Annotated in this window: 53 protein-coding genes and 1 other RNA gene (2 of these 54 running past the window's edge); 45 read left to right on the plus strand and 9 right to left on the minus strand. The window is 71.2% G+C overall.

Annotated features, from left to right (window positions below):
* The 4 genes from ACZ6IM_RS00210 to ACZ6IM_RS00225 all read left to right on the plus strand — a co-directional run.
* Window positions 1-1456: the 3' portion of a serine/threonine-protein kinase gene (locus ACZ6IM_RS00210; protein ID WP_052841741.1), read on the plus strand. The gene continues 185 nt to the left of window position 1, outside the view; only the last 1456 of its 1641 coding nucleotides appear in the window; its start codon lies beyond the left edge, outside the window; its stop codon occupies window positions 1454-1456.
* 125 nt (window positions 1457-1581) lie between these two features.
* Window positions 1582-2844, plus strand: a complete 1263-nt coding sequence (locus tag ACZ6IM_RS00215) for a serine/threonine-protein kinase (RefSeq protein ID WP_052841740.1) — start codon at window positions 1582-1584, stop codon at window positions 2842-2844.
* 76 nt (window positions 2845-2920) lie between these two features.
* The gene (gene prfB, locus ACZ6IM_RS00220; protein ID WP_052841739.1) at window positions 2921-4027 is read left to right on the plus strand and encodes a peptide chain release factor 2; all 1107 of its coding nucleotides are present in this window, start codon (window positions 2921-2923) and stop codon (window positions 4025-4027) included.
* Window positions 4028-4353: 326 nt separating this feature from the next.
* Window positions 4354-5241, plus strand: a complete 888-nt coding sequence (locus tag ACZ6IM_RS00225) for a hypothetical protein (RefSeq protein WP_469553430.1) — start codon at window positions 4354-4356, stop codon at window positions 5239-5241.
* Window positions 5242-5380: 139 nt separating this feature from the next.
* Here ACZ6IM_RS00225 and ACZ6IM_RS00230 read toward each other — a convergent pair whose 3' ends face one another.
* On the minus strand, window positions 5381-5575 hold the full coding sequence (locus tag ACZ6IM_RS00230) for a hypothetical protein (protein ID WP_052841737.1): 195 nt from the start codon (window positions 5573-5575) through the stop codon (window positions 5381-5383).
* A 214-nt stretch (window positions 5576-5789) separates the two neighbouring features.
* On the opposite strand from ACZ6IM_RS00230, the gene ftsE reads away from it, so the two are divergent.
* The 5 genes from ftsE (at window position 5790) to ssrA (ending at window position 9715) form a co-directional block, all read left to right on the plus strand.
* A complete protein-coding gene (gene ftsE, locus ACZ6IM_RS00235) occupies window positions 5790-6479 on the plus strand; it encodes a cell division ATP-binding protein FtsE (RefSeq protein WP_003975843.1) in 690 nt (229 codons plus the stop codon).
* 31 nt (window positions 6480-6510) lie between these two features.
* Window positions 6511-7428 (plus strand): permease-like cell division protein FtsX, encoded by a 918-nt coding sequence (gene ftsX, locus ACZ6IM_RS00240; RefSeq protein ID WP_052841736.1) that lies wholly within the window; start codon window positions 6511-6513, stop codon window positions 7426-7428.
* A 68-nt stretch (window positions 7429-7496) separates the two neighbouring features.
* Window positions 7497-8684, plus strand: a complete 1188-nt coding sequence (locus ACZ6IM_RS00245) for a S41 family peptidase (protein WP_469553432.1) — start codon at window positions 7497-7499, stop codon at window positions 8682-8684.
* A 46-nt stretch (window positions 8685-8730) separates the two neighbouring features.
* A complete protein-coding gene (smpB, locus tag ACZ6IM_RS00250) occupies window positions 8731-9210 on the plus strand; it encodes an SsrA-binding protein SmpB (RefSeq protein WP_052841735.1) in 480 nt (159 codons plus the stop codon).
* Window positions 9211-9316: 106 nt separating this feature from the next.
* Window positions 9317-9715, plus strand: a transfer-messenger RNA (tmRNA) gene (gene ssrA / locus ACZ6IM_RS00255).
* 104 nt (window positions 9716-9819) lie between these two features.
* Here the strand turns inward: ssrA and ACZ6IM_RS00260 are convergent.
* Window positions 9820-11118 (minus strand): MFS transporter, encoded by a 1299-nt coding sequence (locus ACZ6IM_RS00260; protein ID WP_052841734.1) that lies wholly within the window; start codon window positions 11116-11118, stop codon window positions 9820-9822.
* An 83-nt stretch (window positions 11119-11201) separates the two neighbouring features.
* Here ACZ6IM_RS00260 and ACZ6IM_RS00265 point away from each other — a divergent pair, with 83 nt between their 5' ends.
* The 7 genes from ACZ6IM_RS00265 (at window position 11202) to ACZ6IM_RS00295 (ending at window position 21404) form a co-directional block, all read left to right on the plus strand.
* The gene (locus ACZ6IM_RS00265) at window positions 11202-12173 is read left to right on the plus strand and encodes a LysR family transcriptional regulator (protein WP_052841733.1); all 972 of its coding nucleotides are present in this window, start codon (window positions 11202-11204) and stop codon (window positions 12171-12173) included.
* 982 nt (window positions 12174-13155) lie between these two features.
* Window positions 13156-14043 (plus strand): hypothetical protein, encoded by an 888-nt coding sequence (locus ACZ6IM_RS00270; protein ID WP_469553435.1) that lies wholly within the window; start codon window positions 13156-13158, stop codon window positions 14041-14043.
* Window positions 14043-16247: a bifunctional polysaccharide deacetylase/glycosyltransferase family 2 protein gene (locus ACZ6IM_RS00275; RefSeq protein ID WP_052841731.1), complete on the plus strand. Its 2205-nt coding sequence runs from the start codon at window positions 14043-14045 to the stop codon at window positions 16245-16247. Before ACZ6IM_RS00270 ends, ACZ6IM_RS00275 begins: the two co-directional genes overlap by 1 nt.
* Window positions 16248-16327: 80 nt before the next feature.
* Window positions 16328-17560, plus strand: coding sequence for an acyltransferase family protein (locus ACZ6IM_RS00280; RefSeq protein ID WP_469553436.1), 1233 nt, complete (start codon window positions 16328-16330; stop codon window positions 17558-17560).
* A gap of 81 nt (window positions 17561-17641) precedes the next feature.
* Entirely contained in the window at window positions 17642-18601 is a 960-nt protein-coding gene (locus ACZ6IM_RS00285; RefSeq protein ID WP_469553439.1) for a hypothetical protein, read from the plus strand.
* Between the two features lie 132 nt (window positions 18602-18733).
* Window positions 18734-20122 (plus strand): nitrate/nitrite transporter, encoded by a 1389-nt coding sequence (locus ACZ6IM_RS00290; RefSeq protein WP_052841729.1) that lies wholly within the window; start codon window positions 18734-18736, stop codon window positions 20120-20122.
* 103 nt (window positions 20123-20225) lie between these two features.
* Window positions 20226-21404 (plus strand): uroporphyrinogen-III synthase, encoded by a 1179-nt coding sequence (locus ACZ6IM_RS00295; protein WP_052841728.1) that lies wholly within the window; start codon window positions 20226-20228, stop codon window positions 21402-21404.
* A gap of 323 nt (window positions 21405-21727) precedes the next feature.
* Here the strand turns inward: ACZ6IM_RS00295 and ACZ6IM_RS00300 are convergent, their stop codons facing one another.
* A complete protein-coding gene (locus ACZ6IM_RS00300; protein ID WP_469553442.1) occupies window positions 21728-22291 on the minus strand; it encodes an anthrone oxygenase family protein in 564 nt (187 codons plus the stop codon).
* Window positions 22292-22507: 216 nt separating this feature from the next.
* On the opposite strand from ACZ6IM_RS00300, the gene ACZ6IM_RS00305 reads away from it, so the two are divergent.
* The 6 genes from ACZ6IM_RS00305 (at window position 22508) to ACZ6IM_RS00330 (ending at window position 29565) form a co-directional block, all read left to right on the plus strand.
* Entirely contained in the window at window positions 22508-23098 is a 591-nt protein-coding gene (locus ACZ6IM_RS00305) for a CGNR zinc finger domain-containing protein (protein ID WP_052841727.1), read from the plus strand.
* Between the two features lie 195 nt (window positions 23099-23293).
* Window positions 23294-23818 carry a sigma-70 family RNA polymerase sigma factor gene (locus tag ACZ6IM_RS00310; RefSeq protein ID WP_007450155.1) on the plus strand — a complete coding sequence of 175 codons (525 nt, stop codon included), beginning with the start codon at window positions 23294-23296 and terminating at the stop codon, window positions 23816-23818.
* A 59-nt stretch (window positions 23819-23877) separates the two neighbouring features.
* Window positions 23878-24663, plus strand: a complete 786-nt coding sequence (locus ACZ6IM_RS00315; RefSeq protein ID WP_052841726.1) for a zf-HC2 domain-containing protein — start codon at window positions 23878-23880, stop codon at window positions 24661-24663.
* Between the two features lie 82 nt (window positions 24664-24745).
* The gene (locus tag ACZ6IM_RS00320) at window positions 24746-27073 is read left to right on the plus strand and encodes a HelD family protein (protein WP_052841725.1); all 2328 of its coding nucleotides are present in this window, start codon (window positions 24746-24748) and stop codon (window positions 27071-27073) included.
* Window positions 27074-27515: 442 nt separating this feature from the next.
* A complete protein-coding gene (locus ACZ6IM_RS00325; protein WP_052841724.1) occupies window positions 27516-28931 on the plus strand; it encodes an NAD-dependent malic enzyme in 1416 nt (471 codons plus the stop codon).
* Between the two features lie 352 nt (window positions 28932-29283).
* Entirely contained in the window at window positions 29284-29565 is a 282-nt protein-coding gene (locus ACZ6IM_RS00330; RefSeq protein WP_004987462.1) for an HU family DNA-binding protein, read from the plus strand.
* 187 nt (window positions 29566-29752) lie between these two features.
* Here ACZ6IM_RS00330 and murA read toward each other — a convergent pair whose 3' ends face one another.
* Window positions 29753-31099, minus strand: coding sequence for a UDP-N-acetylglucosamine 1-carboxyvinyltransferase (murA, locus tag ACZ6IM_RS00335; protein ID WP_052841723.1), 1347 nt, complete (start codon window positions 31097-31099; stop codon window positions 29753-29755).
* A 233-nt stretch (window positions 31100-31332) separates the two neighbouring features.
* Here murA and ACZ6IM_RS00340 point away from each other — a divergent pair, with 233 nt between their 5' ends.
* From ACZ6IM_RS00340 to ACZ6IM_RS00385, 10 genes are all read left to right on the plus strand, one after another.
* On the plus strand, window positions 31333-31905 hold the full coding sequence (locus ACZ6IM_RS00340) for a YqgE/AlgH family protein (protein WP_042826249.1): 573 nt from the start codon (window positions 31333-31335) through the stop codon (window positions 31903-31905).
* A gap of 30 nt (window positions 31906-31935) precedes the next feature.
* Entirely contained in the window at window positions 31936-32220 is a 285-nt protein-coding gene (locus ACZ6IM_RS00345; protein ID WP_030402030.1) for a DUF3039 domain-containing protein, read from the plus strand.
* Window positions 32221-32455: 235 nt separating this feature from the next.
* The gene (locus ACZ6IM_RS00350) at window positions 32456-33754 is read left to right on the plus strand and encodes an extracellular solute-binding protein (protein WP_469553448.1); all 1299 of its coding nucleotides are present in this window, start codon (window positions 32456-32458) and stop codon (window positions 33752-33754) included.
* The gene (locus ACZ6IM_RS00355; protein WP_469553451.1) at window positions 33751-34716 is read left to right on the plus strand and encodes a carbohydrate ABC transporter permease; all 966 of its coding nucleotides are present in this window, start codon (window positions 33751-33753) and stop codon (window positions 34714-34716) included. The genes ACZ6IM_RS00350 and ACZ6IM_RS00355 overlap by 4 nt, the downstream gene beginning before the upstream one ends.
* A complete protein-coding gene (locus ACZ6IM_RS00360) occupies window positions 34713-35558 on the plus strand; it encodes a carbohydrate ABC transporter permease (RefSeq protein WP_052841721.1) in 846 nt (281 codons plus the stop codon). Before ACZ6IM_RS00355 ends, ACZ6IM_RS00360 begins: the two co-directional genes overlap by 4 nt.
* Before the next feature lie 4 nt (window positions 35559-35562).
* The gene (locus ACZ6IM_RS00365) at window positions 35563-37191 is read left to right on the plus strand and encodes a beta-N-acetylhexosaminidase (protein ID WP_469553455.1); all 1629 of its coding nucleotides are present in this window, start codon (window positions 35563-35565) and stop codon (window positions 37189-37191) included.
* Window positions 37192-37489: 298 nt separating this feature from the next.
* The gene (locus ACZ6IM_RS00370) at window positions 37490-38383 is read left to right on the plus strand and encodes an FAD binding domain-containing protein (protein ID WP_052841719.1); all 894 of its coding nucleotides are present in this window, start codon (window positions 37490-37492) and stop codon (window positions 38381-38383) included.
* Window positions 38380-40788, plus strand: a complete 2409-nt coding sequence (locus tag ACZ6IM_RS00375; RefSeq protein ID WP_469553456.1) for a 2Fe-2S iron-sulfur cluster-binding protein — start codon at window positions 38380-38382, stop codon at window positions 40786-40788. Before ACZ6IM_RS00370 ends, ACZ6IM_RS00375 begins: the two co-directional genes overlap by 4 nt.
* Window positions 40785-43106 (plus strand): xanthine dehydrogenase family protein molybdopterin-binding subunit, encoded by a 2322-nt coding sequence (locus tag ACZ6IM_RS00380; RefSeq protein ID WP_052841717.1) that lies wholly within the window; start codon window positions 40785-40787, stop codon window positions 43104-43106. Before ACZ6IM_RS00375 ends, ACZ6IM_RS00380 begins: the two co-directional genes overlap by 4 nt.
* Before the next feature lie 170 nt (window positions 43107-43276).
* Entirely contained in the window at window positions 43277-43969 is a 693-nt protein-coding gene (locus ACZ6IM_RS00385) for an SUKH-4 family immunity protein (protein ID WP_469553458.1), read from the plus strand.
* A gap of 538 nt (window positions 43970-44507) precedes the next feature.
* Here the strand turns inward: ACZ6IM_RS00385 and ACZ6IM_RS00390 are convergent.
* Window positions 44508-45371: an HIT family protein gene (locus ACZ6IM_RS00390; RefSeq protein ID WP_469553461.1), complete on the minus strand. Its 864-nt coding sequence runs from the start codon at window positions 45369-45371 to the stop codon at window positions 44508-44510.
* The gene (locus tag ACZ6IM_RS00395) at window positions 45365-45853 is read right to left on the minus strand and encodes a TIR domain-containing protein (RefSeq protein WP_469553463.1); all 489 of its coding nucleotides are present in this window, start codon (window positions 45851-45853) and stop codon (window positions 45365-45367) included. The genes ACZ6IM_RS00390 and ACZ6IM_RS00395 overlap by 7 nt, the downstream gene beginning before the upstream one ends.
* Before the next feature lie 304 nt (window positions 45854-46157).
* On the opposite strand from ACZ6IM_RS00395, the gene ACZ6IM_RS00400 reads away from it, so the two are divergent.
* The 3 genes from ACZ6IM_RS00400 to ACZ6IM_RS00410 all read left to right on the plus strand — a co-directional run bounded on the left by ACZ6IM_RS00400 (window position 46158) and on the right by ACZ6IM_RS00410 (window position 47864).
* A complete protein-coding gene (locus ACZ6IM_RS00400) occupies window positions 46158-46646 on the plus strand; it encodes a toll/interleukin-1 receptor domain-containing protein (RefSeq protein ID WP_469553466.1) in 489 nt (162 codons plus the stop codon).
* A 190-nt stretch (window positions 46647-46836) separates the two neighbouring features.
* Window positions 46837-47283: a winged helix-turn-helix domain-containing protein gene (locus ACZ6IM_RS00405; RefSeq protein ID WP_469553469.1), complete on the plus strand. Its 447-nt coding sequence runs from the start codon at window positions 46837-46839 to the stop codon at window positions 47281-47283.
* An 11-nt stretch (window positions 47284-47294) separates the two neighbouring features.
* Window positions 47295-47864 (plus strand): HD domain-containing protein, encoded by a 570-nt coding sequence (locus ACZ6IM_RS00410; protein ID WP_469553472.1) that lies wholly within the window; start codon window positions 47295-47297, stop codon window positions 47862-47864.
* Here ACZ6IM_RS00410 and ACZ6IM_RS00415 read toward each other — a convergent pair.
* Both ACZ6IM_RS00415 and ACZ6IM_RS00420 read right to left on the minus strand, forming a co-directional pair.
* Entirely contained in the window at window positions 47852-48325 is a 474-nt protein-coding gene (locus ACZ6IM_RS00415) for an NUDIX domain-containing protein (RefSeq protein WP_469553475.1), read from the minus strand. The two genes, ACZ6IM_RS00410 and ACZ6IM_RS00415, sit on opposite strands and share 13 nt — an antisense overlap.
* Window positions 48325-49092 (minus strand): helix-turn-helix domain-containing protein, encoded by a 768-nt coding sequence (locus tag ACZ6IM_RS00420; RefSeq protein ID WP_469553477.1) that lies wholly within the window; start codon window positions 49090-49092, stop codon window positions 48325-48327. The genes ACZ6IM_RS00415 and ACZ6IM_RS00420 overlap by 1 nt, the downstream gene beginning before the upstream one ends.
* Before the next feature lie 597 nt (window positions 49093-49689).
* Here ACZ6IM_RS00420 and ACZ6IM_RS00425 point away from each other — a divergent pair.
* The 10 genes from ACZ6IM_RS00425 to ACZ6IM_RS00470 all read left to right on the plus strand — a co-directional run bounded on the left by ACZ6IM_RS00425 (window position 49690) and on the right by ACZ6IM_RS00470 (window position 56116).
* A complete protein-coding gene (locus ACZ6IM_RS00425; RefSeq protein ID WP_469553479.1) occupies window positions 49690-49959 on the plus strand; it encodes a DUF6284 family protein in 270 nt (89 codons plus the stop codon).
* A complete protein-coding gene (locus tag ACZ6IM_RS00430) occupies window positions 49956-50402 on the plus strand; it encodes a Pycsar system effector family protein (RefSeq protein WP_469553481.1) in 447 nt (148 codons plus the stop codon). Before ACZ6IM_RS00425 ends, ACZ6IM_RS00430 begins: the two co-directional genes overlap by 4 nt.
* Window positions 50399-51505, plus strand: coding sequence for a conjugal transfer protein (locus ACZ6IM_RS00435; protein WP_469553482.1), 1107 nt, complete (start codon window positions 50399-50401; stop codon window positions 51503-51505). Before ACZ6IM_RS00430 ends, ACZ6IM_RS00435 begins: the two co-directional genes overlap by 4 nt.
* Window positions 51505-51852 carry an RRQRL motif-containing zinc-binding protein gene (locus tag ACZ6IM_RS00440; protein WP_469553483.1) on the plus strand — a complete coding sequence of 116 codons (348 nt, stop codon included), beginning with the start codon at window positions 51505-51507 and terminating at the stop codon, window positions 51850-51852. The genes ACZ6IM_RS00435 and ACZ6IM_RS00440 overlap by 1 nt, the downstream gene beginning before the upstream one ends.
* 2 nt (window positions 51853-51854) lie before the next feature.
* Window positions 51855-52172: a hypothetical protein gene (locus tag ACZ6IM_RS00445; protein ID WP_469553484.1), complete on the plus strand. Its 318-nt coding sequence runs from the start codon at window positions 51855-51857 to the stop codon at window positions 52170-52172.
* 2 nt (window positions 52173-52174) lie between these two features.
* The gene (locus ACZ6IM_RS00450; protein WP_469553486.1) at window positions 52175-52348 is read left to right on the plus strand and encodes a pRL2-8; all 174 of its coding nucleotides are present in this window, start codon (window positions 52175-52177) and stop codon (window positions 52346-52348) included.
* Window positions 52339-52545: a hypothetical protein gene (locus ACZ6IM_RS00455; RefSeq protein WP_469553488.1), complete on the plus strand. Its 207-nt coding sequence runs from the start codon at window positions 52339-52341 to the stop codon at window positions 52543-52545. Before ACZ6IM_RS00450 ends, ACZ6IM_RS00455 begins: the two co-directional genes overlap by 10 nt.
* A gap of 106 nt (window positions 52546-52651) precedes the next feature.
* Window positions 52652-54781 carry an FtsK/SpoIIIE domain-containing protein gene (locus ACZ6IM_RS00460; RefSeq protein ID WP_469553490.1) on the plus strand — a complete coding sequence of 710 codons (2130 nt, stop codon included), beginning with the start codon at window positions 52652-52654 and terminating at the stop codon, window positions 54779-54781.
* A gap of 203 nt (window positions 54782-54984) precedes the next feature.
* Complete coding sequence (locus tag ACZ6IM_RS00465; RefSeq protein WP_469553493.1) at window positions 54985-55452, plus strand: hypothetical protein; 468 nt, start codon at window positions 54985-54987, stop codon at window positions 55450-55452.
* A 46-nt stretch (window positions 55453-55498) separates the two neighbouring features.
* Window positions 55499-56116 carry an XF1762 family protein gene (locus ACZ6IM_RS00470; RefSeq protein WP_469553495.1) on the plus strand — a complete coding sequence of 206 codons (618 nt, stop codon included), beginning with the start codon at window positions 55499-55501 and terminating at the stop codon, window positions 56114-56116.
* 6 nt (window positions 56117-56122) lie between these two features.
* Here the strand turns inward: ACZ6IM_RS00470 and ACZ6IM_RS00475 are convergent, their stop codons facing one another.
* A protein-coding gene (locus ACZ6IM_RS00475; protein ID WP_469553498.1) for an SRA domain-containing endonuclease crosses the window boundary here: on the minus strand, window positions 56123-56301 show its final stretch. 838 nt of this gene lie beyond the right edge of the window; 179 of the gene's 1017 nt are visible here — the last part of the coding sequence; its start codon lies beyond the right edge, outside the window; it ends in the stop codon at window positions 56123-56125.

Below are 56301 nucleotides of genomic sequence, written 5' to 3' on the forward strand. Positions count from 1 at the left end.
GCGCTTCCTGCGCGAGCGCTCCGTCCTGCTCCGGCTCACCCACCCCAACATCGTCCGGGTCCGCGACCTGGTCGTCGAGGGCGAGCTGCTGGCCCTCGTCATGGACCTCATCGACGGTCCGGACCTGCACCGCTACCTGCGCGAAAACGGGCCGCTCACCCCGGTCGCCGCGGCCCTGCTCACCGCGCAGATCGCCGACGCCCTCGCCGCCAGCCACGCCGACGGCGTCGTCCACCGCGACCTGAAGCCGGCCAACGTCCTGCTGAAGCAGACCGGCGGCGAGATGCACCCGATGCTCACCGACTTCGGCATCGCCCGCCTCGCCGACTCGCCCGGCCTCACCCGCACCCACGAGTTCGTCGGCACGCCCGCCTACGTGGCGCCGGAGTCCGCCGAGGGCCGCCCGCAGACCTCCGCCGTCGACGTCTACGGCGCCGGCATCCTGCTCTACGAGCTGGTCACCGGCCGTCCCCCGTTCGGCGGTGGCTCCGCCCTGGAGGTGCTGCACCAGCACCTGAGCGCCGAACCGCGCCGCCCCTCCACCGTCCCCGACCCGCTGTGGACGGTCATCGAGCGCTGCCTGCGCAAGAACCCCGACGAACGGCCCAGCGCCGAGAACCTCGCCCGCGGCCTGCGCGTCGTCGCCGAGGGCATCGGCGTGCACGCGAACAGCGCCCAGATCGGCGCCGCCGAGAACGTGGGCGCGCTCCTGGCCCCCGACCCGGCGCCCGCGCAGGTCCCGGACGCCCCCGGTGCCGCCGACCCGACGCAGGTGCTGCCGCACAACGCGCAGAGCCCGAGCGGCGCCTACGACCCCAACGGCGCGACCAGCGTCCTGCCGCAGACCGGCAACGCCGCGGGCGCCCCCGACCCCACCGCCGTCATGCCGCCGGTGCCGCCGGGCGCCCCGGGACAGGGCGGCCCCGAGGACCCGCACCCCTGGCAGAACCAGCTGCGCGCCGCCCGCGACCGCAACGAGCAGACGCAGGTCCAGTACCTCGACCCGAACCAGGACCCGCTGCGCCGCCGCCCCCAGCGGCAGGTCTCCCGCCCGCCGCAGCAGCCGCGCCAGGCCCCGCCGCCCCAGCAGCCCGGCTACGGCTACCCGCAGCAGCAACAGCCGCAGCGCTACGCCACCCCGCAGCCCCAGCCCCAGCAGCGCCCCCAGCCGCAGCGGTACGCCCCGCCGCCCACGCCCGAGCCGCAGCCGCCCCGGCGCGAGCCCAGGCCGCCCCGGCAGCGCGGCGCCAACCCGATGCGCATCCCGGGCCTCGGCTGCCTCAAGGGATGCCTGTTCACGCTCGTCATCCTGTTCGTGGCCAGCTGGCTGATCTGGGAACTGAGCCCGTTGCAGGACTGGATCGGCACCGGCAAGGGTTACTGGGACCAGCTCACCGACTGGTTCACCACCGTGACCGACTGGATCGGGGACCTGGGCGGCTCCGGCGGAGGCTGAGTCTCTCCGGCGCGGGCCGAGTCTGGAGACTTGTCGACATCCGGAGGGTGATTTCCGCCTCCGCCGTGAAGGTCGGCTCCTGGGACGCGTACTTTTAGGCGCAACACGCGTCGGTAGGAGCAGTCTTGGCACGGAAGATCGGCAGCCGGTACACCGCCCACCAGATCCTCGGACGGGGCAGCGCCGGCACGGTGTGGCTGGGCGAGGGTCCCGACGGACCCGTCGCGATCAAGCTGCTGCGCGAGGACCTGGCGTCCGACCAGGAACTCGTCTCCCGCTTCGTGCAGGAGCGCACCGCCCTGCTCGGACTGGAGCACCCGCACGTCGTCTCCGTGCGCGACCTGGTGGTCGACGGCAACGACCTCGCGCTGGTCATGGACCTGGTCCGGGGCACCGACCTGCGCACCCGCCTCGACCGGGAGCGCCGCCTGGCGCCCGAGGCCGCGGTCGCCGTCGTCGCCGACGTCGCCGACGGACTGGCCGCCGCGCACGCCGCGGGGGTCGTGCACCGCGACGTCAAGCCCGAGAACGTGCTGCTCGACATGCAGGGCCCGCTCGGCCCCGGCGGCTCGCACCCGGCGCTGCTGACGGACTTCGGGGTGGCCAAGCTCATCGACACCCCGCGCCGCACCCGCGCCACGAAGATCATCGGCACCCCCGACTACCTCGCCCCGGAGATCGTCGAGGGCCTGCCCCCGCGCGCGGCGGTCGACATCTACGCGCTGGCCACGGTGCTCTACGAGCTGCTCGCCGGCTTCACGCCGTTCGGCGGCGGCCACCCCGGCGCGGTGCTGCGCCGCCACGTGACCGAGACCGTGGTCCCGCTCCCCGGCATCCCCGACGAGCTGTGGCAGCTCCTGGTCCAGTGCCTCGCCAAGGCTCCCGCCTCCCGGCTGCGCGCCTCCGAGCTGAGCGCCCGGCTGCGCGAGCTGCTGCCGATGCTCGCCGGGATGGCCCCGCTGGACGTGGACGAGCCCGACGCCGAGCAGCAGGAGGACACGCCCGACGAGTCGGCGGCGTCCGCGGCGTCCCCGGCCGCCCCCGCGTCCGCGGCGCAGCCCGTGCGGCGCCGGGGAGCGGTGCCCCTGGTGCCGGGGGCCAAGCCGGCCGACTCCAACCGCGACACCCACACGTCGATGCGCGTTCCCGCCCCGGACGAGCTGGCCGGCGGCGCCCGCGGCACCGCCCGCGCCCCGCGCGCCGCGGGCGCCCCGCGCCCCGGCTCGGCCCGCAACCGCGCCACCGCGCGGCGGCGCCGGATCGCGGTGGGCGCCGGCGCGGTCGCCCTGGTGGCGGCGATCGGCGTCGGTACGTGGCTGGCCACGGGCGGTGACGAGGACGGCACCGGACCCCAGGACACGCGGAACTCGGCACCGGCCACTCCGTGAGGCCCGGCCCGCCGCCGCAGCCCGCGCCCGCACCCGTCGGGCGTGGACCGCTGGACGGAGCCGTTACGCTGGATGCGTGGCAGTCGTCGATGTATCCGAAGAGCTGAAGTCCCTCTCCTCGACCATGGAGTCGATCGAGGCCGTCCTGGACCTCGACAGGCTGAGGGCAGACATCGCCGTGCTCGAGGAGCAGGCGGCCGCGCCCTCCCTGTGGGACGACCCGGAGGCGGCGCAGAAGATCACCAGCAAGCTCTCGCACCTCCAGGCCGAGGTGCGGAAGGCCGAGACCCTGCGCGGCCGGATCGACGATCTCGGCGTGCTCTTCGAGATGGCCGAGGAGGAGGACGACCCGGACACCCGTGCCGAGGCCGAGTCCGAGCTCACGGCCGTCCGCAAGGCGCTGGACGAGATGGAGGTCCGCACCCTGCTCTCCGGCGAGTACGACGCGCGCGAGGCGCTCGTCAACATCCGCGCCGAGGCGGGTGGCGTGGACGCCGCCGACTTCGCCGAGAAGCTCCAGCGCATGTACCTGCGCTGGGCCGAGCAGCACGGCTACAAGACCGAGGTCTACGAGACGTCGTACGCGGAGGAGGCCGGCATCAAGTCGACCACCTTCGCCGTGCAGTCGCCGTACGCCTACGGCACCCTGTCCGTCGAGCAGGGCACGCACCGGCTGGTGCGCATCTCGCCCTTCGACAACCAGGGGCGCCGCCAGACCTCCTTCGCGGGCGTCGAGATCCTCCCCGTGGTCGAGCAGACCGACCACATCGAGATCGACGAGTCCGAGCTGCGGGTGGACGTGTACCGGTCCTCCGGCCCCGGCGGCCAGGGTGTGAACACCACCGACTCGGCGGTGCGCCTCACCCACATCCCCACCGGCATCGTCGTCTCCTGCCAGAACGAGCGCTCCCAGATCCAGAACAAGGCCACCGCCATGAACGTCCTCCAGGCCAAGCTCCTGGAGCGGCGCCGCCAGGAGGAGCAGGCCAAGATGGACGCCCTCAAGGGCGACGGGGGCAACTCCTGGGGCAACCAGATGCGTTCGTACGTGCTGCACCCGTACCAGATGGTCAAGGACCTGCGTACGGAGCACGAAGTGGGCAACCCCGAGGCCGTGTTCAACGGCGAGATCGACGGTTTCCTGGAGGCCGGTATTCGCTGGCGCAAGCAGCGGGAGAAGTAGCACGAACCTCAGTCGCCGCTTTGTCGACAAGGCAACTGCCGCCGTTCTGGCGGCGGTTGCCTTTTGTCTGCCGCCTGTTCGCCGGTGATGTCTGGGTTTTGCATCACACTCACACCCTTTGTGTCCGGCATACGTCTCGTACCTGGACATCGCGTACGCAATGGCCTTGACGTTGCTTTGAACATTCGGAATGGTGAGGCTCGGCATGCGTATTTCTGGGGCGCATGTGAACCGGGGGACTTGAGCACACACACAGCCACCCCCGTCGATCACGGCCCCCGAGTGCGGCCTCACCGACTGAATCGGCTACTGGGGGTAGCAACTACATGACGAAGAAGACGCGCATCCGTGTCGCGCGCATAGCGGCCGGCGCCGTGATCGCGGCCGGTGCCTCCCTGACCGCGGCGGGTGCCGCTTCGGCGCTCGACATCGGCGTGAACGCCGGCGCGGGCAACGACGGTGTCAACCTCGGTATCAGCGTCCAGGGTGGCGAGGGGGACACCGAAGGCACGACCGAGGGGACCACCGAGGGCACCATCGAAGGTACGACCGAGGGCTCCATCGCCGGTGTGATCGAGGGCACCACCGAGGGCTCCATCGCCGGTGTGGTCGAGGGCACCACCGAGGGGACCACGGAAGGCACCACCGAGGGCGCCGTGGAAGGCACCACCGAGGGTGGCAACAACGGCGGCGCCGGTAACAACGGCGGCAACGGCAACAACGGCGGTAACGGCAACAACGGTGGCGCCGGTAACAACGGCGGCAACGGCAACAACGGTGGCAACGGCAACGACGGCGGTGCCGGTAACAACGGCGGCAACGGCAACAACGGTGGCGCCGGTAACAACGGCGGCAACGGCGACAACGGCGGTTCCGGCAACGGCGGCGGAAGCGGCGACAACGGCGGTGGCAACGGCGGCAACGGTGGCGGTGGCAACTCCGGCGGCACCGGTGGCGGCGACAACACCACCCCCGACGGCGGCGGCAACGACAACGTCGCTCAGGAGGAGGGTTCCTCCGCGCTGACCGACACCGGCGAGGAGGCCCCGGCCTCCTCCGACGCCGCGGCCCAGGGCAGCGGTGAGGAGCTCGCCGAGACGGGAGCGGCCGAGACCACGTTCCTGCTGGTCGGCGCCGCGACGATGATCGCCGGAGGCATCGGCTTCCGCTTCCTGCCGCGCCTGATGAACGGCCGCGGCGGGGCTGCTGCCTGAAGGTAGCCGTCCGCGTACGCACCGCGCACGCAGACGGAAGGGGCCCGGAGCGTCATCGCTCCGGGCCCCTTCCACGTCTTCCGCGCTTCCCGGCCCGCCTGTCTGCCCCCTGGCGGGCCCGAGAGCCGCTCCCGGCCTCTCAGACGCCCTGGTGGGCCAGCAGGGCCACCGCCGCGATCAGCACCGCCAGCAGCGCGATCAGCGTCGTCGGATTCAGTCCCGCGAGGAAATTGCTCTCCTGCTGCAGCCGCTCGCGGTTGGCCCGGCACACCGGGCACCTGCCCTCACTCACGGGCGCCGCGCAGTTCGCGCACACCAACCGGTCGTACGTCATGCGCTCGCCCTCCTTGCCACCGGCTCTGTTCGGAAGAACGCGCGCGACGACACGAACGTTCCCCTTCCACTGTGCCAGGTTCCGTGGGACCCCGCGCGCCCTCCCGCGGGGACAAAACACGCAACTGATGCGCAACCCAGACCGGTGACTGCGGTCCGCTCCCCGGTTCGCGTAAGGTCACGCACATCTACCCCCGGCGACCCGTGGTGCATCCGTGATCCGATTCGACAACGTCTCCAAGGTCTACCCCAAACAGAGCCACCCAGCCCTCAGGGACGTCTCCCTGGAGGTCGAGAAGGGCGAGTTCGTCTTCCTCGTGGGGTCCTCCGGCTCCGGAAAGTCCACCTTCCTGCGGCTGATCCTCCGCGAGGAGCGGTGCAGCCACGGACAGGTGCACGTTCTGGGGAAGGACCTCGCCCGCCTGTCCAACTGGAAGGTGCCGCAGATGCGGCGCCAGCTGGGGACGGTGTTCCAGGACTTCCGTCTGCTGCCGAACAAGACGGTCGGCGAGAACGTCGCCTTCGCCCAGGAGGTCATCGGCAAGTCCCGCGGCGAGATCCGCAAGTCCGTGCCGCAGGTCCTCGACCTCGTCGGACTCGGCGGCAAGGAGGACCGCAGGCCCGGCGAGCTGTCCGGCGGTGAGCAGCAGCGCGTCGCCATCGCGCGCGCCTTCGTCAACCGGCCCAAGCTGCTGATCGCCGACGAGCCCACGGGCAACCTCGACCCGCAGACCTCGGTCGGCATCATGAAGCTGCTCGACCGGATCAACCGGACGGGCACCACCGTGGTGATGGCCACGCACGACCAGAACATCGTGGACCAGATGCGCAAGCGCGTCATCGAGCTGGAGAAGGGCCGCCTCGTCCGGGACCAGGCACGCGGTGTCTACGGCTACCAGCACTGACGACGAGGAACGAAAGGCTTAACGAGACGCCATGCGCGCCCAGTTCGTAGTCTCGGAGATCGGAGTCGGTCTTCGCCGCAATCTGACGATGACCTTCGCGGTCATCGTCTCGGTCGCCCTGTCCCTGGCCCTGTTCGGCGGTTCGCTGCTGATGAGCGACCAGGTCAACAACATGAAGGGCTACTGGTACGACAAGGTCAACGTCTCGGTCTTCCTCTGCAACAAGAGCGACGCCGAGTCCGATCCCAACTGCGCCAAGGGCGCGGTGACCGAGGACCAGAAGAAGCAGATCATGTCCGACCTCGACGAGATGGCCGTCGTCGAGAAGGTGACCTACGAGTCGCAGGACGAGGCGTACAAGCACTACAAGGAGCAGTTCGGCGACTCGCCGCTGGCCAGCTCCCTCACTCCCGACCAGATGCAGGAGTCGTACCGGATCAAGCTGAAGGACCCGGAGAAGTACCAGGTCATCGCGACCGCCTTCGACGGCCGGGACGGCGTGCAGTCCGTGCAGGACCAGAAGGGCATCCTGGACAACCTCTTCGGCCTTCTCAACGGCATGAACTGGGCCGCCCGCGCGGTGATGGCCCTCATGCTCGTGGTCGCCCTGATGCTGATCGTCAACACCGTGCGCGTCTCGGCGTTCAGCCGGCGCCGCGAGACCGGCATCATGCGCCTCGTGGGCGCGTCCGGCTTCTACATCCAGGCGCCGTTCATTATGGAGGCGGCGGTCGCCGGTCTGATCGGCGGTGGTGTCGCCTGCGGCTTCCTCGTGATCGCCAGGTACTTCATCATCGATCACGGACTCGCCCTGTCCGAGAAGCTGAACCTGATCAACTTCATCGGCTGGGACGCCGTCCTGACGAAGCTGCCGCTCATCCTGGCCACGAGTCTGCTGATGCCCGCGTTGGCGGCGTTCTTCGCGTTGCGCAAGTACCTGAAGGTGTGACACATACCAAGGGGGCCGCGTGGTCAAGGGACCGTGCGGCCCTTACGCGTTGTCCTAGACTCACCGGCATGTCAGGTCGTGACCCGTTCTGTCAGCCCCGTCGCGTGCGCCACGGGGCCGCCCTGACCTTGGTGTTCGCCAGCGTGCTCGTCGCGGGCGCGGCCACCGGATCGCTCCCCGGGCCGGAGCGGAAGTCCGAGCCCGGCACGGCCCGTTCGGCCGCCCCGGCCGGTCAGCAGGCCCGCCACGACGACGTCGCCCGCGCGGCGGCCGAGGCCATGGCCGACGGCAAGTCCCCCGTGGAGGCCGCCGAACGCGCGGTCAGCCGCAGCGGGGACCGCTGGGGCGCCGTCTACTCCGAGGGCGAGTACGAGGAGTTGGAGGACGCCCTCGACGGCCGGTACACCGGCGTCGGACTCTCCGCGCGCCGCGAGCGCGACGGCCGCATCCAGGTGACCAGGGTGCGCTCAGGCTCACCCGCCGCGGACGCCGGGATCCGCGAGGGCGACCGGCTGCGCAGCGTCGACGGCGAGCGGGTCGACGGGCGGCCCGTCACCGAGGTCGTCTCCATACTGCGCGGCGACACCGAGCCGGAGCCCGCCGGCACCGCCGTCCGGCTGGGCCTGGAGCGCGGCACGCGCGCGTGGACCGAGACCGTGCGCCGCGCCCGGCTGTCCACGGACCCCGTGACCGTCCGCACGCTCGCCGAGGGCCCCACCGTCGTCAAGGTCGCCTCCTTCACCAAGGGCGTCGGCGAGCAGGTGCGCGAGGCCGTGGCCCGGGTGCCGTCCGACGCCGGGGTCGTCCTCGACCTGCGCGGCAACTCCGGCGGCCTGGTCACCGAGGCCGTCACCGCCGCCTCCGCCTTCCTCGACGGCGGCCTGGTCGCCACGTACGACGTCGACGGCGACCAGCGGGCCCTGCACGCCGAGGCCGGCGGCGACACCACCAGGCCCCTGGTCGCGCTCGTCGACGGCGGCACGATGAGCGCGGCCGAGCTGCTCACCGGGGCCCTCCAGGACCGCGGCCGTGCGGTCGTCCTGGGCTCCCGCACCTTCGGCAAGGGCTCGGTGCAGATGCCGAGCCGGCTGCCCGACGGCTCGGTGGCCGAGCTGACCGTCGGGCACTACCGCACCCCCTCCGGGCGCGGGGTCGACGGCACGGGCATCACGCCCGACCTGGAGGTCGACCCGAGCGACCCGGCCGCGCTCGGACGGGCCCGGACGGTGCTGAGCGGGCTCGGGCCGACCGCGTAATCCGCTTTCCGCCAGGCCCCTCCGTAGTGCCAAAATGGACCGCACTATGGCTAAGGAAAAAGGGCGCAAGCTGATCGCGCAGAACAAGAAGGCGCGGCACGACTACCAGATCCTCGACACCTACGAGGCCGGCCTCGTGCTGTCCGGCACCGAGGTGAAGTCGCTGCGCCAGGGCCGGGCCTCGCTGGCCGACGGCTTCGTGCAGCTGGACGGTCACGAAGCGTGGCTGCACAACGTGCACGTGCCGGAGTACAGCCAGGGCACCTGGACCAACCACAGTGCCCGCCGCAAGCGGAAGCTGCTGCTGCACCGCGTGGAGATCGACAAGCTGGAGTCGAAGTCCCAGGAGACCGGTCACACGATCGTGCCCCTGGCGCTCTACTTCAAGGACGGGCGCGCCAAGGTCGAGATCGCGCTGGCACGGGGCAAGAAGGAGTACGACAAGCGGCAGACCCTCCGGGAGAAGCAGGACCGTCGCGAGGCGGAGCGGACGATCTCGGCGATCCGGCGCAAGCAGCGGGCCTGAGGCCCGCCGGAATAGGCTGGCACGCGTGCGTGTTGTTCACGTACGATGGCACCTGCACCCCACAGAGGGTGCGCACCCCTCTTCGGAGGACTTGAAAAATCAACATGGGGATGATCGGTTTCGACAGCGGCTGTCGAAGCAGGGGAAGCGTGTCGAGGAAGCGGCCATGATCTCGTAAACCACAGGCCGAAAAAATAATCGCCAACACCAAGCGCGATTCCTCCCAGCAGGCCTTCGCCCTCGCTGCCTGATCTCAGGTAGCGAAGCGAGCCTCCTACTAAGGGAGTGTCAGCCCGGGGCTGTTCCCGACCCGGATCCTGGCATCAGCTAGGGGACTAAACCTTGATCCCGGTCACGGGGTGAAGAGGGAAACCAAACAGTGACTGAGCCCGTCGGAGACTTGTCCGCGTGATCTCCGGGGCTGAGAAAATCGAAGCGGACTGCACACGGAGAAGCCCTGATTCCGCACCGTTGGACGCGGGTTCGATTCCCGCCATCTCCACGAGGACGAGGGCGACGTGGCTCGCGCGGTAAGCGCGAGCCACGTCGCCCTCGTCGTTTTCGTGCGGCTGTGCCGCGCGACGCGGGGGCTCCGCCACCCGCACCCCCTCACGGAAGAACCCGCCGCGGCGGCAGCAGGGTCAGGAGCAGGGCCGCCGCGGCCGCCGTGACCGGTACGCCGTAGGCCGCGGTGGGAGAGAGGTGCTCCACCGTCCAGCCGCCCGCCGCGCTGCCGCAGGCGATGCCGCCGAGCAGACCGGTCACCGCCAGGGTCATGCCCTCGTTCAGGCGGCCCTCCGGGGTGCGGTGCTGGACCAGCGTCATCGTGGTCACCATCGTCGGGGCCGTCGCCATCCCGCCGACCAGCAGCGTGAGCGCCAGCAGCGGCAGTGAGCCGCTGAGGGAGGCCGCGAGGAGCGGCAGCGTCAGTAGGGCGGCCATCGCGGCCACGCACCACGGCAGCCGGTGCTCGGCCGGTCCGGCGGGCTTGACCGCGCCGTAGACCAGGCCCGCCGCGCAGGAACCGGCCGCCTGCAGGGCGAGGACCACACCGGCGGCCGCGCGGTGACCCTGTGCGTCCGCGAACGCGATGGTGACGACCTCCATGGCGCCGAAGATCCCGCCCATCGCCAGGCACACCACCAGCAGCGACGGGATGCCCGGGGCCCGGAAGGGCGCCTTCGCCGTCGGGCGCGGGCGGGCCGGCGGCTCGGTCGAACGCCGGGCGGTGAACAGCAGCATGCCGGTCACCAGCAGCACCACGCCCACCAGCGTGCCCGCCTCCGGGAACACGGTGGTGCACAGGAACGCCGCGAGGACCGGCCCGAGCATGAAGCACAGCTCGTCCGTGGCCTGTTCGAAGGAGTTCGCGGTGTGCAGCGCGTCGGCGTCGCCCTTCAGCAGGTGGGCCCAGCGGGCACGGGCCATGCCGCCGGTGTTGGGCGTCGTCGCGGTCGCGGCGTACGCGGCGAACAGGGTCCAGGCGGGTGCCCCGTACCGCACGCACAGCAGCAGCGCGAGGGAGCCCAGCGCGGCGATCAGGGTGGCGGGCAGGGCCACCCTGGCCTGGCCGTACCGGTCCACGAGGCGCGCGGTCCACGGGGCGACCAGTGCCGTCGCCGCCAGCCCGGTCGCGGTGACGGCGCCGGCGAGGGCGTACGAACCACGGGTGCCGGCGATCATCACGACGGCGCTGACGCTGAACATGCCCATGGGCAGCCGGGCGATGAGATTCCCGGTCGTGAACGCCCGTGCGCCGGGCATGGAGAGGAGGCGCCGGTACGGGCCGGGCGGCCGGTGCCCGGTGCGGGGGCGGAAGTCGGCCGCGACCAGGGTGTCGGCGGTGACGGCCAGGAACGGGGCGGGATGAGTGGGACGGGACGGGTGCGCTCGGGTCGGTTGCGGCATGCGTCCACCGTCGCCCGGGGGTGATCGGGAGGTCCAACACCTTCTCCGTGGCCATTCACGCACCGGCGTTGTAAATTCTCCGGATGCCCGCACCCGGCCACCTCGATCCCCGCCTCCTGCGCGCCTTCGTCACCGTCGCCGAGGAGCTGCACTTCACCCGCGCCGCCGCCCGCCTCTACGTCGCCCAGCAGGCGCTCAGCAGGGATGTGCGGCGCCTGGAGCGGGAGTTGGGCGCCGAGCTGTTCGTCCGGACCACCCGGCAGGTGACGCCGACGGCCGACGGCGAGCGGCTGCTGCCGTACGCCCGCCGGGTCCTCCAGGCGCAGGACGACCTGCTGGCCGCCTTCGGGCAGGCCCGGCCGCTGCTGGTCGACCTCAACTCCCCGGGCCTGGTCACCGGCCGGCTGGTCCTGGAACGGGCCCGTGCGCTCGCGCCCGAGCAGGAGCTGATGGCGCGTTACGAGAGCGGACTGACGCACGCCGCCGGTGAACTGCTCGCGGGCCGTCTCGACGCCTCCTTCGGCCGGTTCGCGGGGCTGCCCGTGGCGTTGCGGGCGGGGCTCGACCACCAGCCGGTGCGCTACGAGCCCATGGCGGTCGTCCTGCCCGAGGACCATCCGCTGGCCCGGCTGGCCCGGGTGCCGCTCTCCGCGCTCGCCGGGGAGAGCGTGTACGCCGGGGCCGGCAACCCGCGCACGCCGGAGTGGACCGACCTCGCGCACCGCCTGTTCGAGGGCCGCGGCATCCATGTGGCGTCCCCCGCGCCGCTGGCGGTCGGCGAGGAGGAGTTCCAGCGCATCATGGACAAGACGCGCAATCCGATCCTGGCCGTGCAGAGCTTTCCGGCCATGCATTCGACCGTGGTTCGCCCGCTCGTCGACCCCGTGCCGCTGTCGCCGGTCTCGCTCGTGTGGCGAAAGGGACTGGCCCATCCCGCGCTCGACGCGCTGCGCCGGGCGGCGTCGCAGGTCGCGACCGAAAAGGGTTGGCTCGAGTCTCCCGACGACGGGTGGATTCCGGCCGTCGACGCCGCTGTGATGTCCGCCCACAAGTGACACTCGGCCACCACACATCCTCCGCGTGCGCTACATTCTTTGCCTGAGCACGGTGTGATACAGGGGGCGCTCGAACCTGGTGGGGGCCGGTTCGGCCGACGAGTGCTCGGAGTCGTATGCGCACCCGGAAGTGTCCCGTGGGGGGAAGTGCGCACGCGTGAAGAATTGGCAAAAAGACGCCCAACCGGAGTGGCCAGAGGCCGAGTCCGGGGCTCGTGAACTCTCGGAGGCAGGACGACATGCTGATGCCACCGAGGTGCTGCCGCCGATCCGCTCCTTCCCCCCGGCCGGGGAACCTCCTGTGACCGCGTCGGGCTCGGGGTGGTTCGGCGAATCCGGTGAGAGCCCGCGTGGCCGAGGGAGTTCCGACGCCGACCGGACCGAGGTCCTGGGCTCCCGAATAGGCGGCCGTGCTCCCCGCGAGCAGGGCCCGGACCCGTTGGTCCGGAGGCGGATAACCTGGGGCACGACCGACCCGCCCGGGGCGAACCCCGGCAACCCGGCCCCGAACCAGGGCAACGCCATCCCGAGGGCCCACTCCTCCGGCACGGCTCCCCAGCCCCTCCGAGAGCCCGGTAACGGCCATGCCCCCGGCTTCGGCCCCGACTTCGACCGTACGGCTGTCCTGCCGCCGGCCGGTGCCGGTGCCCCGGGACCCGCAACGCGTGACGCCCGCGACTCCGGTCCCGACTTCGACCGTACGGCTGTCCTGCCGCCAACCGGTGCCGGTGCCCCGGGACCCGCAACGCGTGACGCCCGCGACTCCGGTCCCGACTTCGACCGTACGGCTGTCCTGCCGCCAACCGGTGCCGGTGCCCCGGGACCCGCAACGCGTGACGCCCGCGACTCGGGTCCCCGAAGCGGCCACGCCCCCGGCCCCGGCGCCGGCTTCGACCGCACGGCCGTTCTCCCGCCGACCGGTGCCGGCGCTTTTGGGGAGCCCACCCGGGCGTTCCCCGCGCCCGCTTCCGGCTCCGTACCCGTGCCGCCGGCCGCCCCCGCCACCGCCGCGCTCCGCGACCCCTGGCAGGAGTCGCCGGACACGGACGGCGACGCGGGCACCGCCGCCGGGCACACCCACGACCCGCACGAGGTCACCGTCCAGCTCGACGCCGTCCACCTCGGCGACGGCGTGCTGCTGCGGGCCGACGGCGGACACCGCAAGACTCGCCCGGAGGCCTCCGACGGGCCCGTCTTCGTCGACGCGTCCGGCCGCCGCAGCCGCCTCTACCGCCGCCTCGGCATCCTGGTCGGCGTCGCCTGCGCGGTCTACGCCGTCGTCATCGTCTCCACGCTGCTCTCCGGCAACTCCGACGCGCCGTGGATGCCCGTACCGGGGCAGGAGAAGGGCGCACCGGCCGGCCAGGTCGACACCACCCCGCTGCCCTCGCAGTCGGCGCAGCCCTCCGGCACCGGCACCGCCGCCCCGCAGGCCACGCCCTCGGGCGACGCCGGTGCGACGGCCGACCCGGGCGTCGAGGCACCCGCGTCCGGTACCTCCGGCACGACGGGCGGCGGCACGGGGCGGCCCGGTACGAGCACCGGCCCCCGGTCCTCGGCGCCCGGTACCGACCAGAACCCGGGCGGCGGCGGCGCGACCGGCCCGGACCCGACGCAGTCGACCCAGGTTCCGCCCCCCGACACCACGGGCCCGTCGGTCCCGGCCGGCAGCGGTGGCACCTCCGCCGACCCGACCACCCCCACCGGCGGCTCCACCACCGGCACCGATCCGGGCGCGGGCGGCTCCAACGCCGACGGCGCGGCCGCCCCGGACCCCGTCGCGGGCCAGGGCGGCGCACCCGTCGTGGCCGCCGGCCTCGCCGACACCTCCTCGTCTTCCACATCCCTGTCCCCGGAGAACACCCTCTGATGGCATCCCGCACCCGCCGTCACGGGGCCGCGCGCGGCGCCCGTGAGGGCTCCCGCCGTCGGCTGCCCTTGCGCCTGCTGCTCCCGCTGCTCCTCCTGGTCGCCCTGGCGGCGATGCTCATGCTGCGCGGATACGTGCACAGCGAGATCCTCGCCGACCACCGCGTCCAGCCGCCCGCCGCCACCGACCGGGTCCCGCACCGCGTCCTCGACGGCGGGCCGGTGATCGACGCCCGCAACAACCACATCAACACCGTGCGCATCCCGCACCAGAAGCTCGTCCTCACCTTCGACGACGGTCCGGACCCGACCTGGACGCCGCGGGTGCTGGACGTCCTGAAGAAGCACGACGCCCACGCCGTCTTCTTCGTCACCGGCACCATGGCCTCGCGCTACCCGGACCTGGTCAAGCGCATGGTCGACGAGGGGCACGAGGTCGGCCTGCACACCTTCAACCACCCCGACCTCTCCTACCAGTCCAAGAGCCGCATCGACTGGGAGCTGTCCCAGAACCAGCTGGCCCTGCAGGGCGCCGCCGGAGTCCGGACCTCGCTCTTCCGGCCGCCCTACTCGTCGTTCTCGGACGCCTTCGACAACAAGTCCTGGCCCGTCACCGAGTACATCGCCAGCCGCGGCTACATCACCGTCGTCAACAACACCGACAGCGAGGACTGGAAGAAGCCCGGCGTCGACGAGATCATCCGCCGCGCCACGCCGCAGGGCGGCAAGGGCGCCATCGTCCTGATGCACGACTCCGGCGGTGACCGCCACCAGACCGTGCAGGCGCTGGACCGGTTCCTGCCCGACCTGAAGAAGAAGGGCTACGAGTTCGACAACCTCACCGAGGCCCTGGACGCGCCCAGCGCCATGACCCCGGTGACCGGCGCCGAACTCTGGAAGGGCAAGGCATGGGTCTTCCTGGTCCAGGCCTCCGAGAGGATCACCGACGTCCTGGTGGTGGGCCTGGCGATCATCGGCACGCTGGTCATCGGACGCTTCGCCCTGATGCTGCTGCTGTCCGGTGTCCACGCCCGCCGGGTCCGCCGCCGGCGCTTCCGCTGGGGACCGGCGGTCACCGAACCGGTCACGGTGCTGGTCCCGGCGTACAACGAGGCCAAGTGCATCGAGAACACGGTGCGTTCCCTGGTGGCGAGCGACCACCCGATCGAGGTCGTCGTCATCGACGACGGCTCCAGCGACGGCACCGCGCGGATCGTGGAGGGGCTCGGCCTGCCGGGCGTCCGGGTGATCCGCCAGCTCAACGCGGGCAAGCCCGCCGCGCTCAACCGGGGCCTCGCCAACGCCCGTTACGACATCGTCGTGATGATGGACGGCGACACCGTCTTCGAGCCCTCCACCGTCCGCGAACTCGTCCAGCCCTTCGGCGACCCCAAGGTGGGCGCCGTGGCGGGCAACGCGAAGGTCGGCAACAAGGACAGCCTCATCGGCGCCTGGCAGCACATCGAGTACGTGATGGGATTCAACCTGGACCGCCGGATGTACGACGTCCTCGGCTGCATGCCCACCATTCCCGGCGCGGTCGGCGCCTTCCGCCGCTCCGCCCTGGAGCCCATCGGCGGCATGAGCGACGACACGCTCGCCGAGGACACCGACGTCACCATGGCGCTGCACCGCGCCGGCTGGCGGGTCGTCTACGCCGAGAACGCCCGCGCCTGGACCGAGGCCCCGGAGTCCGTCAGCCAGCTGTGGTCCCAGCGCTACCGCTGGTCGTACGGCACTATGCAGGCGATCTGGAAGCACCGCCGCGCGGTGATCGAGAAGGGCCCCTCGGGCCGCTTCGGCCGGGTGGGGCTGCCCTTCGTCTCCCTGTTCATGGTCGTGGCCCCGCTGCTGGCCCCGCTGATCGACGTCTTCCTGCTCTACGGCCTCGTCTTCGGCCCGACCGACAAGACGATCGTGGCGTGGCTCGGCGTCCTCGCCATCCAGGCGGTGTGCGCGGCGTACGCCTTCCGGCTCGACCGGGAGAAGCTGACCCCGCTCATCTCGCTGCCCCTCCAGCAGATCCTGTACCGCCAGATCATGTACGTGGTGCTGCTCCAGTCCTGGATCACGGCGCTCACCGGCGGCCGGCTGCGCTGGCAGAAGCTGCGGCGCAGCGGCGGGGTGTCCGCGCCGCCGCCCGGCAGCGACGGCGTGCCGGCCCAGCGGCGGTCCGGCGCCATGGACGGGAGGCCGGTCGGATGACCACCCCGCCGTACGACCCGACGCGGCCGGCCCCCGTACCCGCCCCGCCCCTGCCTGGTCCGACCCGGAGCGACCCGCACATGACCGCACCGCCCCTCCACCCGCCCGTGGGCACGGACGCCGCCGTACCGGTGGTGCCCCAGCAGAAGCAGGCCCGGCGCGCTCCCGTGCGCGACCGGTACTTCGACCTGCTGCGGGCGGTGGCCCTCTTCCGCGTGGTCCTGTACCACCTGATGGGCTGGGCCTGGCTGCCGGTGGTGTTCCCGTCCATGGGCGTGATGTTCGCCCTCGCGGGCAACCTGATGGCCCGTTCCCTCAAGCGGCCGGCCGTCCAGGTCGTCCGCAGCCGCATGCGCCGCCTGCTGCCTCCGCTGTGGCTGCTGGGCGCCGTGGGCGTGACCGGCATGGTGCTGCAGGGCTGGGGACCGGGCGACGACGGGCATCCGGGCTGGTGGTGGTTCCACCTCCTCTACTGGGTGCTGCCGCTGAGCGACCCGCCGTTCGCCGAGGGGCTGCCGGGTGTCCACGGCATCCTGGGCGAGGACTGGGCCGCGGAACTCGCCGGGCCCCTGTGGTACATCCGCGCCTACCTCTGGTACGTCCTGCTCTCCCCGGTCCTGCTGCGTGCCCTGCGGGCCCTGCCGTGGCTGACGATCCTCGCGCCGCTCGCGCTGTCGGCCGCCTTCCAGTTCGGCTACCTCAACCTGCCGGGCGAGCGCTTCCCGTCGGCGCTCACCGACTTCAGCACGTTCGGGGCCTGCTGGGTCCTCGGCATGGCCCACCAGGAAGGCGTCCTGAAACGGCTGCCGCGCTACGTCGTGCCCTCGGTGGCCCCGGTGATCGCCGCACTGGGCCTGTGGTACGCCTTCCGGGAGGGCTTCAAGACCGGGTACGACCTGGACTCCATCCCGTTCGCACAGGCCGTCTGGTCCTTCGCCACGGTGCTGCTGCTCCTGCACGTGAGCCCGTCGTGGACGCAGTGGCCGCGCCGACTGCGCCGCTGGGACCGGCTGATCACCCTGCTCAACTCCCGCGCGGTGACGATCTACCTGTGGCACAACGTCTGCATCCTCGTCGCGGCGACGCTGTGGGACCGGCTGTGGGGCTTCGACGTCCTGGGGGAGCAGGTCCCGTGGCTGCTGGAGAGCCCCTGGCCGGTCCTGGTCATCGCCTGGCTGCTGATCGGGAGCTGCGTCGTCTGGTTCGGCTGGATGGAGGACGTGGCCGCCAAACGCAGGCCCCAGCTGTGGCCGGACGGCGGCAAGCGCCCGGCACCGAAGCGGCCCGGGGCCCGTGCCGCGCACCGGGGCTGACGGCTGTCGGCCCTCCGTGCGAGACTGCCTCGGTTGCGGGAGTGAACAGGGTGGCGTGAGCCGGTCAGGGGGAGCAGCGGGATGAGCAAGCGGCAGACGCAGAAGATGCTGCAGTTGATGGCGAGCGGGGAGGCGGTCCAGCTCACCAGCCGGATGTCGTCCGTGAAGAAGCTCGCCAAGCTCGCCTTCGTCGCCCAGCAGTTCGGGTACGAGTACGCCGACGTGCGCCAGAGCGGCGGGAACAACGCCGCGCTCACCATGCTGCTGGTCCCCGACCCCAGCCCGCAGGCCCGCACCCGGGCCGCGCAGAACTGGGCGCAGTACCCGAACGCCGGTGACGGGGTCTCGCTGCCGCCGCTCGTGCCGGACGCCTTCGAACTCCTCAAGGCCCGGATCAACTTCGACCTCACCGGCAAGAACGCCCAGAAGGGGATGGGCTACGGCGCGCTCGGCGGCACCGTCGCGTGTGTCGTCCTCGCCTACCGCGAGGGCGGTTCCTCCGACGACTTCGTCCTGTCCGGGATCATCTGGCTGTTCCTCATGGCGGTCCTGGGCATCGGCTTCCTCGTCACCCGCAAGCGCAACGCCAAGTTCGCGGCCCGGCTCCAGGCCGCCGGGTTCGTGCCGATGGCCGACGAGGCGGGACGGGTGCGGTACCTGCCGCCCGGCGGGCAGCTGCCGGGGCACGGGAACCCGTTCGGCGCCGCGCCCGGCGGCTACGGGCAGCCGGCCCCCGGCCAGTACGCTCCCCAGCCGCCGCAGCAGCAGCCGTACGGCGGACCGCCGCAGGCCCAGCAGCCGTACGCGCCCCCGCAGCCGTACGCACCGCAGCAGGCTCAGCAGCCCTACCCGCCGCAGCAGCCCCCGCAGCCGTACGGCCGGCCGCAGCAGCAGCCGTACGGCCAGCAGCCACCGCAGCAGCCGTACGGCCAGCAGCCACCGCAGCAGCCGTACGCGCCGCAGCAGGCTCAGCAGCCCTACCCGCCGCAGGCGTACCCGCAGCAGAACCCGCACTGGCAGCCCCGGCCCCCGCAGGGCTGACCGCGACCTCTCACCGCGCACCCGCGCCGGGTGAGAGCAACGTTCCCTTCCGGTCATCCACAGCCCCACCGGCCCGAAACGCGTCCTGCCTAGCGTCGGTGCAACCGAGCTGTGGAGCACCGTGGAGGCGTGATGACAGTCCCTGGCGGACGCTGGATCGAGTACTGGGATCCCGAGGACGAGACCTTTTGGAAGGAGACGGGGGAGCGGACCGCCCGGCGGAACCTGTTCTTCTCCGTCCTGTCCGAGCACATCGGGTTCTCCGTCTGGACGATGTGGTCCGTGCTGGTGCTCTTCATGGGCCCGGAGTACGGGCTGACACCGGCCGACAAGTTCCTGCTGACGTCCGTGGTGACGCTCGTCGGGGCCGTCGTGCGGGTGCCGTACACCTTCGCCGTCGCCGTCTTCGGCGGACGGAACTGGACGATCGTCTCCGCCGGGCTGCTGCTCGTGCCGACCGTCGCGGCCTTCGCCGTCATGGAGCCGGGGACGTCCTTCTCGACCTTCCTCCTGGTCGGGATGCTGGCCGGCATCGGCGGCGGCAACTTCGCCTCCTCCATGACCAACATCAACGCCTTCTTCCCGCTGCGGCAGAAGGGCTGGGCGCTCGGTCTCAACGCCGGGGGCGGCAACATCGGCGTGCCCGTCATCCAGCTGGCCGCGCTCGCGGTCATCGGTGCGAGCGGCGGGCCGCGGGTGCTGCTCGGCATCTACATCCCGCTGATCCTGGTGGCCGCCGTCCTCGCCGCGTGCTTCATGGACAACCTCGCCTCCGTGAAGAACGACACCGGGGCCGCCAAGGACGCGGCACGGGACGCCCACACCTGGATCATGTCCGTGCTGTACGTCGGCACGTTCGGCTCGTTCATCGGCTACAGCTTCGCCTTCGGGCAGGTGCTCCAGAGCCAGTTCGGGCGGACCCCGCTCCAGGCGGCGTACCTGACCTTCATCGGTCCGCTGCTCGGCTCCCTGATCCGCCCGCTGGGCGGCAGGCTCGCCGACCGGTACGGCGGCGCGCGGATCACCCTGTGGAACTTCGTCGCCATGGCCGTCGCCACCGCCGGGCTCGTCGCGGCCGGCATGGCGGAGTCCCTCGGGCTGTTCGTGGCGGTGTTCGTGGTGCTGTTCGTGCTCAGCGGGCTGGGCAACGGCTCGACGTTCAAGATGATCCCCGGGATCTTCCAGAACAAGGCGCTGGGCAAGGGACTGCGGGGGGAGGCCGCGGTGGCGTACGGGCGGCGGCTCTCCGGAGCCTCCATGGGGCTGATCGGCGCGGTGGGCGCGCTCGGCGGCGTCGCCATCAACCTCGCCTTCCGGCAGTCCTTCCTCTCCTTCGGCACGGGCACCGGCGCCTTCCTCGCCTTCCTCGCCTTCTACGCCGTGTGTCTCGTCCTCACCTGGGCGGTATACCTTCGCCGGCCGGCCGTGCGGACGCCGGACGCCCCGGCCGGCCCGGTGGACGTGGCCGACACGGCCGGCAGGGAGCGGGCGGAGGCCGGGCTCAGCCGCGCCGAGGTGTGACGTAACACTGGTGACATGAGGCGGAACCGAGCCTGTCACGCACGGTTGACAGGCTCGGTCGCCACGTGACTGTGGACGTGAACGGATCGGAGCGCGGCGAGCGATGGACGACGTAAGCGAGGTGGGCGGCGTGGGCGACGCACCGCAGCGAACCGGCCACGGTCCGCTGGCCGGTTTCACCGTGGGCGTGACCGCCGCCCGCCGGGCCGACGAACTGGGCGCGCTGCTGCAGCGGCGCGGCGCCACCGTCCTGCACGCACCGGCGCTGCGGATCGTGCCGCTGGCCGACGACGGCGAGCTGATGGCCGCGACCAAGCGCATCGTCGACCAGGCGCCGGACGTCGTCGTCGCCACCACCGCCATCGGGTTCCGGGGCTGGGTCGAGGCCGCCGACGGCTGGGGGCTCGGCGAGACCCTGCTGGAACGGCTGCGCACGGTGGAGCTGCTGGCGCGCGGGCCCAAGGTCAAGGGGGCGGTACGGGCCGCGGGGCTGACGGAGCGGTGGTCGCCCGCCTCGGAGTCCATGGCCGAGGTCCTGGACCGGCTCCTGGAAGAGGGCGTCGAGGGCCGCCGGATCGCCGTGCAACTGCACGGGGAACCGCTGCCGGGGTTCGTGGAGGCACTGCGGGAGGGCGGCGCCGAGGTGGTGGGCGTGCCCGTGTACCGGTGGCTGCCGCCGGAGGACCTCGGCCCCGTGGACCGGCTGCTGGACGCCGCCGTGTCGCGGGGCGTGGACGCCGTGACCTTCACCAGCGCGCCCGCCGCGGCCTCCCTGCTGGGCCGGGCCGAGGAGCGGGGCCTGCTGCCGGAGCTGCTCACCGCGTTCGGCCACGACGTGCTGCCCGCCTGCGTCGGCCCGGTCACCGCGGTGCCGCTCCAGACGCACGGCGTCGACACGGTCCAGCCCGAGCGCTTCCGGCTCGGGCCCCTCGTCCAGCTGCTGTGCCAGGAACTGCCGGCCCGGGCCCGTGCCCTGCCGGTCGCCGGGCACCGGCTGGAGATCCGCGGACACGCGGTGCTCGTCGACGGGGAGCTGCGTGCCGTACCGCCGGCCGGCATGTCCCTGCTGCGCACGCTCGCCCGGCGGCCCGGCTGGGTCGTGCCCCGCGCGGAGCTGTTGCGTGCCCTGCCGGGCACCGGCCGCGACGAACACGCCGTCGAGACGGCCATGGCCCGCCTGCGGACGTCCGTCGGCACCCCGAAGCTGATCCAGACGGTGGTGAAACGCGGCTACCGCCTCGCCCTGGACCCGGCCACGGACGCCAAGTACACGACCGACTGACCCCGGCCCCCCGGCCGCCACCACTCACCGCCCGCCCCGGGTGGTCCCGGCGTTGTGTGTCTCGATGCTCCGTGTCGGGTCGCAGGGGCCCCGGCTTTGTGTGCCGCGGGGGCCCTGTCGGGTCGTGGGGCGCGTCGGTCGGCCGTGGGCGGCCCGGGTGCCGTGGTGTTCGTCGGGGTCGCCGGGTGGTCCCCGGCCGCCGCTGTCGGTGGCCGTGCTGTGGGGACCCCGGGGCGGCCCGTCCCGCTTGCCGTGTGCCGGGGCGCGGGTGGCGGACGTCCATGGGCCGGGGGCGTGCGGGTGGGATTCCCGGCGTCGGACGGTCAGTGCCGCGTCTGGTGCGGCGTCCCGTACGACGCCGTGGGCCGCACCGGCGTGCGGGGCGCCGACCGCGTCCGCCGCCGTCCCCGGGTCGTCAGGCCCGCGGCGAGGCAGGCCGTCGCCAGCGTCGACAGCACGGCACGTACGACGTTCCAGGCCACCCACGGGTCCTCGAACCGCTCACGCAGCGCCGCCGGGTCGCCGGAGCGGGCCAGGGCGTCGTTGAGGGGGACGTTGGCGCCCACGGTGACCAGGAAGGCGAGCGTGTACGCCGCCGCGCCCGCCCAGACCCACCAGCGGCCCGGAGTCCGGCGCGACTGCCACCCCGCCAGGCCCGCGAGGGCGAGCGCGCCCATGAAGACCAGCAGGAACACCGGGTTCTGGATCACGTCGTTGATGTCGCGCATCACGTCGACGTAGACCCTGTCCTCGCTGCGCGCCAGCGCCGGCATCACGGCGCAGGCGAACACGTAGAAGGTCCCGGCCAGCAGGCCCGCGGCGACCGTGGCCGCGACCAGTACTCCACCGGCGGTGCGGGACCGCCGTTCCCCGTTGATGTCTGTCATGCGTCCAGTCAACGGGCCCCACGGCACGCCGCACATGGCCCGGGCGCGCGGGCGCATGCGCAAGCGTCCACGCGGGAGCGGTGCGAGGGGTTCCGGGCGCGGGAGCGGGCAGGCACTGTAGAGGGGAGCGGTCCGCAGACGGTCCGCCCCGCGGTCTCCCTGCTCCCCTTTCCGGGCCCGTGCCTCCGCGGGCAAGCCCTAGGCGGTGACAGGAACATGGCACTGGGTACGGCCACCGACCCGTACGAGATGCGCTTCGACACCGGGCGAATCTGTCTGGACCTCATCGCCACCACCCACCCCGCGGAACGCCTCGACTCCCTGGACGCGCTGCGCGCCTGGATCACCGGTTCCGGACTCGTCCCGCCCGGCACCCCGCTGACCCACGCCGACCCCTCCTGGCTGACCGGCTTCCGCGAACTGCGCTGCGAGACCGCGCGGTTGGTGCGCGGCCGGCCGGCACCCCGCACCCGCCCCTACGAACTCGCCCTCGCCCGCGTCAACGAACTCGCCCTCGCCGCACCGCCCGCACCCCGCGCCGTGCCCGGCGAGGACGGCGCACTGGTGCGGGAGCTGACCGGGCCGCCGGGCCGCGCCGCGCTGCTGGGCGCCCTCGCCCGGGACACCGTGGAACTGCTCACCGACCCCGTCGCGCGGGCGAGCCTCAGACAGTGCGCGGGCGACAACTGCCCCATCGTGTACGTGGACACCTCCCGAGGCCGCCGCCGGCGCTGGTGCTCCAGCGAGATCTGCGGCAACCGCGAACGCGTGGCCCGGCACCGCCGCCGCGCCGCCCTCGCCCGGTAAGTGCCCGTAGATTCCCTCGCGCCCCCTTCGTCACGCCGCCTCCGGGAAATCTTTCATCTCGTTTTGAACACGCGGCACTTCGCGCCCGTACCGGATGGGCGAGCGACCGACTGGGGGATCCCCCGGACACCGGAGGTGGGCGTGCGCAAGGATTCCGTCGTGGCCAATGAACGTGGTGCGAGGGCCCGACATCGCATGTCACAGTCGTCCTCGGAACCCGACGAGGAGCTGATGCGCGCGCTGTACCGCGAGCACGCCGGCCCCTTGCTGGCCTACGTGCTGCGGCTGGTCGCGGGGGACCGCCAGCGCGCCGAGGACGTCGTCCAGGAGACGCTCATCCGTGCCTGGAAGAACGCCGGTCAGCTCAACCGTGCGACCGGATCGGTACGCCCCTGGCTGGTGACGGTCGCGCGTCGCATCGTCATCGACGGCCACCGCAGCCGGCAGGCCCGGCCGCAGGAGGTCGATCCGTCGCCGCTGGAGGTCATCCCCGCGGAGGACGAGATCGACAAGGCGCTGTGGCTGATGACGCTGTCGGACGCGCTCGACGACCTGACCCCGGCCCACCGGGAGGTCCTCGTCGAGACGTACTTCAAGGGGCGTACCGTCAATGAGGCGGCGCAGACACTGGGCATACCCAGCGGCACCGTTCGCTCCCGGGTGTTCTACGCCCTGCGTTCGATGAAGCTGGCACTGGAGGAGCGGGGGGTGACGGCGTGATGAGCGGGTACGGGGGAGTTCAGGGATTCGGCGCGGGGGATACGGGTAATTCTGTCCCCATGCAGGGATCACCGGCGCCGAACGAGCACGAGACCGTCGGCGCCTACGCCCTCGGGATCCTCGACGACGCCGAGGCGACGGCCTTCGAGGCCCACCTCGCCACCTGCGAGTGGTGCGCCCAGCAGCTCGACGAGCTGGCGGGCATGGAGCCGATGATGGCGGCGCTCGCCGACCTGCCGGGCACCGGTACGCCCGCGATCGCCGAGTCGCTCACCGCCAAGCCCGGCCCACGGCTCTCGGAGAAGCTCGTCGACGAGGTCGCCGAGCGCCGCGCGCGCAAGCGCCGCCGCAACTTCTACCTGGTGGGCACCGCGGCCGCGCTGATCATCGGCGGCCCGTTCGCCGCCGTGGCGACCACGGGCGGCGGTGGCGACGACGACGGAGGGGGCGGCCGCAAGACCGAGGCGTCGCAGCAGGCCGCGAGCCCGGCCGAGTCCGCCTTCGCCGCCATGCCGGACCGGGTCACCGCCACCGACCCGGCCACGCAGGTCAGCGCGACCGTGGCGCTGGAGAAGAAGGCCTGGGGCACCGAGACGGTCCTGGAACTGAAGAACCTCAAGGGCCCCCAGAAGTGCTCCCTGGTCGCCGTCGGCAAGAACGGCGAGCGGGAGACGCTCAGCTCCTGGACGGTCCCCGACTGGGGCTACGGCATACCCGGCGCGACGACCGAGAAGGCAAAGAAGCCGCTCTACGTGCACGGCGGCGCCGCCTTCGAACCCAATCAGATCTCCCACTTCGAGGTCATGACCTTCGACGGGAAGCGGCTGGTGGAGGTCGACGCGTAACCCGTGCTCCAGGCGCGGCGTAGCTTCCGTGGCCCCCTTCGCGTATTTTTGACGGCTGCCCAGCACGTCAGAAGGGGGCCCGGTGGCCGCACAGGCTCAACAGGATTCGGCGGTCGACTCGGAGCACGACTCCGTACCGAAGGACCCCGCGCGGGAGGACTCCGTACGGGACCGAGAGATCGACGTGGAACAGGCGCACCTCGACCGGGTGTACCGACGACTCGAGGAGAAGATCCACGAGGCGGAGTTCCTCATGCACGACGCCGCCCAGCGCGGCCACGTCGGCACACCCGGCGCCCTGGCCGAGCGCGACGCGCAGGTCTTCCGGGCCGGTATCCACCTCAACCGCCTGAACAACGAGTTCGAGGACTTCCTGTTCGGCCGGATCGACCTGCTCCTCGGCAAGGACGGCAAGAAGGGCCCGGACGGCGCGTACACGGCCGTGGAGCCCGCCGAGGGCGCCCTCCGGCCCGACGGCACCGCCGACATCGCCGAGACCCTGCACATCGGCCGCATCGGCGTCCTGGACGAGGACTACGCCCCGCTGGTCATCGACTGGCGGGCGCCCGCGGCCGCCCCCTTCTACCGGTCCACGCCGGTCGACCCGGGCCGGGTGGTGCGCCGCCGGGTGATCCGTTCCAAGGGGCGGCGCGTCCTCGGCGTCGAGGACGACCTGATGCGGCCCGAGATCACCGCCCGGCTGGACGGCGAGGAGTTGGCCGTCGTCGGCGACGGCGCCCTGATGGCCGCCCTCGGACAGGCCCGCACCCACTCCATGCGGGACATCGTGGCCTCCATCCAGGCCGAGCAGGACCAGGTGATCCGCGCCCCCGCCGCCTCCGTGACCTACGTCGAGGGCGGTCCCGGCACCGGCAAGACCGCGGTCGCCCTGCACCGGGCGGCGTACCTGCTCTACCAGGACCGGCGCCGGTACGCGGGCGGCATCCTGATCGTCTCGCCGACGCCGCTGCTCGTGGCGTACACGGAGGGCGTGCTGCCCTCCCTCGGCGAGGAGGGGCAGGTCGCCATCCGCGCGATCGGATCCCTGGTCGAGGGTGCGCAGGCCACGCTGTACGACTCCCCGGCCACCGCCCGCGCCAAGGGCTCCTCCCGCATGCTCCGGGTGCTGCGCAAGGCCGCACGCGGGGCGTTGGAACCGGCCGACTCGCCGACCTTGCTCAGGGTCGTCGCCTTCGGCCGCCGCCTCGAACTGGAGGCCGGGGAACTGGCCGGCATCCGCCGCACGGTCCTCGGCGGCACCGCCCCCGTCAACCTGCTGCGTCCCCGTGCTCGCAGGCTGCTCCTGGACGCCCTGTGGGAGAAGTCGGGCGCCGGTGCCCGGCACACCGACCCCGAGCTGGCCGCCGAGCTGCGCTCCTCCTTCGACGAGGACGTCAGCTCAGAGGACTCCTTCATCGCCTTCCTCGACGCCTGGTGGCCCGAGCTGACCCCGGGCGCCGTGCTGGCGGCCATGGCGGACGAGCGCCGCCTCGGCCGCTGGGCGCGGCGGGTGCTGAACCCGGGGGAGGTGCGCAAGGTCGCCCGTTCGCTGCGGCGCGAGGGCCGCTCCGTGCACGACATCGCCCTGCTCGACGAGCTCCAGGCGATCGTCGGCACCCCGGCCCGCCCCCGCAAGCGGCGCGAGGCGGACCCGCTGGACCAGCTCACCGGCCTGGAGGAGCTGATGCCGCAGCGCGAGGAGACCCAGTGGGAGCGCGCCGAGCGCCTCGCGCAGGAGCGCACCGAGTACGCGCACGTCATCGTCGACGAGGCGCAGGACCTCACCCCGATGCAGTGGCGGATGGTCGGCCGCCGCGGCCGGCACGCCACCTGGACGGTCGTCGGCGACCCGGCCCAGTCGTCCTGGTCCGACCCCGACGAGGCGGCCGCCGCCCGTGACGAGGCCCTGGGCACTCGCCCGCGCCGCCGTTTCGAGCTGACCGTGAACTACCGCAACCCGGCCGAGATCGCCGAGCTGGCGTCGAGGGTCCTCGCCCTCGCCATGCCCGGCTCGCCGTCCCCGTCGGCCGTGCGTTCGACCGGCGTGCAGCCGCGTTTCGCGGTGGTGCGGGACTCCCTCGCCAGGACGGTCCGCGCGGAGGCGGCCCGGCTGCTCGACCTCGTCGACGGCACCGTCGGCGTCGTGGTCGCCATGAACCGGCGCGAGGAGGCCCGGCGCTGGCTGGCCGGGCTCGGGGACCGCGTGGTGGCGCTGGGCAGCCTGGAGGCCAAGGGCCTGGAGTACGACGCCACGGTCGTCGTCTCCCCGGCCGAGATCGCCGACGAGTCGCCCGCCGGGCTGCGGGTGCTGTACGTCGCCCTGACCCGGGCCACGCAGCAGCTGACGGTCGTCTCGGGCGAGCGCGACGAGCCGGACGCCGCGGGGGTGCCGGACCTGCTGCGCGACTGAGCGCCGGGCCGGGGGACCGGCCCGCAGACGTGCGAAGGGCCCGCGCCGTCCGGCGGCGCGGGCCCTTCGTCTCGTCTCGCTGTCCCGTTCTGGTCTGAGTGGCACCGACCCGCCATGCTCGCCTCGCGGCAAGTGGTCGCTCGTAGCGACGAAGGTTGGGCCCGGGGGCTTGGATCGAGCCGGTGCCACGTCCAAGGTAACAAACGATCCCCGCAAGACAATTCCCGTCCCGCAGGTTCCTTCCGCGGCCCGGGCGTGTTCCGCCCGCCGCTTCCGGTGACCCCTTCCCCCGACGGGCTACTTCTCGTATGGTGGAAGTCGTTTTCCGAAATCGGTGCGAACAAAAAGTTCGCAATCCGGGGCGGCTACCGCGTACCCAGTGGTAGGTGCGACGATCGGACGGCACAACCCAGTTACACGGTGAAAGCAGAGGAAGTCGGCCATGGCAACGGCGCCCAGCGTCTCCTACTCGATGACGGTCCGACTGGAGGTGCCCGCGGGCGGAACCGCAGTCTCGCAGCTCACCACAGCGGTGGAGTCCGCCGGCGGCTCGGTCACCGGCCTCGACGTCACGGCCTCCGGCCACGACAAGCTCCGTATCGACGTCACCATCGCGGCCGGCTCCACCGCCCACGCCGACGAGATCGTGGAGCAGCTGCGGGGCATCGAGGGCGTCAGCCTGGGCAAGGTCTCCGACCGTACCTTCCTCATGCACCTCGGCGGCAAGATCGAGATGCAGTCCAAGCACCCCATCCGCAACCGCGACGACCTGTCCATGGTCTACACGCCCGGCGTGGCGCGCGTCTGCATGGCGATCGCAGAGAACCCCGAGGACGCCCGCCGCCTGACCATCAAGCGCAACTCCGTTGCGGTCGTGACGGACGGTTCCGCCGTGCTGGGCCTGGGCAACATCGGCCCGAAGGCCGCGCTGCCGGTGATGGAGGGCAAGGCGGCCCTGTTCAAGCGGTTCGCCGGCATCGACGCCTGGCCGATCTGCCTGGACACCCAGGACACCGACGCGATCGTCGAGATCGTCAAGGCCATCGCCCCGGGCTTCGCCGGCATCAACCTCGAGGACATCTCCGCGCCCCGCTGCTTCGAGATCGAGGCCCGGCTGCGCGAGGCCCTCGACATCCCCGTCTTCCACGACGACCAGCACGGCACCGCCATCGTCGTGCTCGCCGCGCTGACCAACGCGCTGCGCGTGGTGGACAAGCCGATCGAGAACGTACGGGTCGTCATGTCCGGCGCCGGCGCCGCCGGTACGGCCATCCTCAAGCTGCTGCTCGCCGCCGGGGTCAAGAACGCCGTGGTCGCCGACATCCACGGCGTCGTACACACGGGCCGCGCGGACCTGGTGGACGCCGCGCCCGAGTCCGCCCTGCGCTGGATCGCCGACAACACCAACCCGGAGGGCCTCACCGGCACCCTCAAGGAGGCCGTGCACGGCGCCGACGTCTTCATCGGCGTCTCCGCCCCCAACGTCCTGGACGGCGCGGACGTGGCCGCCATGGCGGACGGTGCGATCGTGTTCGCGCTCGCGAACCCCGATCCGGAGGTCGACCCGGCGGTCGCCCGCCAGACGGCCGCGGTCGTCGCCACCGGCCGCAGCGACTTCCCGAACCAGATCAACAACGTGCTGGTCTTCCCCGGTGTCTTCCGCGGCCTGCTCGACGCCCAGTCGCGCACCGTCAACACCGAGATGATGCTCGCCGCCGCGCACGCTCTCGCGGACGTGGTGACCGAGGACGAGATCAACCCGAACTACATCATTCCCAGCGTCTTCAACGACAAGGTCGCCGGTGCCGTCGCGGGCGCCGTGCGGGAGGCGGCGAAGGCCGCCGGAGTGGTGGCGTAGGTTCCCCCGGCCGGGGAAGGCGGTCCGTGGCGTGGTGGTGAGGATCACCACGGCGGGCCGCCCCTCCGGCGCGTCGCGGGATGTCGGGCCTCGGATCGCCCTCTAGGGTTGCGCAAGGCTCAGGCCCTCTCGGCGTGTGACTCCCAAGGGTGTTCTCACGACTCCTGGGGGTGCCGGATTGGCTTTACCGCCGCAGGTGGAGGCAGGATGCCTCCCTGGGCGCGAGGGTCTGACGACCGACCCGGGTCCGGGGAATGTCAGAGGGCCCTGGCAGCATCGGCATCGCTGTGCCCAACATGCGGCTCCGCCGCGTGGCACGCCTCAACGGCAAGAAGAACACGGGAGTAACAACATGAACCGCAGTGAGCTGGTGGCCGCGCTGGCCGACCGCGCCGAGGTGACTCGCAAGGACGCCGACGCCGTGCTGGCCGCGTTCGCCGAGGTTGTCGGCGACATCGTCTCCAAGGGCGACGAGAAGGTCACCGTCCCCGGCTTCCTGACCTTCGAGCGCACCCACCGTGCCGCTCGCACCGCCCGCAACCCGCAGACCGGCGAGCCGATCCAGATCCCGGCCGGCTACAGCGTCAAGGTCTCCGCGGGTTCCAAGCTCAAGGAAGCCGCCAAGGGTAAGTAAGCGCTCCGCTCGGAGTGCCGGGGACTGTGCGGGGCGTTCGTCCGGGCTGTGGTCGTTTCGCGGCCGCGGGCCGGGTGTGGCCGGTCGCGCAGTTCCCCGCGCCCCTTCCGGGGGCGCACCACCCAACGCCGATGGGGCGGTCACCCGAGTCGGGGTGACCGCCCCATCGGCGTGTCCGCGGGAGGCGTCAGCCCAGGGCCTTGCCCGGGAGTTCCACCTTCGCGCCGAGCTCGACGAGCTTGTCCATGAAGTTCTCGTAGCCGCGGTTGATCAGGTCGATGCCGTGGACCCGGGAGGTGCCCTGGGCCGCGAGGGCGGCGATCAGGTACGAGAAGCCGCCGCGCAGGTCGGGGATGACCAGGTCGGCGCCCTCCAGCTTGGTCGGTCCGGAGACGACGGCCGAGTGCAGGAAGTTGCGCTGGCCGAAGCGGCAGTCGGAGCCGCCGAGGCACTCGCGGTAGAGCTGGATGTGGGCGCCCATCTGGTTGAGCGCGGAGGTGAAGCCCAGCCGGGACTCGTAGACCGTCTCGTGGACGATGGACAGGCCCGTGGCCTGCGTCAGGGCGACCACCAGGGGCTGCTGCCAGTCCGTCTGGAAGCCGGGGTGCACGTCCGTCTCCAGGGCGATGGACTTCAGCCGGCCGCCCGGGTGCCAGAAGCGGATGCCCTCGTCGTCGATCTCGAAGGCGCCGCCCACCTTCCGGAAGGTGTTCAGGAACGTCATCATCGAGCGCTGCTGGGCGCCGCGGACATAGACGTTGCCCTCGGTGGCCAGCGCCGCGGAGGCCCAGGAGGCCGCCTCCAGGCGGTCCGAGAGGGCACGGTGGGTGTAGCCGCCCAGCTCGTCCACACCGGTGACGCGGATGGTGCGGTCGGTGTCCATGGCGATGATCGCGCCCATTTTCTGCAGGACGCAGATCAGGTCCTCGATCTCCGGCTCCACGGCCGCGTTGGACAGCTCCGTGACGCCCTCGGCGAGCACCGCCGTCAGCAGCACCTGCTCGGTCGCGCCGACGGACGGGTACGGCAGCCGGATCTTGGTGCCGCGCAGCCGCTGCGGAGCCTCCAGGTACTGGCCGTCCGCCCGCTTCTCGATCTTCGCGCCGAACTGGCGCAGCACCTCGAAGTGGAAGTCGATGGGCCGGCCGCCGATGTCGCAGCCGCCCAGACCCGGGATGAAGGCGTGCCCGAGGCGGTGCAGCAGCGGGCCGCAGAACAGGATGGGAATGCGCGACGAACCCGCGTGGGCATCGATGTCGGCGACGTTCGCGCTCTCCACGTGGGAGGGGTCGAGGACCAGCTCGCCGGGCTCCTCACCCGGGCGGACGGTCACCCCGTGCAGTTGCAGCAGTCCGCGTACGACCCGCACGTCGCGGATGTCCGGCACGTTGCGCAGCCGGCTCGGCGCGCTGCCCAGCAGGGCGGCCACCATCGCCTTCGGCACGAGGTTCTTCGCACCGCGGACCCGGATCTCGCCCTCCAGCGGGGTTCCGCCGTGGACAAGCAGTACGTCATCAGCGCCGTTGACGGTCATGAATCTCGCGTTCCGTGGGGTTGGGCAGGGGCCAGAAGGGAAAGGGTAATCGTCTTGTACCCCCCTTCCATGCGCCTGCGCACGGTCCGGCAACGTCATGGATTTGTCACAACACGCGGTGTTCACCGGCGCGCACGGGGGGTCACGATCGGGGGACGTGCGCGGGTGCGTGTTCACTCCCGTGCCTCCGATTGCCTCCCCACGGGAGGGGAACATGCGGGATCATGTCTGGCATGACCGAGGTGTCCTCGCTCACGGGGCGGCTGCTCGTGGCAACGCCCGCCCTGGCGGACCCGAACTTCGAGCGTGCGGTGGTGCTCCTCCTCGACCACGACGAGGAGGGCTCCCTCGGTGTCGTCCTCAACCGTCCCACGCCGGTCGACGTGGGCGACATCCTGGAGGACTGGGCGGACCTGGCCGGCGAGCCGGGCGTCGTCTTCCAGGGCGGCCCGGTGTCGCTGGACTCGGCCCTCGGGGTCGCCGTCGTCCCCGGCGGGGCGTCCGGCGAGCGGGCGCCGCTGGGCTGGCGGCGGGTGCACGGTGCGATCGGCCTGGTGGACCTGGAGGCACCGCCGGAGCTGCTGGCGTCCGCCGTGGGCGCCCTGCGGATCTTCGCCGGGTACGCGGGCTGGGGGCCCGGCCAGCTGGAGGACGAGCTGACCGAGGGCGCCTGGTACGTGGTCGAGTCCGAGCCCGGCGACGTGTCCTCGCCGTTCCCGGAGAGACTCTGGCGCGAGGTGCTGCGCCGCCAGCGGGGCGACCTGGCGATGGTGGCGACGTATCCGGACGACCCTTCGCTCAACTGAAGCGTGTGAGCTTCAGTACCCTTGGCGGTTATGAGCACTCTCGAGCCCGAGCGCGGGACAGGTACGGGAACCCTCGTCGAGCCGACGCCGCAGACGTCCCACGGCGACGGCGATCACGAGCGCTTCGCGCATTACGTCCAGAAGGACAAGATCATGGCGAGTGCCCTCGACGGCACCCCCGTCGTGGCGCTGTGCGGCAAGGTCTGGGTACCGGGCCGCGATCCCAAGAAGTATCCCGTCTGCCCCATGTGCAAGGAGATCTACGAATCCATGAGCGGCGGCGGGGACGAGGGCAAGGGCGGCGACAAGAAGTAGGCGCCGGAGAGTAGCGCCCCTGCCCGTACGGTCCTTTCAGACCTCCCCGAAGGCCCCCGGAGTGTGCCCGCGCGCACTCCGGGGGCCTTCGTGCGTCAGGACTGATCAACAAAGAGGTTTACGAATTGGTTCAGACCTCTTGTGGACAGGTTCATGTCTCCCTACGCTCCTGGGTGTTGTGCAGAGCGAAACCGTCATTGCATACGTTGCAACGCACGCCCGGAGGAATGACTCCATGAAGCTCGCCCCCCGCCTGGCCGTACTGCTGGCCGCGGCCGTCGTCGCCGCGACCGCCTGCGCACCCCAGACGTCCGACAACTCCTCCTCCGGCAAGGACGAGAAGAGCGGCACGTTGCGCGTCTGGCTGTTCCAGGAGGTCAACAACAAGCCGAAGGAGAAGGTCGTCGAGGCGGCCCTCGCCGGCTTCGAGAAGGCGCACGAGGACACGAAGGTCACCGTGGAGTACATCCCGGTCGAGACCCGCGCCCAGCGCATCAAGGCCGCCTTCAACGACCCGAAGAGCGCGCCCGACGTCATCGAGTTCGGCAACACGGACACCGCCGGCTACGTCAAGGACGGCGGACTGGCCGACGTCACCGAGGAGTTCGCGGCCTGGGACGAGGCCAAGGACGCCGACCCCACCGCCCGCCAGTCGGTCACCGTGGACGGAAAGGTCTACGGCGCCCCCTACTTCGTCGGCGTCCGCGCCCTCTACTACCGCACCGACGTCTTCGACGAACTCGGTCTCGAACCTCCCAAGTCGCTGGCGGAGCTGGCGTCCACCGCCAAGAAGGTGCACGCCGAGAAGCCCGGCCTCTACGGCATCGCGGTCGGCGGCGCCTACACCTACGGCGCGATGCCCTTCATCTGGGCCAACGGCGGCGAACTCGCCACCGGCAAGGGCGGCTCGTACGCCTCCGCCCTCGACAGTGCCGCCGGCCGGAAGGGCGTCAAGGCCTACACGTCCCTCTTCGGGGACGACAACTGCCCCGCCGCCAAGTGCGCCGGCATGGGAGGCAACGACACCGTCACCGCCTTCGCCTCCGGCAAGGCGGCCATGGCCATCGGCGGCGACTTCAGCCACCAGGCCGTGGAGGCCGGCGCGGCGAAGGGCAAGTACGCGGTCGTGCCGTTGCCGGGCGTCGAGTCCGGCTCCATCGCCCCCGCCTTCGCGGGCGGCAACAACATCGGTGTCCTGAAGAGCACCTCGCACCGCACCCTCGCCGTCGATCTGATGAAGCGGCTCGCGTCGAAGAAGGCGCAGGGCGAACTGTTCGACGCGATGGGCTTCCTGCCGACGTTCACGGACGTACGGCAGCAGGTGGCGGCGAAGGAGCCGTTCGTGAAGCCGTTCGTCGACACGCTCGCCGCGGGCACGAAGTTCGTGCCGGCCTCTCCCGCGTGGGCGACGATCGACTCCTCGCAGGTGCTGCCGACGATGTTCCAGGAGGTGATCAGCGGCAAGAAGGACGTGGACGCTGCCGCTGGGGACGCGGCTCGGAAGATGGACGAGGCGTTTGGCTCCGCCGGATGAGTGTGTCGCCTTCCAGCTCGGGGGGTGCGGTGCGTTCGCGGGTGCGGGATCGTCGTGGTCTCTCGCGCCGTTCCCCGCGCCCCTTCGGGCGCTCCTCCGCTACCCCCTGGATCTATCTCGCGCCCGCTCTTGTCGTTCTTGGTGGGCTGCTTGTTTACCCCGTCTACCAGCTCGGGCTGATCTCGTTCCTGGAGTACACGCAGGCCCAGGTCTCCGGTGGGGAGCCGGCCACCTTCCAGGGGTTCGGGAACTACGCGGAGCTGTTCGGGGACGGGGAGTTCTGGCGGGTGCTGCTCGCCACCGTGCTGTTCGCCGCCGCCTGTGTGGTGTCCACGCTGGCCGTCGGGTGCGCGCTCGCCGTGCTGCTCACGCGGGTGCGGGCCGTGCCGCGGCTGGCGCTGATGCTGGCGGGGCTGGGCGCGTGGGCGACCCCGGCGGTCACCGGGTCCACGGTCTGGCTGCTGCTGTTCGACCCGGACTTCGGGCCCGTCAACCGGATGCTCGGTCTCGGCGACCACTCCTGGACGTACGGGCGGTACAGCGCCTTCCTGCTCGTGCTGCTCGAAGTGGTCTGGTGCTCCTTCCCGTTCGTCATGGTGACCGTCTACGCCGGGATACGGGCCGTACCGGCCGAGGTCCTGGAGGCCGCCGCGCTCGACGGGGCCTCGCAGTGGCGGATCTGGCGCTCGGTGCTCGCGCCGATGCTCCGGCCGATCCTGGTCGTCGTCACCATCCAGTCGGTCATCTGGGACTTCAAGGTCTTCACCCAGATCTACGTCATGACGAACGGCGGCGGCATCGCCGGCCAGAACCTCGTCCTCAACGTATACGCCTATCAGAAGGCCTTCGCGTCCTCGCAGTACAGCCTCGGCTCCGCGATCGGCGTCGTCATGCTGCTGATCCTGCTCGCGGTGACGCTGGTCTACCTGCGGCTGCTGCGCCGCCAGGGGGAGGAGCTGTGAATCTTCTGCGTGCGCAGGTGCGCCGTCCGTGGCGGCTCGCGGCCGAGGTGTCCGCGCTGCTGATCGCGGTGGTCGTCGCCTTCCCGCTGTACTGGATGGTGCTGAGCGCCTTCAAACCGGCCGGGGAGATCGAGTCGAGCGAGCCCCGGCCCTGGACGTTGACCCCCTCGCTGGATTCCTTCCGGCGGGTGTTCGAACAGCAGGAATTCGGCCGCTACTTTCTCAACAGCCTGATCGTGGCGGGTTGCGTGGTGATCGCCTCGGCGCTGATCGCGTTCCTCGCGGCGACCGCGGTGACGCGTTTCCGGTTCCGTTTCCGGACCACCCTGCTGATCATGTTCCTGGTGGCCCAGATGGTGCCCGTGGAGGCGCTCACGATCCCGCTGTTCTTCCTCATGCGGGACTTCGGCCAGCTGAACACGCTGGGCTCGCTGATCCTGCCCCACATCGCCTTCTCACTGCCCTTCGCGATCTGGATGCTGCGGGGCTTCGTGAAAGCGGTGCCGGAGGCCCTGGAGGAGGCCGCCTACATCGACGGGGCGAGCCGGACGCGCTTTCTGTGGCAGATCCTTTTCCCGCTGGTCCTCCCGGGGCTGGTGGCCACCAGCGTCTTCTCCTTCATCTCGACCTGGAACGACTTCCTGTTCGCCAAGTCGTTCATCATCAGCGACACCTCCCAGTCGACGCTGCCGATGGCGCTGCTGGTCTTCTACAAGCCGGACGATCCCGACTGGGGCGGCGTCATGGCCGCGTCCACGGTGATGACGATTCCGGTGCTGGTCTTCTTCGTACTCGTACAACGACGACTCGTCTCCGGCCTCGGCGGAGCGGTGAAGGACTGACGACGTGACCGATGTGACGCACCCGACCGACGTGATTCCCCGGCCCCGTCAGGTGGCGGCCCGGGACGCCTCCTTCGAGCTCGGCCCGGACACCGCTCTGGTGGCCGGTGAAGGCGCCGGGCACACCGAGCGCTGGCTGCGCGCCACGCTGGGCGCGGCCACCGGTCTGCCGCTGGCGCCCGTGGCGGGGAGCGAGGGCGTCATCCGGCTGGCCCTCGACGGCGAACTGGCCGACGAGGGCTACCGCCTCGACATCGCGCCGCAGGGCGTGCACCTCACCGGCGGCGGTCCGGCCGGCCTCTTCTGGGGCGCCCAGACGCTGCGCCAGCTGCTCGGCCCGGACGCCTTCCGGCGTGCCCCGCTGCCCGGCCGCCGGTGGCGGCTGCCGCTGGGCCGCATCGAGGACGCGCCCCGCTTCGGCTGGCGCGGACTGATGCTGGACGTCTCCCGGCACTTCATGCCGAAGGAAGGCGTCCTGCGCTATCTGGACCTGATGGCCGCCCACAAACTCAACGTCCTGCACTTCCACCTGACGGACGACCAGGGCTGGCGCATCGAGATCAAACGCCACCCGAAGCTCACCGAGACCGGCTCCTGGCGGGCGCGCACGAAATTCGGCCACCGAGCCTCGCCGCTGTGGGAGGACAAACCCCACGGCGGTTACTACACCCAGGAGGACATCCGGGAGATCGTCGCCTACGCCGCCGCACGGCACATCACCGTCGTCCCCGAAATCGACGTACCCGGGCACTCGCAGGCCGCCATCGCGGCGTATCCGGAACTGGGCAACACCGATGTGATCGACACCAGCGCCCTCTCCGTCTGGGACACCTGGGGCGTCTGCCCGAACGTGCTCGCCCCCACGGAGAACACACTGCGCTTCTACGAGGGCGTGTTCGAGGAACTGCTGGAGCTTTTCCCCTCGGAGTTCGTCCACATCGGCGGTGACGAATGTCCCAAGGACCAGTGGCGGGCCTCGGCCACGGCGCAGGCGCGGATGGCGGAACTCGGGCTCGACGACGAGGACGAACTCCAGGCCTGGTTCATCCAGCACTTCGACACCTGGCTCACCGAACGCGGACGCCGGCTCATCGGCTGGGACGAGATCCTGGAGGGCGGACTCGCCAAGGGCGCGGCCGTGTCCTCCTGGCGCGGTTACGCGGGTGGGATCGCCGCCGCGCGCGCGGGTCACGACGTCGTGATGTGCCCCGAGCAGCAGGTGTACCTGAACTTCCGGGAGGACGGCGGCGAGGACGAACCCGTGCCGATCGCCTTCGTGCGCACCCTGGAGGACGTCTACCGGTTCGAGCCGGTTCCGGCGGAACTGACCCCGCAGGAGTCCGGACATGTGATCGGCACCCAGGCGAACCTGTGGACCGAGGTGACGGAGAACCAGGAGCGGGTGGACTACCAGCTCTTCCCGAGGCTCGCCGCCTTCGCCGAGGTCGCCTGGAGCGCCCTGCCCGCCCCCGCCGACCGGGACTACGCCGCCTTCGAGCGGCGGATGGCCACCCACTACCGGCGGCTCGACGCCCTGGGCGTCGCCTACCGCCCGCCCGCCGGCCCGCGGCCCTGGCAGCAGCGGCCCGGAGTGCTCGGCCGGCCGATGGAGGGGCCACCGCCGAACAAGTGAGCAGGCGGGCACGTGAGCAAGCGGGCCGGTGAGCAAGTGAGCAAGTGAGTAAGCAAGGGAAACGCCCCTAAACGTCACCGAAGAGTGGCAACTCGTGCGCATCGCGCGTAGCTCCGATCGTCGGAGATCCCGTGCGAAAACGGACCATCTTGCCGACGAGGTGGGCGAATGCCTCCTAGCGGACCCCTGCGTTCGGGCCCTGCGAAGATGTGCCAGAGTTGCCACGTCCGCCCTGTCAGGTCGTACCGTACGGCCACATGGGCGGGACCAGGTGGGACAGCGGGAAGGGGCAGTCGGTTTGACCACGCACGCACCGCAGGCGGCGCAGGCCGTCACGCTGCCCACGACACTGGACGAGGCCGTGGCGGCGCTCACCGCGATGCCCGCGGCCGTTCCGGTCGCGGGCGGCACCGACCTGATGGCGGCGGTCAACTCCGGCCAGCTCAGGCCCGCCGCGCTGGTGGGCCTCGGCCGGATCAGCGAGATCCGCGGCTGGCAGTACCAGGACGGGCACGCTCTGCTCGGCGCGGGCCTCACCCATGCCCGCATGGGCCGCCCCGACTTCGCCGCGCTGATCCCGGCGCTCGCCGCCGCCGCGCGGGCCGCCGGGCCGCCGCAGATCCGCAACGCCGGCACCCTGGGAGGCAACATCGCCTCGGCCGCCCCCACCGGGGACGCGCTGCCGGTGCTGGCCGCCCTGGAGGCGACGCTGATCATCGCGGGTCCGGACGGGGCCCGCCGGGAGATGCCGGTCTCGCACCTGCTGGCGGGCATGGAGATGCTCCGCGCGGGAGAACTCATCGGCTACGTGCGCGTGCCGCTGCTGCACGCGCCGCAGGTCTTCCTGAAGGCGACCGGCCGCACCGGACCCGGCCGCGCGACGGCCTCCGTGGCGCTGGTCCTCGACCCCGCCCGGCGCGGTGTGCGGTGCGCGGTGGGCGCCATCGCGCCGATGCCGCTGCGGCCCCTGGAGGCCGAGCAGTGGGTGGCCTCGCTCATCGACTGGGACAACGGCCGCGCCGTCGTCCCGGAGGCGCTGCACGGATTCGGCGAGTACGTCGCCGCGGCCTGCATCCCCGACGCGGCCCCGGACGAGGACGGCTCCGTGCCGCAGCTTCCGCCCGCCGTACTGCACTTGCGGCGCACCGTCGCCGCGCTGGCCCGACGAGCACTGGGGAGGGCGCTGTCGTGACCGACGACCAGCACGGCGACCCGCACGGCGATCAGCACGGCCAGGGCACCCCGCCGGGCGGCAGTCGCTGGGACCCGCTGCCCCAGGGCGACTACGACGACGGCGCCACCGCCTTCGTGAAGCTCCCCGAGGGCGGCGTGGACGCGCTCCTCGCCTCCTCCGAGAGCCCGCTCGCCGCGCCCGGACACGGGTACGTGCCGCCCCAGATCACGGTCGCGCCCGCCACCACCGCCGGCACCGACCCGGCCGCCACCGGCTCCTGGGCGGTGCCGTCCGCCCCGACCGCGCCGGTGGACGGCACCCAGTGGCAGACCCCGGACACCGGTCAGGACCCCGCCGCCCACCAGGTGTACGGCGACTACGCCGCCCAGCAGGACCCGTACGGCGGGGCGGCGCCCTACGGCGTACCCGCCGGGCAGGACGACCGGTTCGCCTACCAGCCCGGCGCCACCGGCCAGTGGGACTTCTCGCAGGCCTCGCAGGCGTCTCCGGCCGACACGGAGGCCGCGGCGGACCGGCCCGCGTCGGGCCAGGACGTGACCGGGCAGTGGTCCATCCCCGTGGCCGACGGCGAACTGCCGGACGAGTCGGGCGAGTTCACCACGTCGTCCCTGGCCGAGCAGTGGGGCACCGGCGCTCCCGCCACCCTCCCCGGCGGCGCTCCCGCACCCTGGGCGACGCAGCCCACCGGGCAGCCGTGGGGCGACGAAGCGGCACAGCCCCCGCCCGCCGAGGACCGGGGCACACCGCCGGCCGGGCCCGCCGGTCAGCCGTGGGGCGAGGCCCCCACGGCACCGGCCGCACCGCCCGACGCGGAGCGGCCCGTCACGAGCGGGCACGGATACGGCTCCCCGGCGAGCGGGCACGGGCCCGGCACCGGGACGGACCACGGGTCCGACCCGGCCGTCGACGGCCACGGTCCCGGCGCCGCCGGCCCGGACCCGGCCGAGCCCGGCCTCGCCGCGAGCGGGCACGGTTACGGCTCCACCGCGAGCGGGCACGGCCCCGAACCCGGTGCGGACCACGGCCCCGACGCCGCCGGTCCGCACGGGCCGGACTCGGCCATGCCCGGACACGGGCCTGTCCCCGCCGCGAGCGGGCGCGGGCACGGTTACGGCTCCACGGCGAGTGGGGGGCACGGCTCCGAACGCGGCGTGGACCACGGTCCCGACGCCGCCGCCGGTCCGCACGGGCCGGACTCGAACGCATCCGCGCACGGGCCCGGCCCCGCCGCCGGCCCGGACGGACGCCGCCCCGTCGACGGCCCGTACGCCCACGCGCCCGGCGACGCCGCCGAGCCCGAAGCCGCCGCCGGGGCCGACCCGGCCGTACCGGCGGCCGACGTGACCGCCGGACCCCGTGGGGCCGAGGAGGCCCCTGAGAGCCCGGCAGGGCGCTCCCAGGACCCCGCCGAGGAGGCGAGGGCCGGATCGGGTCCCCAGGCCGCTGAAGACCTCGTGACGGGCCCCTCGCCGACCGCCGACCTGGAGGGCGTGCCCGAGCACGGGCGGGCACCCGCGGGAGAGCCGCGGCCGGAGTCCTCGGGCGGCCCCCAGGACGGTGTGGCCGACGCGGCGGGTCCGGCCGGACACGGGACTGGGGCGGCGGACGCGGCCGACGCGCGTACCGGCCCCGACGGAGCCGACCCCGACGCGGACGCCATCGGGGCCGACCCCGACGGCGCCCGGGAGCCCTCGGCCCCCGCGGGTCCGCAGGAGGAACACCCCCTCGCCTCCTACGTACTGCGCGTCAACGGCGCCGACCGGCCCGTCACCGACGCCTGGATCGGAGAATCGCTGCTGTACGTGCTGCGCGAGCGGCTCGGCCTCGCGGGCGCCAAGGACGGCTGCTCGCAGGGCGAGTGCGGCGCCTGCAACGTGCAGGTCGACGGACGGCTCGTCGCCTCCTGCCTGGTCCCGTCCGTGACCGCGGCCGGCAGCGAGGTGCGCACCGTCGAGGGCCTGGCCACCGACGGACGGCCCTCGGACGTGCAGCGCGCGCTCGCCCGGCGCGGCGCCGTGCAGTGCGGCTTCTGCGTGCCCGGCATGGCGATGACCGTGCACAACCTCCTGGAGGGCAACCCGGCCCCGACGGAGCTGGAGGCCCGCCAGGCACTGTGCGGCAACCTGTGCCGCTGCTCCGGCTACCGGGGCGTCCTGGACGCCGTACAGGAGGTCGTCGCCGAACGCGAGGCGCACGCGGACGCCGACGCGCAGGCCGGCGCCGACTCCGAGGAGCCCCGCATCCCGCACCAGGCCGGTCCCGGCGCGGGCGGCGTCAACCCGGCGGCGTTCGAGTCCCAGCCACCGCCCGGGGCCCAGGACCCGACAGGACCGCACGACCGGCCGCCCTACGGCGACCACGGAGACCACGGCACCCACGGCCGGGACGGAGGCCACGCGTGAGCAACGACGCCGCGACTGCGGAGGCCGAGGGAACCGCCGAGGCGGCGACCCCCGTCCCCGAGCCGATCCCGCACGGCCTCGGCGCGTCCCTGCCGCCCGCCGACGCCCGCGCCAAGACCGAGGGCACCTTCCCGTACGCCGCCGACCTGTGGGCCGAGGGCCTGCTGTGGGCGGCCGTGCTGCGCTCACCGCACCCGCATGCGCGCATCGTGTCCATCGACACCAGCCACGCGCGCGAGATGCCCGGCGTACGCGCGGTCGTCACGCACGAGGACGTGCCCGGCACCCCGCTGCACGGCCGCGGTGGCCACGCCGACCGCCCGGTGTTCGCCGGCGAGGTCGTACGCCACCACGGCGAGCCCATCGCCGCCGTCGCCGCCGACCACCCGGACACCGCGCGGATGGCCGCCGCCGCCGTCATCGTCGAGTACGAGGTGCTCGACCCGGTCACCGACCCGGAGCAGGCATTCGAGGCCGAGCCGCTGCACCCCGACGGCAACCTGATCCGGCACATCCCGCTGCGCCACGGCGACCCGGAGGCGGCCGGCGAGATCGTCGTCGAGGGCCTGTACCGCATCGGCCGTCAGGACCCGGCGCCCATAGGGGCCGAGGCGGGTCTGGCCGTACCGCGTCCGGACGGCGGCGTGGAGCTGTACCTGGCCTCCACCGACCCGCACGGCGACCGCGACATCGCCGCCGCGTGCTACGGCCTGCCCCCCGAACAGGTGAAGATCGTCGTCACCGGGGTGCCGGGCGCCACCGCCGACCGCGAGGACCAGGGCTTCCAGCTGCCGCTCGGCCTGCTCGCGCTGAAGACCGGCTGCCCGGTGAAACTGACCGCCACGCGCGAGGAGTCGTTCCTCGGGCACACCCACCGTCACCCCACCCTGCTGCGCTACCGCCACCACGCGGACGCCGAGGGCCGGATCGTGAAGGTCGAGGCGCAGATCCTGCTCGACGCGGGCGCCTACGCGGACACCTCCTCCGACGCCCTCGCCGCGGCGGTCGCCTTCGCCTGCGGCCCCTACGTCGTGCCGAACGCCTTCATCGAGGGCTGGGCCGTGCGCACCAACAACCCGCCCTCCGGCCATGTGCGCGGCGAGGGCGCCATGCAGGTGTGCGCCGCGTACGAGGCGCAGATGGACAAGGTCGCCAAGAAGCTCGGCCTGGACCCGGCCGAGGTGCGGCTGCGCAACGTCCTGGCCACCGGCGACGTGCTCCCCACCGGCCAGACGGTCACCTGCCCGGCGCCCGTCGCCGAACTCCTCCAGGCCGTCCGCGACTTCCCCCTCCCGGCCCTGCCCAAGGACACGCCCGAGGACGAGTGGCTGCTGCCCGGCGGTCCCGAGGGCGCGGGCGAACCGGGCGCGGTGCGCCGGGGCGTCGGCTACGGCATCGGCATGGTGCACATGCTGGGCGCCGAGGGCGCGGACGAGGTCTCCACGGCCACCGTGAAGGTCCAGGACGGCGTGGCGACGGTGCTGTGCGCGGCCGTCGAGACCGGCCAGGGCTTCACCACGCTGGCCCGGCAGATCGTGCAGGACACCCTCGGCGTCGACGAGGTGCAGGTGGCGCCCGTCGACACCGACCAGCCCCCCGCCGGACCGGGCTGCCGGGGCCGGCACACCTGGGTGTCGGGCGGTGCGGTGGAGCGGGCGGCCAAGATGGTCCGCACCCAGCTCCTCCAGCCGCTGGCGCACCAGTTCGGGATGTCGACCGAGCTGCTCCAGATCGCCGACGGCAAGATCACCTCGTACGACGGCGTGCTGTCGACGACGGTCGCCGAGGCACTGGACGGCAAGGAGCTGTGGGCCACCGCCCAGTGCCGCCCGCACCCGACCGAGCCGCTGGACGAGGCCGGGCAGGGCGACGCGTTCGTCGGCATGGCCTTCTGCGCGATCCGCGCGGTGGTGGACGTGGACATCGAGATCGGCTCGGTACGGGTCGTGGAGCTGGCCGTCGCCCAGGACGTCGGCCGGGTCCTGAACCCGGCCCAGCTGACCGCCCGGATCGAGGCGGGCGTCACGCAGGGCGTCGGCATCGCGCTCACGGAGAACCTCCGTACCCCGCGCGGTCTGATCCGCCACCCCGACCTGACCGGCTACGCCCTGCCCACCGCGCTGGACGCCCCGGACATCCGGATCGTGAAGCTCGTGGAGGAGCGTGACGTGGTCGCGCCCTTCGGCGCCAAGGCCGTCAGCGCGGCGCCGGTGGTGGCGTCCCCGGCGGCCGTCGCCTCCGCCGTGCGCGCGGCCACGGGACGCCCGGTGAACCGCCTCCCGATCCGCCCGCAGGCCGCGGTGGCCACCGGTCACTGAGCGGACGTCGCGCCGCTCGCGCGGGTGAGGCAACGCGGGAGGCGCCGGGCGCGTCCTACGGGGCGAACGGGGTCCGTGCGCAGGAGCGTTGTCAGTGGTGGCGCGTATTCTCCGAAGGAGTGCGAACGGCAGCCGTCGGCACACGGACGGCCCTAGAGCTCGGGGGATACATGCACGCGGTCACCGGCGGTACGACGACCATGCGGGACGCCACGGCGGACGTCCGCACGCCGACCCCCTCGCTGGTGACCCGGGTCCGCCTCGCGACATCGGTGGAGGACCCGTCGTGGACACGCGGCGCCACCCGGCGGCCCCCGGGAAGCTGCGAGCGCCCGTCCCTGTGGAACACGTCCACCCTGATGGGCTGCCTGCTCCTGGCGGTGAGCCACCGCACGGCGCCCGGAGCCTCCCAGGAACTGCCGACCCGGTTCCTGGACCGCGAGTTCGGCCGTCACCGGGTGACGCGCTTCGAGGACGTCGACTTCCCGAGGACCCTCACCCACGAGCCCACCCGCCGCTTCCTTCGCGAGACGGGCCTGCCCGAGGACGCCCACCCCTTCCGCCTGGACGCGGACGACCTGCCCCTGCCGACGCTGGCGGAGTACGCGGACTACGCGGAGTACGGCGAGGATCACCCCGGGCGCCCGGTCCCGGCCGGCGCGGAGCGCCTGGTTCGCCTGGGCCGGCTGGCGGACGGCGCCCATGTGGTCGTCGACGGCACGACGGGCGCCGTCCTGATATGGAGGGCGCCCGACGGCACCCTCCACCCCCTGGTGGCGGACGTGTCCGCCTTCGCCCTCACCCTCTGGGCGCTGCGCCGCGCGACGCTGCTGGAGGCCGTGGCGGGGATCGAACCCGCGTAACTCGCTTTGCAGGTTTGTCTGTGCTGGTCAGGGCGTGATCCGGGGTGGTCCAGAGGCGTTCAATCCCGTGCGGCCGGCGCCGCTGGGGAGCTGGGCGAATGGTCCTGAACGGCCGCGTACGGCTACGAACGAGACGGAAACTGAGACGAAGCTAGGACGGCTGACCTGGACGATAACCCAGCATGCAGGCAGAGAGGCGGCACCCTGTGCGGGGGTGCCGCCCTTCTGTGCATCACCTGTGGAATCTGTCAACCTATGCCGCTGAACTGGGGAAACAAGGTTTGCTGGCGTTGGCTGCCGTTGAACCAGCACGAAGGTGTTGTGCCCTCGCTGTGCCCTCCGCGTGCGACTGAGTCCCGTCGCGAGCCTTGACGATGGGGGCCGTCGGTGCGCTGGACGAAGCACAGGACAACGAGAGAGGCAGGCTACGGTTACCGGGGCGCGGCCGCCTCCTCGCGGATGGCGCTAGTGCATGTGCCTGCATGGAATCAACAGCACTTGATACAAGGGCTCGAAGAATCATCGTTGTTTGCCAGCATCACTTGTATAGCAGCCAAACAATGATCCCGAGGCCAGCCAGGATCAGCGGAAGGTATACCGGTGCAACTGCCCATGAACGAACGTCGGGTTTGTCGGGCCAATAGTTAACTCTGGTGCCAGCTGGCGAGGCAAGAGCGGGATTCATCGAAAAAGCCGGAATGGGGCGGCCGGATGCAACCTCATCGTAGAGTTTTCGGAACGCACGCTCCTGCTTGAGGTAGTTGGCGTCGAGAATGCCGAAAACGAGTACTGCCAAGCAGCCGAGCAATCCAACCGGAATTGACCTATTAGTGATCGCATACCCATAGGTTAGAGTCACGATCGGCAGCAGCCATGACTTGGAAGACGACGAAGCTTGTGACATGCGGGTTATCACCGCTTGAATGAAAGACAGATGTTGTCGGCGATCCTCGGCTGATGCAGTGCCGACTTCTCGTGGGAAGACCCTGCGGATAGCAGTTAGGGTCTGGTCTTGAGCCGAGTCGTTTTCAGCCGCGCCTGTCGGCCATCTAAGGGTCATACGGTCGTGCTGCCAGCGGGGCACCACGTGGAAGTGCACGTGCGGCACGGTCTGGGTGGCGACCGCTCCAGTCGATTGAATTAGGTTCAGTCCGTCAGGTGACAAGGCTGAGCGGACCGCGCGTGCCGTTTGATAGACCCCTTCACCCAAGTCACGGCTTTCGTCCACCGTCAAATCAGTAAAATCTGCCACGTGGCGATTTGGCACCACTAGAGTGTGCCCGCGGGTAGCCGGATCTAGGGGGAAGAATACGGTAATTTTGTCGTCGCGGTATACCATCCTGGCGCTGGTATCGGCCCCGGTGATGATCGCGCAGAAGGGGCAAGAGGTGGGGGTTACCATGAGCGCTTGACTACCCCCTGGCTTGACCAAGCTTCCAGATTTTCCCTGAGTCTCCGGTAGGTTGCTTGGCTGTCGATTCGCCCATACCAGTCCAGCGAGGTGGGATCGAAAATTGGGACCGAACCTACGCCGGCGGCTTTTGCGAACGGATCCGGACCCGCAGTATCGACGTCTCCGAACGAAGAAAGTCCGTGGATACGGATGCCCAGCAAAGGTTTCTTGTCAGCCCACGCCTTCTCGATCTCATAAATAACCCATGGCCGACTCGCCGTATTCTTGCCGATCAATACGATAACGGCCTTCTTGTAGGCCATCTGCTCGTGGATCCAGTTTCTGATGGCTGTTTCGCCCTGCCTGCGCACTTCCTCCCACTTTTGGGCGTTCAGGACTGGTTGTCCCTCAAGCGCGTTGATGTTGCGAACCAGCTGTACGCGGTGGACATCCTGTCCGTAGTGGAAGCTGTAGAAGACTGACTTGGCCATGCCGTCTCCTCCTGCGGAGTACCGAGGTAGTTGAGAGAGACTGTAGCCGTCTGGTGGGGGATGCTTCAGCGAGACCGGCAGCAAAACGGGGCTGAGTTGTTCCTCAGCCGTAGGCGCCTTAGGGCGATGGGAGGCCAGGAGGTATGTCCGGTGTCGTGCCGAGCGGTCCGTCAAGCGGACCGTCCTTGCCTGCTCGGGCCACGCTCCATCCGTCGGGGTGTGGGCGAAGCCGTCCCGGCCCAAAGCGCAGAGTGAAATCACTCTTTTTCTCATGCATCAGCATTTATGAAGTAGGCGGCATCTAATGTCTAGGATATTTATCAACTATCGCAGAGAAGGTGGCGCTTACGCTGCAGCCCTTCTTGATGAACTGCTTTCAAGGCGTTTCGGGGAGGGGCAAGTCTTCCGTGCAGCTAGGTCTTTACCTCCAGGGTCGGACTACTCGGATGCGATTTCCGCTGCCGTAGTAGAGTGCGCCATGATGCTTGTTCTTATAGATGAAGGTTGGGTAGACTATTTCGAATCTGGAGCTTGTAGCTCCTTACCTGGGAAGGGTTGGGTGACCGAAGAGATTGGATCGGCGATCAAAAATGCAAAAGTAATTGTTCCTGTGTTGTTGGCTGGTGTCAAAATGCCAACTGAGGAGCGTCTGCCTGCAGAAGTTTCCCGAGTGGCACGACTTCAGTACGTGAGATTCGACTATAGAAACACGCGGCAGGACGTTGAGTTTATGAGTGAATGGATCGTTTCGTTGTGTCCTCAAGTGCAACGCGTCCGGCACGCGTCCGGCTGATGGGTCTGAACAGCTCATCCTGGCGGGCTCGTGTCGATGCTCAGCGAGCCTGAGTCTGCGCGGAGCGCTCTCATCCGAGCTGCATAGCTGTACGAGTGTCAGCGGGAGCGATGACCGCTGCGCAAGACGTGGAAAACTTGAATCTGTTGGGCGCCCGCCGGGGTGCCGCCGATGTCGAAGGGGAGGCCACGTGCCGCAGGCCAGTCCGCGCGGAACCTACCTGGTCATCGCAGAGGCTCTGCGAGCCGAGATTCAGGAAGGGGAGGGCGCTAGTGCCCTCCCGTCGGAAGCCGAGATGATGCGCTTGCACAGGGTCGGCCGCAACACGATCCGCCGCGCCCTCAAGGTTCTCGAAGCTGACGGCGTTGTCGAGTCCGCGCCCGGGATCGGGTGGCGCCCTGCACGGGGCGGCGACCGGCGGTCCCTCGCCGAACGCATGACTGATGTGATCGCGGAAGAGTCTCTGTCCGTAGGCGACGCATATCCGTCAGAGGCCAAGCTGTGTGAGCGGTTCGGCGCATCGCGGACCGCTGTGCGGCGCGTTCTGGCGCAGATGGAGGGGAACGGCTTGTTGACCACAGTTCACGGCAAGGGGCGCACGGTGCGCGCCCTCCCGACTACGACCAAGCGGCCGTAGTCTTGGCCGGTATGGGACTGACTGAGTGGGCGTACTCGCTATCCGAAGCGATGCTGTCCGAACCGTTGCCGCGTCGCTGGGCACACTCGCTCGGGGTGGCCAAGTGCGCTCGCTCCCTGAGCCCCATCCTGGGCGATGACGCGGAGCTCTTGGAAGCCGCTGCCGTGCTGCATGACGTTGGGTACTCGCCGGCCATCGCCACCACCGGATTTCATCCGCTGGACGGTGCGAGGTTCCTCCGAGACCAGGAGCGGGCGGACGAACGTGTCGTGCGTCTGGTCGCGCATCACTCGTGTGCCCTTCTGGAGGCCGAGGAGCGCGGGCTGAGGAAGGAACTTGAGAATGAGTTCCAGCTTGAGCGCTCGGACCTTGTTGACGCGCTGATCTACTGCGACATGACGACGACGCCGGACGGGACGCGGACTACGCCGGCCGAACGGCTGGATGAGATCGTGAAGCGATACGGCCAGGAAACGATCGTGGGCCGATTCATCCAGCGTGCCGCCCCCGAGATTCATGCAGCCGCGGGCCGCGTCGAGGAGCGTGCTGCGCAGGTGACCGCCGGCAGTCAGCCGACGTAGGGTTGTCGTCGCGATTCATCCAGGCCGTGCTGAATGCGCAGCATCATCGACGGATGGATGTCCAGTCGGTCAAGGTCCGCTGGGTTGACCCAGCGGACCTCTTTCGATTCGCTGCTCGTACGCAGGGAGCCGCCGACAGGGTGGGCGCGGAAACAGATGGAGAACTGCTGGCGGACCTCTCCGTCGTCGTACGCCAACACGTGCTCGGGGTCGGTGTAGAGACCAACGATGCTGTCAACCGCTACCTGGATCCCCGTCTCTTCCGCGACCTCTCGAACGACGGTGTCACCGATGCGCTCGCCGATGTCGTGGCCTCCGCCGGGCAGGGCCCACAGGTTGTTGTCGGTCTTGTGGATGAGTAGAAGCCTTCCCGCGTCGTCTCGAACAACCGCTGTGACTGAGGGCACCACCGAGTTGGCCGCCGGCGCGTTCGGGTCGCGGAAGTAGTCGATACGGCTCATTACTGCATGCCTTCCCAGTCGGCGGGCGAGGAGATCGGTCGGGCGGTTTCCCAGACCCTCTCAATGCTCTCAGCGTAGGCGTCGAAGAGTTCGCCGCCGGGCACCCGCCGCAGGTGCAGCACAGGGGCCATGTAGGCACCTACTCCGTAGAGATGGCCGTTCGCCAGCAACTCGTCATCGGCTCGGTAGAGGGAGTTGTACAGGGTGGTCCCGTGCAGCCGGAACTCAACGCCAGGTAGGCCGAAGAGAGGGCCGTAGTTGATGAGGGCGTTTCGGATCTTGCCCGCCATCGCGGTGCCGATTCCCTCGTCATCTCCGCGCACGGCTACGGCCGCTGACGTGGGCTCTCCCAACATGAAGCGGATGGGCACGCCGTCGGCAGACTTCTCCTTCACAATGCGATGGAAAACCGCGTCTTCTGTGAGCCAGAACCCGGAGTACACCAACACATCAAACTGGCGTGTTGCCCTGGAGTAGAGGCTTGTCCACAGCGATGGTGTCACGACTGACCGATGTGGATACAGCCTGACTAACTCCGCGTTGCCGGACGCCGTGACCTCAGCCGAGGTGCGTTCGTCGGGCCACAGGTACGACACCTCGCACTTCAGTAGTGAGGCAGTCGCGTACTGGAAACGCCGGTATGGCTTGCGCTCAGGGTCATTGATCCAGCGTTCGACCGTCTTCGCGGCAACCCCAAGCCTTTCGGCAACCTCGTCGAGGGTCAGGCCCAGGTCAACGATTGCCCCTCGCAGTCGCTCGTTCGCCACGCCAACCTCCGCTTCCCCGGGACGACTTGGTACGACTTCACGCTAGCCAAGAACTACCCAAGTCGTACAGGTGCGGAGTCGAGCGTCGTCGTATCCGGCGCCACTCTGTAGGTACGGCGCGGCGAGGGGCTCGCCGAACTCCACAGAGTCGATGGGCTTGACGGGGCGAACCTCTCTCTGCATGATGAGGAACACGTACTACATGTTCCTCTTGCAGTGTCCGGATGGCTTGGCCCGGATTTCGCACTGCGAAGAACTCAACAGAGTGCCGACCCAGCCGCATGAACACGTGCGGTCGATGGGTGCGGGTCACCACCCCGACCGCCCATGTTGGGCCGGGTGACCTGCCCGGATCCGCCCCGTCGGGCGGTGACTGGCATTGCGTGATCTGACATCCGCAGAACCTTCGCGCGGCATCTGCCGCGCCGCGATTCTCAGCCTTCCGCCGTGCTGGTCGCGGCGGCCGGTTGCCTCCGCTGCTCGTCTCGTACGAGCAGCGCTGAGGGGAGCCGGAACCGACTCCAACGGCAAGCGGCTCCCGGGGTGCCACCCGGGAGCCGCGTTCGGGCCGTTCCTCGCTGGAAGGAACCACGACCCATGGACCACATCGTCACTGTTCAGGACGCTGTTACCGCGTTCGCCGACTTCATGGAGCCGACGAACGCGGAGCTGGACGCGATCGAGCAGGAGATGCCCGTCATCCTGGCGGACGTCGACCTGCTGGACGCGCACATCGTCACGCTGGACCGCACGCCGACCGAGCTGGACGCCCGCCGCATCCGCCGGGCCCGCCGCCGCGCCCTCGCCGCCCGCGTTGCCCTGCTCAACTCCACCGCCGGTGCGAGCCTTCCCGGGGGTGCCGCATGAGTGTCACCGACCGGAACCTGACCGCCGCGCACGCCGAGGTGAAGGCGGAGATCGCGCGGACGGACACGAAGACGGCGCTGCTGCTGGCGTTCGTTGGCGCGGTGCTCGCTGGCACGTGGTCGGTCGCCCGCGATCTGCCGCTGACCGTGCCGGCCATCGTCGCGGGAGCTCTCGGGCTGGCGCTGCTGGTCGGTGCGGCCGGTCTGCTGCTGCGGTCGGTGCGCCCGAACCTGGGCGGCCGGCACGGCTTCCCCCTGTGGGCCACCCTGACCGCTGAACAGATCGGCGCCGCCGTCACCTCCGATCTGGCCGCCGATATCGCCGGGCTGTCCCGGCTTGCGGTCGCCAAGTTCACCTGCCTGCGCCGCGCGGTCGACCTCACCATGGCCGGCGGCGCCCTGTTCATCGTCGCTGCCCTGCTCACCGCCGGGGGTGCCCGATGACCGGCGCGAAGCTGACCCGCGTACAGATCGGCGTGTTGGCCGCCGCGTTCGTGCCGATGCTGGCCACGGGCGTGTTCGGCGGGATTGGCACGTACAGCAACATCGGTCACGCCTACGGCAAGGGCACCGCGCTCGGGGCGCTCGCCGCGGGTGAGGGCGCCACGGCCGTGCTCGCCCTGGTCCTGCTCGGGCTGACCATGCTGGGCCAGTCCTCCCCGCGCATCGTCCGGCTCGGGCTGTGGGCGTTGCCGGCCGCCGCCGCCGTGATGGGGGCGATGGCCGCACCTGATCCGGGTCGCACCGTGATCTACGCGCTGACCCCGATGGGCATGTCCGTCTCGGCTGAGGGCATGGCGTTCCTGGCCCGGCGGATCGTGGTGCACACCGACGGCCGGGACGCGGAGAACGAACGCCGCACCGCTGACCTGGTGCAGGCGCTGGCCTACCACCGGGTCCGCGCCACCCAGCACCCCAGCGACCGGGTCAAGAAGTGGTCCGAGCGGAAGTCGTGGCGCCTGGCCCGCAAGGTCGGGGTCGGGGACGTGGCGCTCGGATCGAGGCTGCTGGACGTGCAGCGCATCCGCGTCACCGCCGGCGCGGACGCCGCCCTTGCCTCGATGTTCGGCGGTCTCGCCCTCGATCCCGCACCGATCGCTAATGCGGAGGAATCTGCCCAGACCGATATGAAACGGTCTATGGCTGACCTGCCGGAATCGACGTCGGACCCGGTGGTGACGCTGACCCGACTGACCGTGCCCGATCCAGTCGCGGTCGACCTGGGCAAGTCGACTCCTCTGCTCAAGCCGCTCCCGCCGGTCGACGCCGCTCCGGTCGCCTCGATCGAGCCGCGCGCGGTGCCGGCGGAGTCGACCCGGCCGCGCCGCGCCACCGGCCGCGTGCCGGACGCGGCCAAGCCGACCCGACCGAAGCGCACCCCGGAACAGTTGCTCTCCGAAGCACGCACGGTGACGGCCGATTGGCCGGACGCGAAGGTGACCGCCGAGGGCATCCGCCGGGAGGTGCGCACGTCGCCGGCGAACGCGCGGATGCTGCGGGACGCGATCCTCGCCGAGCGGGCCGCTACGGCGGCTGAGGCCTCGTGATGGGGGCGCTGCCGGTGTTCCGGTGGCGCCTGGCCCCGGACGGCTACGCCACCCGCCGCCAACTGAGGGCGCGCGGCTTGCGGCCCGGCGGTCAGGAGGTGGCCGCGCAGCTCGAACGGCCGCGCCGCCGCCGGGAACCGCTGGTCGCCTACCTCTACCGCGTCGACCTGGCCAAGCCCGTCCGGCCGATGACCCCGGGCCGGTGGACGGCCCTGGCCAAGGCCAACGCTGCCCGCCGTATCTGCCCGCAGTGCCGGACGGATGCGGGCTACGTCATCCCCGCCTCGCTCGGGACCTGCGTGCCCTGCGCCTATCCCAACCCCTGCGACTCTCCGAGGAGCGTCTGACCATGCGCAACGCCGACATACGCCGCCTGGCCCGCGCGATCCAGGCGACCGAGAAGAAGTTGGAAGCGGTCCGCCGGGGTGAGTGGTGGCCGCTGACCGGCAGCGAGCGCCGGGCCATGGCCCGTGCCCTGGCCGTCGGCGGCTACAAGGTCGCCCGTGGCCGTAGCGCGGGCCGTGAAGAGCGGCGCATGGACGTCACCGGCAACGCGGCCGAGCTGCGGCTGAACGCGGAACTGACCGCCCTGCACGCCGAACGGCAGCGCCTCACGACCGAGGCCGCTCGAACGAAGGCGGCCAAGAAGTCGTCGGGGTGGTGGTGACCATGGCCAAGCCGCTGGAGACACCGCCCGGCCAGTGCCCGCAGTGCTGGCAGCACGCCCACGACCGGCGCATCCACCGCACGCTCAAGCCGCGCGAGGACTGCCCGCAGTGCGTTGACCACATGGTCAACGGCTGCCCCTACCTCGTGCCCGAGAAGTCGAAGGGATGGTGGTGACCATGCCGCGCACCGGCAAGGCACCCGTCCTGATCTCGCACTTCCACTGCCCGGACTGCGGTCCGCTCGTGTTCGGCGTGACCCGGGCCGTCTGCGATCAGGTGATCCCCGCCCCGGTCGTCGGCGACGGGCCCGAGCGCAAGTGCCCGGCCTGCAAGGCCGCACGTCGCGGCCACAAGGCCAGCCACCGCCGCTGACCCCCGCACGTTGCTCGCCCGGGGTGGCCGCCTCTTTCCACGGACACGGCCACCCCGGCTCTCCCTCACTCCCGCCCCGCTGGGGGCAGTCAGGAGAACTTCCAGCATGTCTGAGAACGTCGTCCACCTCCACAAGCCCACCGACCCCCCGACCCCGGACACCGCCCCGACCGTGCTCACCGTGGTCCCGGACGCGCCGCCGGCCCGTCCGGTGCCGCTGTGGGTCCGCTCCGGACGCGCCATCAAGACCGGCGTGACGCACGAGACGACGCGGGCCACCGTTCGGGCGGCGGCCCGGCACGGCCTCTACACCTTCAACGGGGGCCGGATCGTGGCCCGCCGGGCGTGGGACGGCCGTACCGGCTCGCGCTACGAGCGGATGATCCGGGCGGCGGAAGCCGCGGGGAACCTGGAAGCGGCCGAGGAGTGGGAGGAGCGGTTGCAGCGCTTCCGCGCCGCCCGCCACCACCGCCGCATGGACCTGCTCCACTCCCCGGTCGACGCGGCCAAGGGCGTGGCCGTCGGCGCCGGCATGAGCATCGGCGTCCTGATCGCCCTCGGGATCGTGATGGCCATCAACACCGGCCAGGCCGGGGACGCCATCACGCCGCTCGCGGCGACGGTCGACTTCATCGCCCTGCTCATCCGCATCGTGCAGATCGTGTGGGGCCCGGCGCTCACCATCGGCCCGTTCCTCGCCCTGCTGGCCCTGTGGTCGGTCGGCCGCAAGCAGCACGCCGCCCCTGCCTGGGCACTCCCGGCCAACGTCCGCTCGGGTGAGGGTGAGCCGATCACCCCGTCCATCGTGGTCAAGGCCCTGCGCGACCTCGGGGTGCCCGCCCTTGCGCGGGCCATCAAGGAGATGGGCGACGCCGGCGCCTCCATGCTCGGACCGATCACCATCGCCGGATGCGGCGTCGAGGTCGACGTGACCCTTCCCTCTGGGGTGGCCACGAACGAGGTCCAGAACAAGCGCCGCAAGCTCGCCGAGAACCTGACCCGGCACGAACACGAGGTGTTCATCACGATCCCGCAGGCGGCGCGGACGGTGCGGCTGTGGATCGCCGACTCGGGTGCGCTGGACGAGCCGATCGGCCCCTCTCCGCTGGTCACGGACGAGACGATGACCGCCGACTACAAGAAGGGCAAGGCCCCGTGGGGCCGGAACCTGCGCGGGGACGCCGCAGAGCTGAGCGTGTATCAGCGGCACCTGCTCATCACCGGCCGCTCCAACCAGGGCAAGACCGCCGCCCTGCGCTCGCTCGCCCTGTGGCTGTCGCTGGACCGCTCCGTGCAGTTCTGGATCGCCGACCTCAAGGGCGTGGGCGACTGGTCCATGTACGACGGGATCGCGGAGGTGCTGATCGAGGGCCCGTCCGACGATCACGTCGTCCAGGCCACCGAGATGGTCGAGGACGCGGTGGAGGAGATGAACCGGCGGATCGAGGTGCGCCGCACCGACCCGGCCGCGACGTTCCCGCCGCTCATCGTCCTGGTGGACGAAGCGCAGGTGGCGTTCATGTGCCCGGTCAAGGGCGACGACGGGCGCCCCTACGGCGGCGCCAAGGCCACCTCGAGGTACTTCATGGCCGTCCGCAAGATTCACAACCAGGGGCGTGCGGTCGACGTGCTGATGTGGCAGGGCACGCAGGACCCCACCGACCAGAACCTTCCCAAGCTGGTCCGCGAGGGCGCCCACACCCGCGCTTCCCTCGTCCTGGGCACCGAGACACAGTCCCGGATGGCACTGGGGGACAAGGCCGTGGACGACGGCGCCGCCCCGCACCTGCTGCGCCAAGGGCTGGACAAGGGCACTCTCGTCGTCGCGTCCGACGGCATCGAGATGCCGGCGGGCCAGTCTTCCATCACGGTCCGCACCCACTTCATCGACGACGAGCCAGCCGCCGAGATCGCCGACCGGGCCAAGGCCGTGCGCGACGGCGTCACCACCCTGCGCGTGGTCGACCAGACCGAGGAGCGCGACGCCCTCGCCGACGTCGCCGCCGTCATCGGCGACGCGCCGCGGCTGCGGACCAACGAGGTGTTGAAGCGGCTGCACGCCCTGGCCCCCAAGGTCTACGGCGACCAGTGGACCAACGACCGGCTCAAGAGCCTGCTGGAGGAGCACGGCGAGGAGCCGAAGAAGTCGCACGGCGTCATGGTCGTCCACCGCGATCACCTCCTGCGGGCCCTCGCCAACCGCGACGAGACGGGTTCCGCTTCCGCCGCCGAGTAGCGGGGAGGCACGGCCGTCCGGCCCGGGGAGGCGGGGAGAACTCCCCAACCCCCTCCCCGGGCCGCCTCCCTCATGCTGATCAGCCAAAACACCGTTTCGGGGAGGCGGGGAGGCCCGCAGGTCAGACCCTCGAAACCCCCTCCACACGGCACCCCCAAGGGGGTGCCCCTGCCTCCCCCACCAAGCACCGGAAGGGATTCCGTATGTACCCCGACCACACCCCACACGTGCCCGCGCAGCGGGCCTTGGAGGTCCACCAGCCCACCCCGTACCCGCCTGCCGCCGTGGCACCGGCGCCGATCGTCGCGGTGCAGCCGGGCACGGTTCCGGCGGTGGCGAGCATCGTCCTGCCGGACGGGCGCGTCGTCACCGGCTACGCCATCAACCCCGCCCAGCCCGAACCGCTTGCGTCCAAGCCGGCCGTCTCGCGAACGGCGGTGAACGTCGCCCTCGGGGGCGTCGGGTTCCTCGCGGTGTGCGGCGGGCTGCTCCTGCTCACCTCGTTCATCGCCGCGCTCACCGCGTTCATCACCCAACTGATCACCCTGGCCGCCGTGATCTTCGGCGGCTGGATCGCCGTGCAGATCCTCGGCACGCGCGGCCGCCAGGGCGGCGGGACCACGGTGAACATCCGCAAGGCCGTGTTCAAACGCAACCACTTCCGCGGGTAGCGGCGTGGGTGCCCCGCCCGGCGCGCAGCGGTTACAGATCCTCCCGATGAGGTGGAAGGCCGCGTGCGCCTACGTCGCACAGACCCACCGTCATCACGACGCCCCGCAGGGGCATCAGTTCTCCCTCGGCGTCCACACCGATGGCGGGCGTCTCGTAGGGGTCGCCATCGTGGGACGTCCCGTCAGTCGCCACTTCGACAACGGCCTGACCATCGAGGTCACCCGGGTGGCCACAGACGGCACGCCGAACGCGTGCTCCGCCCTGTACGCAGCTGCGTGGCGGACCGCCCGCAGTGCAGGCTATCGACGCGCCATCACCTACACCCAAGACGGTGAAAGCGGTGCGAGCCTGCGTGCCGCGGGCTGGCGCAAGGTCGTTGACCTGCCCGCCCGCCCAGGCTGGAACGCTCCCAGCCGCCCCCGCCGCACCCTCGGCACGGAACACGTAGCCCGAGCTCTGTGGGAGATCACCACCCACAACGCACCGCCACTGCCCAACCTCAGTGACGAAACGCGTGACGAAACCGCCGCCCCGCGGGGCCGGCGCAAGAGATGCCCGGAATGCAGAACCCCGATCACGCCACCACCCACGGGCCGGCCCCGGCGGTACTGCTCACCGGCATGCCGCCAACGTGCCTACCGCCGGCGCACGGCCAGCCGCTAGTCACGTCTAGATGGGCCAACCAGCGAAACCGTCGTCAGTCTGGTAGACCAGCGCAACGTCTTCTTCGGCAAGCAGGTCCTGCACGTCTGCGGTGGGTTCCTTGGGCAGCAGCACCGCGACGCGCAGGCCCTCCTTGTTGGGGATGTGCCGGCGGTAGTCGGCCAGTTGCCCGATCGCCATGCGTA

It is taken from the genome of Streptomyces sp. NPDC042336 (genome assembly GCF_055581985.1).

Bases quoted from the DNA above. Each gene is read 5' to 3' on its own strand.
- ACZ6IM_RS00225 (WP_469553430.1), top strand. From the start codon at position 4,354: ATGACGAAGAAGACGCGCATCCGTGTCGCGCGCATAGCGGCCGGCGCC.
- murA (WP_052841723.1), bottom strand. From the start codon at position 31,099: ATGACCGTCAACGGCGCTGATGACGTACTGCTTGTCCACGGCGGAACC.
- ACZ6IM_RS00410 (WP_469553472.1), top strand. From the start codon at position 47,295: ATGGGACTGACTGAGTGGGCGTACTCGCTATCCGAAGCGATGCTGTCC.
- ACZ6IM_RS00285 (WP_469553439.1), top strand. From the start codon at position 17,642: ATGAGCAAGCGGCAGACGCAGAAGATGCTGCAGTTGATGGCGAGCGGG.
- ACZ6IM_RS00310 (WP_007450155.1), top strand. From the start codon at position 23,294: ATGTCACAGTCGTCCTCGGAACCCGACGAGGAGCTGATGCGCGCGCTG.
- smpB (WP_052841735.1), top strand. From the start codon at position 8,731: ATGGCTAAGGAAAAAGGGCGCAAGCTGATCGCGCAGAACAAGAAGGCG.
- ACZ6IM_RS00435 (WP_469553482.1), top strand. From the start codon at position 50,399: ATGACCGGCGCGAAGCTGACCCGCGTACAGATCGGCGTGTTGGCCGCC.
- ACZ6IM_RS00440 (WP_469553483.1), top strand. From the start codon at position 51,505: ATGGGGGCGCTGCCGGTGTTCCGGTGGCGCCTGGCCCCGGACGGCTAC.
- ACZ6IM_RS00345 (WP_030402030.1), top strand. From the start codon at position 31,936: ATGAGCACTCTCGAGCCCGAGCGCGGGACAGGTACGGGAACCCTCGTC.
- ACZ6IM_RS00245 (WP_469553432.1), top strand. From the start codon at position 7,497: ATGTCAGGTCGTGACCCGTTCTGTCAGCCCCGTCGCGTGCGCCACGGG.
- ACZ6IM_RS00415 (WP_469553475.1), bottom strand. From the start codon at position 48,325: ATGAGCCGTATCGACTACTTCCGCGACCCGAACGCGCCGGCGGCCAAC.
- ACZ6IM_RS00330 (WP_004987462.1), top strand. From the start codon at position 29,284: ATGAACCGCAGTGAGCTGGTGGCCGCGCTGGCCGACCGCGCCGAGGTG.
- ACZ6IM_RS00425 (WP_469553479.1), top strand. From the start codon at position 49,690: ATGGACCACATCGTCACTGTTCAGGACGCTGTTACCGCGTTCGCCGAC.
- ACZ6IM_RS00395 (WP_469553463.1), bottom strand. From the start codon at position 45,853: ATGGCCAAGTCAGTCTTCTACAGCTTCCACTACGGACAGGATGTCCAC.
- ftsX (WP_052841736.1), top strand. From the start codon at position 6,511: ATGCGCGCCCAGTTCGTAGTCTCGGAGATCGGAGTCGGTCTTCGCCGC.
- ACZ6IM_RS00350 (WP_469553448.1), top strand. From the start codon at position 32,456: ATGAAGCTCGCCCCCCGCCTGGCCGTACTGCTGGCCGCGGCCGTCGTC.
- ACZ6IM_RS00300 (WP_469553442.1), bottom strand. From the start codon at position 22,291: ATGACAGACATCAACGGGGAACGGCGGTCCCGCACCGCCGGTGGAGTA.
- ACZ6IM_RS00455 (WP_469553488.1), top strand. From the start codon at position 52,339: ATGGTGGTGACCATGCCGCGCACCGGCAAGGCACCCGTCCTGATCTCG.
- ACZ6IM_RS00340 (WP_042826249.1), top strand. From the start codon at position 31,333: ATGACCGAGGTGTCCTCGCTCACGGGGCGGCTGCTCGTGGCAACGCCC.
- ACZ6IM_RS00385 (WP_469553458.1), top strand. From the start codon at position 43,277: ATGCACGCGGTCACCGGCGGTACGACGACCATGCGGGACGCCACGGCG.
- ACZ6IM_RS00295 (WP_052841728.1), top strand. From the start codon at position 20,226: ATGGACGACGTAAGCGAGGTGGGCGGCGTGGGCGACGCACCGCAGCGA.
- ACZ6IM_RS00230 (WP_052841737.1), bottom strand. From the start codon at position 5,575: ATGACGTACGACCGGTTGGTGTGCGCGAACTGCGCGGCGCCCGTGAGT.
- ACZ6IM_RS00400 (WP_469553466.1), top strand. From the start codon at position 46,158: ATGTCTAGGATATTTATCAACTATCGCAGAGAAGGTGGCGCTTACGCT.
- ACZ6IM_RS00315 (WP_052841726.1), top strand. From the start codon at position 23,878: ATGCAGGGATCACCGGCGCCGAACGAGCACGAGACCGTCGGCGCCTAC.
- ACZ6IM_RS00325 (WP_052841724.1), top strand. From the start codon at position 27,516: ATGGCAACGGCGCCCAGCGTCTCCTACTCGATGACGGTCCGACTGGAG.
- ACZ6IM_RS00460 (WP_469553490.1), top strand. From the start codon at position 52,652: ATGTCTGAGAACGTCGTCCACCTCCACAAGCCCACCGACCCCCCGACC.
- ACZ6IM_RS00280 (WP_469553436.1), top strand. From the start codon at position 16,328: ATGACCGCACCGCCCCTCCACCCGCCCGTGGGCACGGACGCCGCCGTA.
- ACZ6IM_RS00390 (WP_469553461.1), bottom strand. From the start codon at position 45,371: ATGGTAACCCCCACCTCTTGCCCCTTCTGCGCGATCATCACCGGGGCC.
- ACZ6IM_RS00265 (WP_052841733.1), top strand. From the start codon at position 11,202: ATGCCCGCACCCGGCCACCTCGATCCCCGCCTCCTGCGCGCCTTCGTC.
- ACZ6IM_RS00355 (WP_469553451.1), top strand. From the start codon at position 33,751: ATGAGTGTGTCGCCTTCCAGCTCGGGGGGTGCGGTGCGTTCGCGGGTG.
- ACZ6IM_RS00430 (WP_469553481.1), top strand. From the start codon at position 49,956: ATGAGTGTCACCGACCGGAACCTGACCGCCGCGCACGCCGAGGTGAAG.
- ACZ6IM_RS00470 (WP_469553495.1), top strand. From the start codon at position 55,499: ATGAGGTGGAAGGCCGCGTGCGCCTACGTCGCACAGACCCACCGTCAT.
- ACZ6IM_RS00450 (WP_469553486.1), top strand. From the start codon at position 52,175: ATGGCCAAGCCGCTGGAGACACCGCCCGGCCAGTGCCCGCAGTGCTGG.
- ACZ6IM_RS00260 (WP_052841734.1), bottom strand. From the start codon at position 11,118: ATGCCGCAACCGACCCGAGCGCACCCGTCCCGTCCCACTCATCCCGCC.
- ACZ6IM_RS00290 (WP_052841729.1), top strand. From the start codon at position 18,734: ATGACAGTCCCTGGCGGACGCTGGATCGAGTACTGGGATCCCGAGGAC.
- ACZ6IM_RS00305 (WP_052841727.1), top strand. From the start codon at position 22,508: ATGGCACTGGGTACGGCCACCGACCCGTACGAGATGCGCTTCGACACC.
- ACZ6IM_RS00275 (WP_052841731.1), top strand. From the start codon at position 14,043: ATGGCATCCCGCACCCGCCGTCACGGGGCCGCGCGCGGCGCCCGTGAG.
- ACZ6IM_RS00445 (WP_469553484.1), top strand. From the start codon at position 51,855: ATGCGCAACGCCGACATACGCCGCCTGGCCCGCGCGATCCAGGCGACC.
- ACZ6IM_RS00465 (WP_469553493.1), top strand. From the start codon at position 54,985: ATGTACCCCGACCACACCCCACACGTGCCCGCGCAGCGGGCCTTGGAG.